Origin of the sequence: Brevibacillus brevis (assembly GCF_900637055.1) — a bacterium.
Lineage (GTDB): Bacteria > Bacillota > Bacilli > Brevibacillales > Brevibacillaceae > Brevibacillus > Brevibacillus brevis.
This window is the reverse complement of sequence record NZ_LR134338.1, coordinates 3,995,001-4,052,671: the sequence shown is the minus strand read 5'-3', so window position 1 is coordinate 4,052,671 and position 57,671 is coordinate 3,995,001. Positions and strand designations below refer to the sequence as shown.

Annotated in this window: 60 protein-coding genes (2 of these 60 cut by a window edge); 54 read left to right on the top strand and 6 right to left on the bottom strand. The window is 47.6% G+C overall.

Features of this window, described 5'->3' with window-relative positions; genetic code table 11:
* Positions 1 to 354 carry the 5' portion of a hypothetical protein gene (locus EL268_RS19375; RefSeq protein ID WP_106653975.1) on the bottom strand. It extends 102 nt beyond the left edge of the window, so the window shows 354 of its 456 coding nt (coding positions 1-354); its start codon is at positions 352 to 354; its stop codon lies off the left edge, out of view.
* A 356-nt stretch (positions 355 to 710) separates the two neighbouring features.
* Between EL268_RS19375 and EL268_RS19365 the strand changes: the two genes are divergently transcribed.
* The 14 genes from EL268_RS19365 (at position 711) to EL268_RS19300 (ending at position 13,519) form a co-directional block, all read left to right on the top strand.
* The gene (locus EL268_RS19365) at positions 711 to 983 is read left to right on the top strand and encodes a YolD-like family protein (RefSeq protein ID WP_106653977.1); all 273 of its coding nucleotides are present in this window, start codon (positions 711 to 713) and stop codon (positions 981 to 983) included.
* A gap of 3 nt (positions 984 to 986) precedes the next feature.
* Complete coding sequence (locus tag EL268_RS19360; RefSeq protein WP_106653978.1) at positions 987 to 1,484, top strand: YhjD family protein; 498 nt, start codon at positions 987 to 989, stop codon at positions 1,482 to 1,484.
* Between the two features lie 428 nt (positions 1,485 to 1,912).
* Positions 1,913 to 3,055: a radical SAM family heme chaperone HemW gene (gene hemW, locus EL268_RS19355; RefSeq protein WP_106653979.1), complete on the top strand. Its 1,143-nt coding sequence runs from the start codon at positions 1,913 to 1,915 to the stop codon at positions 3,053 to 3,055.
* 153 nt (positions 3,056 to 3,208) lie between these two features.
* Positions 3,209 to 4,234 carry a heat-inducible transcriptional repressor HrcA gene (gene hrcA, locus EL268_RS19350; RefSeq protein WP_106653980.1) on the top strand — a complete coding sequence of 342 codons (1,026 nt, stop codon included), beginning with the start codon at positions 3,209 to 3,211 and terminating at the stop codon, positions 4,232 to 4,234.
* A 58-nt stretch (positions 4,235 to 4,292) separates the two neighbouring features.
* On the top strand, positions 4,293 to 4,835 hold the full coding sequence (gene grpE / locus EL268_RS19345) for a nucleotide exchange factor GrpE (RefSeq protein WP_232029939.1): 543 nt from the start codon (positions 4,293 to 4,295) through the stop codon (positions 4,833 to 4,835).
* Between the two features lie 51 nt (positions 4,836 to 4,886).
* Positions 4,887 to 6,716, top strand: coding sequence for a molecular chaperone DnaK (gene dnaK, locus EL268_RS19340; protein ID WP_106653981.1), 1,830 nt, complete (start codon positions 4,887 to 4,889; stop codon positions 6,714 to 6,716).
* 150 nt (positions 6,717 to 6,866) lie between these two features.
* Complete coding sequence (dnaJ, locus tag EL268_RS19335; RefSeq protein ID WP_106653982.1) at positions 6,867 to 7,994, top strand: molecular chaperone DnaJ; 1,128 nt, start codon at positions 6,867 to 6,869, stop codon at positions 7,992 to 7,994.
* A 99-nt stretch (positions 7,995 to 8,093) separates the two neighbouring features.
* Entirely contained in the window at positions 8,094 to 9,035 is a 942-nt protein-coding gene (gene prmA / locus EL268_RS19330; RefSeq protein ID WP_106653983.1) for a 50S ribosomal protein L11 methyltransferase, read from the top strand.
* An 18-nt stretch (positions 9,036 to 9,053) separates the two neighbouring features.
* Positions 9,054 to 9,812 (top strand): 16S rRNA (uracil(1498)-N(3))-methyltransferase, encoded by a 759-nt coding sequence (locus EL268_RS19325; RefSeq protein WP_106653984.1) that lies wholly within the window; start codon positions 9,054 to 9,056, stop codon positions 9,810 to 9,812.
* 101 nt (positions 9,813 to 9,913) lie between these two features.
* The gene (mtaB, locus tag EL268_RS19320) at positions 9,914 to 11,272 is read left to right on the top strand and encodes a tRNA (N(6)-L-threonylcarbamoyladenosine(37)-C(2))-methylthiotransferase MtaB (protein WP_106653985.1); all 1,359 of its coding nucleotides are present in this window, start codon (positions 9,914 to 9,916) and stop codon (positions 11,270 to 11,272) included.
* Positions 11,269 to 11,697, top strand: a complete 429-nt coding sequence (locus EL268_RS19315; protein ID WP_106653986.1) for an NUDIX hydrolase — start codon at positions 11,269 to 11,271, stop codon at positions 11,695 to 11,697. Before mtaB ends, EL268_RS19315 begins: the two co-directional genes overlap by 4 nt.
* A gap of 4 nt (positions 11,698 to 11,701) precedes the next feature.
* Positions 11,702 to 12,367: a deoxyribose-phosphate aldolase gene (gene deoC / locus EL268_RS19310; protein ID WP_056491071.1), complete on the top strand. Its 666-nt coding sequence runs from the start codon at positions 11,702 to 11,704 to the stop codon at positions 12,365 to 12,367.
* Between the two features lie 98 nt (positions 12,368 to 12,465).
* Complete coding sequence (locus EL268_RS19305) at positions 12,466 to 12,861, top strand: CidA/LrgA family protein (RefSeq protein WP_106653987.1); 396 nt, start codon at positions 12,466 to 12,468, stop codon at positions 12,859 to 12,861.
* A complete protein-coding gene (locus EL268_RS19300) occupies positions 12,854 to 13,519 on the top strand; it encodes an LrgB family protein (RefSeq protein WP_106653988.1) in 666 nt (221 codons plus the stop codon). The genes EL268_RS19305 and EL268_RS19300 overlap by 8 nt, the downstream gene beginning before the upstream one ends.
* Here EL268_RS19300 and EL268_RS19295 read toward each other — a convergent pair.
* Entirely contained in the window at positions 13,485 to 14,468 is a 984-nt protein-coding gene (locus tag EL268_RS19295; protein WP_106653989.1) for a Na/Pi cotransporter family protein, read from the bottom strand. The two genes, EL268_RS19300 and EL268_RS19295, sit on opposite strands and share 35 nt — an antisense overlap.
* A gap of 89 nt (positions 14,469 to 14,557) precedes the next feature.
* Between EL268_RS19295 and EL268_RS19290 the strand changes: the two genes are divergently transcribed.
* The gene (locus EL268_RS19290) at positions 14,558 to 15,853 is read left to right on the top strand and encodes a class I SAM-dependent rRNA methyltransferase (RefSeq protein WP_106653990.1); all 1,296 of its coding nucleotides are present in this window, start codon (positions 14,558 to 14,560) and stop codon (positions 15,851 to 15,853) included.
* Between the two features lie 63 nt (positions 15,854 to 15,916).
* Here the strand turns inward: EL268_RS19290 and EL268_RS19285 are convergent, their stop codons facing one another.
* Together EL268_RS19285 and EL268_RS19280 are read right to left on the bottom strand one after the other, a co-directional pair.
* Entirely contained in the window at positions 15,917 to 16,105 is a 189-nt protein-coding gene (locus EL268_RS19285; protein WP_007727654.1) for a DUF4177 domain-containing protein, read from the bottom strand.
* A gap of 100 nt (positions 16,106 to 16,205) precedes the next feature.
* Positions 16,206 to 16,697, bottom strand: coding sequence for a hypothetical protein (locus EL268_RS19280; RefSeq protein ID WP_106653991.1), 492 nt, complete (start codon positions 16,695 to 16,697; stop codon positions 16,206 to 16,208).
* Positions 16,698 to 16,929: 232 nt separating this feature from the next.
* Between EL268_RS19280 and EL268_RS19275 the strand changes: the two genes are divergently transcribed.
* The 9 genes from EL268_RS19275 (at position 16,930) to EL268_RS19235 (ending at position 27,225) form a co-directional block, all read left to right on the top strand.
* The gene (locus EL268_RS19275) at positions 16,930 to 18,057 is read left to right on the top strand and encodes a D-alanine--D-alanine ligase (RefSeq protein ID WP_164724582.1); all 1,128 of its coding nucleotides are present in this window, start codon (positions 16,930 to 16,932) and stop codon (positions 18,055 to 18,057) included.
* 219 nt (positions 18,058 to 18,276) lie between these two features.
* Positions 18,277 to 20,082 (top strand): IucA/IucC family protein, encoded by a 1,806-nt coding sequence (locus tag EL268_RS19270; RefSeq protein WP_106653993.1) that lies wholly within the window; start codon positions 18,277 to 18,279, stop codon positions 20,080 to 20,082.
* A gap of 40 nt (positions 20,083 to 20,122) precedes the next feature.
* Positions 20,123 to 21,988: an IucA/IucC family protein gene (locus EL268_RS19265; protein WP_106653994.1), complete on the top strand. Its 1,866-nt coding sequence runs from the start codon at positions 20,123 to 20,125 to the stop codon at positions 21,986 to 21,988.
* A gap of 4 nt (positions 21,989 to 21,992) precedes the next feature.
* Entirely contained in the window at positions 21,993 to 23,237 is a 1,245-nt protein-coding gene (locus EL268_RS19260) for an AMP-binding protein (RefSeq protein WP_106653995.1), read from the top strand.
* On the top strand, positions 23,234 to 23,500 hold the full coding sequence (asbD, locus tag EL268_RS19255; protein WP_106653996.1) for a petrobactin biosynthesis protein AsbD: 267 nt from the start codon (positions 23,234 to 23,236) through the stop codon (positions 23,498 to 23,500). The genes EL268_RS19260 and asbD overlap by 4 nt, the downstream gene beginning before the upstream one ends.
* 32 nt (positions 23,501 to 23,532) lie before the next feature.
* On the top strand, positions 23,533 to 24,516 hold the full coding sequence (locus EL268_RS19250; protein ID WP_106653997.1) for a DUF6005 family protein: 984 nt from the start codon (positions 23,533 to 23,535) through the stop codon (positions 24,514 to 24,516).
* A gap of 7 nt (positions 24,517 to 24,523) precedes the next feature.
* Entirely contained in the window at positions 24,524 to 25,360 is an 837-nt protein-coding gene (locus EL268_RS19245; RefSeq protein WP_106653998.1) for a sugar phosphate isomerase/epimerase family protein, read from the top strand.
* Positions 25,361 to 25,473: 113 nt separating this feature from the next.
* Positions 25,474 to 26,604, top strand: coding sequence for a TolB family protein (locus tag EL268_RS19240; protein WP_106653999.1), 1,131 nt, complete (start codon positions 25,474 to 25,476; stop codon positions 26,602 to 26,604).
* Positions 26,605 to 26,646: 42 nt separating this feature from the next.
* Positions 26,647 to 27,225, top strand: coding sequence for a histidine phosphatase family protein (locus EL268_RS19235; protein ID WP_106654000.1), 579 nt, complete (start codon positions 26,647 to 26,649; stop codon positions 27,223 to 27,225).
* A 49-nt stretch (positions 27,226 to 27,274) separates the two neighbouring features.
* On the opposite strand, the gene EL268_RS19230 is transcribed toward EL268_RS19235, so the two are convergent.
* Entirely contained in the window at positions 27,275 to 28,657 is a 1,383-nt protein-coding gene (locus EL268_RS19230; RefSeq protein WP_106654001.1) for a UDP-N-acetylmuramoyl-tripeptide--D-alanyl-D-alanine ligase, read from the bottom strand.
* A gap of 237 nt (positions 28,658 to 28,894) precedes the next feature.
* On the opposite strand from EL268_RS19230, the gene EL268_RS19225 reads away from it, so the two are divergent.
* The 25 genes from EL268_RS19225 to EL268_RS19110 all read left to right on the top strand — a co-directional run bounded on the left by EL268_RS19225 (position 28,895) and on the right by EL268_RS19110 (position 50,185).
* Positions 28,895 to 29,218: a histidine triad nucleotide-binding protein gene (locus EL268_RS19225; RefSeq protein ID WP_048032286.1), complete on the top strand. Its 324-nt coding sequence runs from the start codon at positions 28,895 to 28,897 to the stop codon at positions 29,216 to 29,218.
* Positions 29,219 to 29,331: 113 nt separating this feature from the next.
* The gene (gene rpsU, locus EL268_RS19220; RefSeq protein ID WP_007727630.1) at positions 29,332 to 29,505 is read left to right on the top strand and encodes a 30S ribosomal protein S21; all 174 of its coding nucleotides are present in this window, start codon (positions 29,332 to 29,334) and stop codon (positions 29,503 to 29,505) included.
* Positions 29,506 to 29,522: 17 nt separating this feature from the next.
* Positions 29,523 to 29,969 carry a GatB/YqeY domain-containing protein gene (locus tag EL268_RS19215; RefSeq protein WP_007727628.1) on the top strand — a complete coding sequence of 149 codons (447 nt, stop codon included), beginning with the start codon at positions 29,523 to 29,525 and terminating at the stop codon, positions 29,967 to 29,969.
* Positions 29,970 to 30,134: 165 nt separating this feature from the next.
* Positions 30,135 to 31,478 carry an NfeD family protein gene (locus EL268_RS19210; RefSeq protein ID WP_106654002.1) on the top strand — a complete coding sequence of 448 codons (1,344 nt, stop codon included), beginning with the start codon at positions 30,135 to 30,137 and terminating at the stop codon, positions 31,476 to 31,478.
* A gap of 7 nt (positions 31,479 to 31,485) precedes the next feature.
* Positions 31,486 to 32,490 (top strand): flotillin-like protein FloA, encoded by a 1,005-nt coding sequence (gene floA / locus EL268_RS19205; RefSeq protein WP_007727625.1) that lies wholly within the window; start codon positions 31,486 to 31,488, stop codon positions 32,488 to 32,490.
* Positions 32,491 to 32,501: 11 nt separating this feature from the next.
* Positions 32,502 to 33,002 (top strand): hypothetical protein, encoded by a 501-nt coding sequence (locus EL268_RS19200; protein WP_106654003.1) that lies wholly within the window; start codon positions 32,502 to 32,504, stop codon positions 33,000 to 33,002.
* Positions 33,003 to 33,168: 166 nt separating this feature from the next.
* Positions 33,169 to 33,366 carry a hypothetical protein gene (locus EL268_RS19195; protein WP_106654004.1) on the top strand — a complete coding sequence of 66 codons (198 nt, stop codon included), beginning with the start codon at positions 33,169 to 33,171 and terminating at the stop codon, positions 33,364 to 33,366.
* A 206-nt stretch (positions 33,367 to 33,572) separates the two neighbouring features.
* Positions 33,573 to 33,869, top strand: a complete 297-nt coding sequence (gene yqfC / locus EL268_RS19190) for a sporulation protein YqfC (RefSeq protein WP_106654005.1) — start codon at positions 33,573 to 33,575, stop codon at positions 33,867 to 33,869.
* Positions 33,870 to 33,896: 27 nt separating this feature from the next.
* Complete coding sequence (yqfD, locus tag EL268_RS19185; RefSeq protein ID WP_106654006.1) at positions 33,897 to 35,081, top strand: sporulation protein YqfD; 1,185 nt, start codon at positions 33,897 to 33,899, stop codon at positions 35,079 to 35,081.
* Positions 35,082 to 35,137: 56 nt separating this feature from the next.
* Complete coding sequence (locus EL268_RS19180) at positions 35,138 to 36,109, top strand: PhoH family protein (protein ID WP_106654007.1); 972 nt, start codon at positions 35,138 to 35,140, stop codon at positions 36,107 to 36,109.
* 33 nt (positions 36,110 to 36,142) lie between these two features.
* The gene (gene ybeY, locus EL268_RS19175; RefSeq protein ID WP_106654008.1) at positions 36,143 to 36,622 is read left to right on the top strand and encodes an rRNA maturation RNase YbeY; all 480 of its coding nucleotides are present in this window, start codon (positions 36,143 to 36,145) and stop codon (positions 36,620 to 36,622) included.
* Between the two features lie 9 nt (positions 36,623 to 36,631).
* A complete protein-coding gene (locus EL268_RS19170; protein WP_106654009.1) occupies positions 36,632 to 37,003 on the top strand; it encodes a diacylglycerol kinase family protein in 372 nt (123 codons plus the stop codon).
* A gap of 156 nt (positions 37,004 to 37,159) precedes the next feature.
* Entirely contained in the window at positions 37,160 to 37,558 is a 399-nt protein-coding gene (locus EL268_RS19165) for a cytidine deaminase (RefSeq protein ID WP_106654010.1), read from the top strand.
* Positions 37,551 to 38,468: a GTPase Era gene (gene era, locus EL268_RS19160; protein WP_047072508.1), complete on the top strand. Its 918-nt coding sequence runs from the start codon at positions 37,551 to 37,553 to the stop codon at positions 38,466 to 38,468. The genes EL268_RS19165 and era overlap by 8 nt, the downstream gene beginning before the upstream one ends.
* A 104-nt stretch (positions 38,469 to 38,572) precedes the next feature.
* Positions 38,573 to 38,728, top strand: a complete 156-nt coding sequence (locus EL268_RS19155; RefSeq protein WP_012685773.1) for a YqzL family protein — start codon at positions 38,573 to 38,575, stop codon at positions 38,726 to 38,728.
* Positions 38,719 to 39,492, top strand: coding sequence for a DNA repair protein RecO (gene recO, locus EL268_RS19150; RefSeq protein WP_106654011.1), 774 nt, complete (start codon positions 38,719 to 38,721; stop codon positions 39,490 to 39,492). The genes EL268_RS19155 and recO overlap by 10 nt, the downstream gene beginning before the upstream one ends.
* A 318-nt stretch (positions 39,493 to 39,810) precedes the next feature.
* Complete coding sequence (gene glyQ, locus EL268_RS19145; protein WP_039961314.1) at positions 39,811 to 40,737, top strand: glycine--tRNA ligase subunit alpha; 927 nt, start codon at positions 39,811 to 39,813, stop codon at positions 40,735 to 40,737.
* Positions 40,730 to 42,799 carry a glycine--tRNA ligase subunit beta gene (gene glyS / locus EL268_RS19140; RefSeq protein WP_106654012.1) on the top strand — a complete coding sequence of 690 codons (2,070 nt, stop codon included), beginning with the start codon at positions 40,730 to 40,732 and terminating at the stop codon, positions 42,797 to 42,799. The genes glyQ and glyS overlap by 8 nt, the downstream gene beginning before the upstream one ends.
* A 122-nt stretch (positions 42,800 to 42,921) precedes the next feature.
* The gene (locus EL268_RS19135) at positions 42,922 to 43,566 is read left to right on the top strand and encodes a transcriptional regulator CcpN (RefSeq protein ID WP_012685777.1); all 645 of its coding nucleotides are present in this window, start codon (positions 42,922 to 42,924) and stop codon (positions 43,564 to 43,566) included.
* An 11-nt stretch (positions 43,567 to 43,577) separates the two neighbouring features.
* Positions 43,578 to 44,414 carry a pyruvate, water dikinase regulatory protein gene (locus EL268_RS19130; RefSeq protein ID WP_106654013.1) on the top strand — a complete coding sequence of 279 codons (837 nt, stop codon included), beginning with the start codon at positions 43,578 to 43,580 and terminating at the stop codon, positions 44,412 to 44,414.
* Positions 44,415 to 44,617: 203 nt separating this feature from the next.
* Positions 44,618 to 46,492, top strand: a complete 1,875-nt coding sequence (gene dnaG / locus EL268_RS19125; RefSeq protein WP_106654014.1) for a DNA primase — start codon at positions 44,618 to 44,620, stop codon at positions 46,490 to 46,492.
* Between the two features lie 34 nt (positions 46,493 to 46,526).
* The gene (rpoD, locus tag EL268_RS19120; protein ID WP_126435450.1) at positions 46,527 to 47,657 is read left to right on the top strand and encodes an RNA polymerase sigma factor RpoD; all 1,131 of its coding nucleotides are present in this window, start codon (positions 46,527 to 46,529) and stop codon (positions 47,655 to 47,657) included.
* A 93-nt stretch (positions 47,658 to 47,750) separates the two neighbouring features.
* On the top strand, positions 47,751 to 48,665 hold the full coding sequence (locus tag EL268_RS19115; RefSeq protein WP_106654015.1) for a hypothetical protein: 915 nt from the start codon (positions 47,751 to 47,753) through the stop codon (positions 48,663 to 48,665).
* A gap of 75 nt (positions 48,666 to 48,740) precedes the next feature.
* Positions 48,741 to 48,905 carry a hypothetical protein gene (locus tag EL268_RS32875; protein ID WP_164724493.1) on the top strand — a complete coding sequence of 55 codons (165 nt, stop codon included), beginning with the start codon at positions 48,741 to 48,743 and terminating at the stop codon, positions 48,903 to 48,905.
* Positions 48,906 to 49,045: 140 nt separating this feature from the next.
* Positions 49,046 to 50,185 (top strand): acyl-CoA dehydrogenase, encoded by a 1,140-nt coding sequence (locus EL268_RS19110; RefSeq protein WP_106654016.1) that lies wholly within the window; start codon positions 49,046 to 49,048, stop codon positions 50,183 to 50,185.
* A gap of 79 nt (positions 50,186 to 50,264) precedes the next feature.
* Here EL268_RS19110 and EL268_RS19105 read toward each other — a convergent pair whose 3' ends face one another.
* Positions 50,265 to 51,551, bottom strand: a complete 1,287-nt coding sequence (locus EL268_RS19105) for a S8 family peptidase (RefSeq protein ID WP_106654017.1) — start codon at positions 51,549 to 51,551, stop codon at positions 50,265 to 50,267.
* 383 nt (positions 51,552 to 51,934) lie between these two features.
* On the opposite strand from EL268_RS19105, the gene EL268_RS19100 reads away from it, so the two are divergent.
* From EL268_RS19100 to EL268_RS19080, 5 genes are all read left to right on the top strand, one after another.
* Positions 51,935 to 52,669 carry a tRNA (adenine(22)-N(1))-methyltransferase gene (locus tag EL268_RS19100; protein WP_106654018.1) on the top strand — a complete coding sequence of 245 codons (735 nt, stop codon included), beginning with the start codon at positions 51,935 to 51,937 and terminating at the stop codon, positions 52,667 to 52,669.
* Entirely contained in the window at positions 52,645 to 53,760 is a 1,116-nt protein-coding gene (locus EL268_RS19095) for a Nif3-like dinuclear metal center hexameric protein (RefSeq protein ID WP_106654019.1), read from the top strand. The genes EL268_RS19100 and EL268_RS19095 overlap by 25 nt, the downstream gene beginning before the upstream one ends.
* Before the next feature lie 56 nt (positions 53,761 to 53,816).
* Entirely contained in the window at positions 53,817 to 55,817 is a 2,001-nt protein-coding gene (locus EL268_RS19090) for an S-layer homology domain-containing protein (RefSeq protein WP_106654020.1), read from the top strand.
* On the top strand, positions 55,814 to 57,310 hold the full coding sequence (locus EL268_RS19085; protein ID WP_106654021.1) for a S41 family peptidase: 1,497 nt from the start codon (positions 55,814 to 55,816) through the stop codon (positions 57,308 to 57,310). Before EL268_RS19090 ends, EL268_RS19085 begins: the two co-directional genes overlap by 4 nt.
* A 124-nt stretch (positions 57,311 to 57,434) precedes the next feature.
* On the top strand, positions 57,435 to 57,671 hold the 5' portion of the coding sequence (locus tag EL268_RS19080) for an alkaline phosphatase family protein (RefSeq protein WP_164724492.1). 1,248 nt of this gene lie beyond the right edge of the window; only the first 237 of its 1,485 coding nucleotides appear in the window; the start codon lies at positions 57,435 to 57,437; its stop codon lies off the right edge, out of view.

Below are 57,671 nucleotides of genomic sequence, written 5' to 3'. Positions count from 1 at the left end.
ATAGAAAGCTTTTGTCGGGAATTTTATCCATCTGTAGTATGTCGTTCCGGAAACTTTGATGTCGCCAGTAATAGAGGAACCTACCCCAGCAGAAATGGCAGCCGCAATAGGAGCTGTCCATTCAGTCGGCACGCCACGTTTTTCCAACAATTTAGCGATAGTAGCAGTTCCACCAGCAACAGCAGCAATTATGGAACTTTTAGGAATTGTATAGCTGTTGCTAAAAGACCCATCCCATTCTGATTTAGCTTGTGCCTCTTGAATTGCGCGGTCTTGAGGAGCAGCGAACGCAGGTGTAATGGCAGATACCGCCATTACAATAGCCATAGCTCCAGAGAATAATACTTTTTTCATTTACATCCACTCCCATTAATTGGATAATTTTGTAAACAATTAGAGTATAAATGTTGTTTCTATAAATGTCAATTATTGGTAATTAATTCGTATATTCACTTTATATCTCCCCACTGGTAAAAATTGTGGTTGCATGTTCGCATGGTGTTCTCATAAAATAAGAACAAACGTTCGTAAAAGGATGATTAACATGGAGACAATCCAAGAAGAGATTGATGGCCAACTCCAAGCAATACCCGTTTTACCCCCAAAGCACCTAAAAGCAATACGCAAAATCCGTACTGGGGCAAGTCCTGGATGCGCCCCTGACATTCTCCGAGATTTGATAGAGGCTGGATTGGTGGAGGAGACTTTGAATGACCCTACTGTATGAACATCACTATGAAGAAGTCGTTGTTCCGTTACCCGAGGTTGATCCAGATTCATTGGCAGAAATGAACGTGATTATTTACGACTCTGTACGTAAAGACTATGCGGTCAACGTTAGTTGGCACGAGAACTGTATTCGGAGAGAATGGGGCGTGGTCAAAGACATTGACCAGGAGGCCCGTAAAATTAAACTTGTTCGGGTTGATGGTGTATGGTGGGTGCCCATTGAAAAAATGCTACAGGTAGAGCGGGTGTATTAGACAATGATTCAACCTGACCAATGGCGAGAGATTCTTCACGAAACGATATTGTATGGCACGCTTTTTAAGGCGCTGGCGATGGATGCAGAAAGTCTTAATCAGGATCAGCTCAAAATGTCATACCGCCCAATGATGGATACCATTTCTATGTGGGCAGAGCGGAAACACCACGAATATCGGAGCCAGTTTGGGAGGATGGGTGGCAAAATTCACGTTCAGAAGACAACTGATGGTTTTCTATACTCTGTAGTTGTAACTGTCCGTGGCCGACAAGAAGAGTGCATATATAACGTGACGCATTTAAAAGCTGAATGCCAGGTAAGGCTTAACGATTTTCTATACAGTGCCATGCGAACGGGCGTGCATAAACTGAACAGAGGGACTATAGCAGCAAACAACCCGCCAAGAAAAATGAGGCGGGTTGTTTTTATTCCTTCATTAATATATATAGCTTGTATAGCTGAAAATATTTATCCACCCTACAGCCACCGTTTCTGGTGAATAGATGACGGATTGACTCGATACGCAAAAATACACTATGATGTTGAAGCCTTCACAAATTCTTGTCATATCAACGTTTACAGAATACGCTCTGATTTGATACGATGCATTATGATGCGTTGGGTCAACAAGAAGCATTTATGGCTGTATTGCGCATGGATGATAAGAAGTAGGCCTGACCTTGTGTCAGGTCTTTTCCATTAAAGAGGTTGTCAAAAAATCGGCTTTTGATCACGAAGTAGTAATGAAAGTTGATTCGGCGTCGAAATTGGCGTTCACCTTCGAAGTCCGGTGCTCATGTAGGTCCCCTACACTCCGCTCCTCCTTCATCAGGTTCTCGCCATTTTCTCGGTGCTGAAAAGCCGATTTTTTGACTTTTATTGAAAAAGGTTGTAAAAAAGCCGTTTTTATTAAGGAGGGAAAGGGACATGATGCCACAATCGGTTTACATTCACATTCCCTTTTGTACGAATAAATGCTACTACTGTGACTTCAACTCATTTGTGACGAACAATCCGCAGCTCATCTGGGATTATTTAGATGCGTTGAAAAGTGAAATGGAGCTCACATTCAGCCAACAGCCGATCGAGCAAGTGAAAACGATTTTTGTCGGTGGAGGGACGCCTACGTTTCTCGATCACGCCCAAATGCGCGCGTTTTTGGAAATCGTACAAAAGCAATTGGGCAAGTACTGGGCGGATGATATCGAGTTTTCGATGGAAGCGAATCCAGGAACGACAGATGTGGAAAAGCTGCGGATCATGCGTGAGCTGGGTGTCAATCGTTTGAGCTTTGGTGTGCAGTCCTTTGACGACGCGCTCTTAAAGCGACTGGGACGAATCCACGACCAGGAAGCTGTGTACCGCAGTATCGATAATGCGAAAAAAGTAGGCTTTGACAACTTCAGCATCGACCTGATGTTTGGATTGCCGGATCAGACACTGGACATTTTCCGTCAGACGTTGGACAAGGCGTTTGGGTTAGAAACCACCCATTTCTCCGCGTACAGTCTCAAGGTGGAGGAGAACACGCTGTTCCACACGCTCTATCAGAAGGATCAGCTGCCACTGCCATCTGAAGAAACAGAGCTTGAGATGTACATGGTATTAATAGAAGAGATGGAGCGGCATGGGTACAAGCAATATGAAATCAGCAATTTTGCAAAACCAGGCTTCGAGAGCAAACATAATAAAACCTATTGGCTCAATCGTGAATACTATGGGGTGGGTGCAGGTGCCCACGGGTATGTGTGCGGCCATCGACACGTGAATGCTGGACCACTTGCGATTTACATGCAGAAGTGCAAGGAAGGGCTGCCGCGTGTAGAACAATTCGAGGTACCGCGTGAGGATGCCATGGAGGAACAGATGATTTTGGGACTACGCTTGAGAGAAGGAGTTGACCTTTCAGCGTTTGCCTCCCGCTTTGGCGCAACTGTTCATGATGTTTTTGGGACAATAATAGAAGAAGAGATTGCCAAAGGAATGCTGGAAGAACAGAGCGGGTTTTTGAAGCTGACGAAACAGGGGCTTCCGCTCGGAAATGAGGTATTTGCGCGCTTTCTCCGTTAAGGACAAAGCGAAACTCGCGAAAAATGAGATTTTTTGTCTCTGGAACTAGCGCAAGCTCGTTGACAAATCCTTCTACTATTGATACCTTAGTATATAGATTTAGCACTCGATAAGCATGAGTGCTAACAATCCAACAGGAGGCGAGCGACATCCATGTTATCAGACCGTCAACAAATGATTTTGAACGCGATTGTCGATAATTACATTCATTCTGCCGAACCTGTTGGCTCCCGAACCATTTCCAAACGGGACGACATCGGATTCTCTTCGGCAACGATACGTAACGAGATGTCTGATTTGGAGGAGCTGGGATACTTAGAACAGCCCCACACATCGGCGGGACGTGTTCCTTCTACAAAAGGATACCGCTTCTACGTCGATAACCTGATTCAGCCCCATCTTTTGGAGGAAGCTGAGTTGGGTAAACTAAAACAGTTGTTTGCCGAACGTATTCTTCACGCAGAACAAGTGGTAGAGTACACTGCCCAAATTCTCTCTCAGTTGACAAACTACACGGCGATTGTCTTGGGTCCAGAGATTTTTGAGCATCGGTTAAAACATATTCAAATCGTTCCTCTCAATCCTGAACAGGCTGTCGCGATTGTGGTGACACATACCGGACGAGTGGAGAACAAGCTGATCGATCTTCCAGAAGGCATTGGTGCCGGGGAAATCGAGAGACTCGTCAATCTGTTGAATGCAAAGCTGAGCGACGTGCCACTATGGCAGCTTCGGCAGCGTCTTTATCAAGAGATTTCCGGTGAAATGCAACGTCATACGGAGCAGTATGAAGAAATTCTTCAGCTCCTCAACAACTCGCTGACACAAGAAGAAGAACGAGTATACTTACGCGGTGCGACCAAGATCATGAATCAGCCAGAATTCCGAGACGTGGATAAAGTCAAGGATATTCTCGAGCTATTGGAGCAGCACGATCAATTGATGAATGTGATCGGCATGCAGGGTGATGGTCTCACGGTACGCATCGGACAGGAAAACCAGCTAGACGCGATTAAGCAATGCAGTATTATTACCACTTCTTATTCGCTTGGAGGCAAGCCGGTCGGAATGGTGGGGATACTTGGTCCGACGCGAATGGAATATGGCAAGGTCATTACTGTGCTCAACCATTTGGCGGAAGGCCTATCGCGCATGCTGACTTCGCAGTTTGAGAAATAAATGGAGTGAATGGCTAAAAAGTCTTTTGACTGAGAAAAGCCGCCAGGAGGTAGTGACGTTGAGCGAGGAAAAAGTAACGCAAGACCCGACTCTCGAAGAAGAACAAGTAGCAAAGGATGCAGACCAAGCGGAAGCAACCGAGATGAACTGGGAGCAAGAGGCTGCTCACTGGAAGGCTCAGGCTGAGGATCACCAAAACCGCATGCTGCGCGCCATGGCCGATATGGATAACCTTCGCCGCCGTGTTCGCAAAGAGCAGGAAGATCTGGCTAAATACGCTTCTCTTAAAATCGTGGAAGAGCTTCTGCCAGTTCTCGATAACTTCGAGCGAGCACTTGCCGCTGACAAGGAATCCATGACAGTAGACTCCCTCTTGGAGGGTGTAAACATGGTATATCGTCAGATGGTCCAAGTTTTCGATAAAGAAGGCTTGGCTGCAATCGAGGCAAAAGGAAAACCATTTGACCCTCACATCCATCAGGCGGTTATGCAAACACAAGACCCTGAGTTTGACTCAGGCGTTGTGGTAGCCGAGCTGCAAAAAGGATATATGTTCAAAGACCGCGTCGTTCGTCCGGCGATGGTTCAAGTAAACGAGTAATCTCAAATAAGCTAAATTCACTAGACGTATAGTGTTAGGAGGACATTTTGTATGAGTCGCGTAATCGGAATTGACTTGGGAACAACCAACTCTTGTGTAGCAGTTATGGAAGGCGGCGAGCCAGTCGTTATTGCCAATGCGGAAGGAAACCGCACCACACCATCCGTGGTAGCATTCAAAAACGGCGAGCGCATCGTTGGGGAAGCGGCAAAACGCCAAGCGATCACCAATCCAGACAATACCGTAATCTCCATCAAGCGCCACATGGGTAGCACCCATAAAGAAACGCTGGAAGGCAACCAGTACACACCTGAGCAAATCTCTGCTATGATCCTGCAAAAGCTGAAAGCAGACGCTGAAGCCTACCTCGGTCAATCTGTGACGCAGGCAGTGATTACGGTTCCAGCTTACTTCAATGACAGCCAACGCCAAGCAACAAAAGATGCTGGTAAAATTGCTGGCTTGGAAGTACTGCGTATCGTGAACGAACCAACCGCAGCTGCACTAGCATACGGTATGGAGAAAACAGAAGATCAAACCGTTCTCGTATTCGACTTGGGCGGCGGTACCTTTGACGTATCCATTCTCGAATTGTCAGATGGCTTCTTCGAAGTAAAAGCGACTTCCGGTGACAACAAGCTGGGCGGAGACGACTTCGACGATGTTGTCATGAACTACCTGGTGAGCGAATTCAAAAAAGAGCATGGCATCGACCTGTCCAAGGATCGCATGGCTCAACAACGTTTGAAAGACGCTGCGGAAAAAGCGAAGAAAGACCTCTCCGGCGTATTGACTACGACCATTTCCCTGCCGTTCATTACAGCAGATGCAACAGGTCCAAAGCACTTGGAGATGAACCTGACTCGTGCGAAGTTCGAAGAGCTGTCTGCTGAACTGGTTGAGCGTACCATGGGCCCAACTCGTCAAGCGCTGAAAGACGCTGGTCTGACTCCAAGCGAACTGGATCGCGTTATCCTGGTGGGTGGTTCTACTCGTATCCCGGCGGTACAAGAAGCAATCAAGAAATTTACAGGGAAAGAACCACATAAAGGTGTGAACCCAGACGAAGTAGTAGCACTGGGAGCGGCTGTTCAAGCGGGCGTACTGACTGGTGACGTGAAAGACGTCGTTCTTCTCGACGTAACTCCACTGTCCCTCGGTATCGAAACATTGGGTGGCGTATTCACCAAGCTGATCGATCGCAACACGACGATCCCAACAAGCAAATCCCAAGTGTTCTCTACAGCTGCGGACAACCAAACATCTGTAGAAATTCACGTTCTCCAAGGGGAGCGTCAAATGGCAGGCGACAACAAATCGCTCGGACGCTTCAACTTGTCCGATATCCCGCCAGCGCCACGCGGTATCCCGCAAATCGAAGTATCCTTCGATATTGACGCGAACGGTATCGTAAACGTGCGTGCAAAAGACCTGGGTACAGGTAAAGAGCAACGTATCACGATCACTTCTAACTCCGGTCTGTCCGACGATGAGATCGATCGCATGGTAAAAGATGCTGAGTTGAATGCAGAAGCGGACAAACAACGCAAAGAGCAAGTAGAAGTTCGCAACGAAGCTGACCAACTCGTCTTCACGACTGAGAAAACACTGAAAGAAGTAGAAGGCAAGATCGACCAAGCTGAAATCGACCGCGCTAACGCTGCGAAAGATAAAGTGAAAGCTGCTCTGGAAGGCGGCAACATCGAAGAGATCAAGACAGCGAAAGATGAACTGTCCGAGATCATCCAACAAATTTCGGTGAAGCTCTATGAGCAGGCTGCACAAGCACAAGCGGCACAAGGTGGCGGCGCTGAAGGTCAAGAGCCGAAGAAAGACAATGTCGTTGATGCTGACTACGAAGTGGTAGACGATAAAAAGTAACACGCTGGAACTGTGAGGGGAGAGATTTCTTCCCTCACTTCCCACGATGTGACCCATGAAAGTCAAAGTCACGGAATGCTGACTTTGACTTTTTTTCAAGTCTGTCACATGCTATGATAACAGTTGACTGTCATGGGAGTGATGTAGGAGATGAAACGTGATTTATACGAGGTTCTGGGCGTAGCAAAGGACGCGGACGCTGATGAAATCAAAAAAGCGTATCGCAAGCTGGCACGTCAGTACCATCCGGATGTAAATAAAGAGGCTGACGCGGAAGAAAAGTTCAAAGAAGTTAAGGATGCGTACGACATCCTGTCCGAGCCACAAAAGCGTGCGCAGTATGACCGTTTTGGTCACCAAGACCCGAATCAGGGCTTCGGTGGCGGAGGTTTTGATGGATCAGGCATGGGCGGCTTCGGAGATATTTTTGATATGTTCTTCGGTGGTGGCGGCAGACGTTCGAATCCAAATGCGCCGCGCAAAGGATCTGATCTGCAATTTGGCCTCAGCATTGAATTTATCGACGCGATTTTTGGAAAAGAAACCGACGTGGAAATTCCAAAAGAAGCAGAATGCGATACGTGCCTTGGTTCTGGTGCGAAGCCTGGTTCCGGTGTAGATACATGTAAGACTTGTAGCGGTACAGGACAGCAAGAAGTAGTGGCGAACACGCCATTCGGCCGAATCGTCAATCGCCGTGTTTGCCAGACTTGCGAAGGCAAAGGGAAAGTCGTCAAAGAAAAATGTTCAACTTGCCGTGGTAGTGGACGTGTCAAGGTACGCCGCAAAATTCATCTCAACATCCCAGCAGGTGTGGACGATGGAGCACAATTGCGCGTAACAGGCGAGGGAGAACCGGGCGCAAACGGTGGACCTCCTGGCGATTTGTACGTCGTATTGCGTGTCAAAAGTCATGAGTTTTTCGAGCGTGAAGGAAATGATATTTACTGTGAGGTTCCGCTTACTTACGCACAGGCAGCACTTGGAGATGAGATCGAAGTGCCGACTGTTGATGGTCGCGTGAAGTTGAAGATCCCGGCGGGTACCCAAACAGAGACATTCTTCCGCTTGCGTGGAAAAGGTGTTCCGCATTTGCGTGGAAACGGCCGCGGAGATCAGCATGTGAAAGTGCGCGTCATTACGCCGACCAAGCTGAGCGATAAACAAAAGGAATTGTTGCGTGAGCTCGCCGAACTGTCTGGTGAAAAGCCAGGACAGCATGGGGGAGAAGACGAAAGCTTTTTCGAAAAAATGAAACGGGCATTCCGCGGCGAGTAATCCGTCGCGGTTTTGTCCGCTTTTTGCCTAATGTTTCGTGTAGCGAAGCCGATTAAATGAAAAGCCCAATTGGGAGCTTATGTGGGGAGTGGTAGATTCGTGAAATGGTCAGAAATCAGTATCCATACTACAGCGGAGGCTACGGAGGCGGTGTCAAGCCTCTTGTATGAATTGGGTGCCAATGGTGTCGTAATTGAAGACCCGGAGGTGCTTTATCGTGAGTGGGATACCCCCTTTGGCGAAATCTACCAGCTTTCTCCTGATGATTTTCCGGCCGAGGGCGTATTCGTTAAAGCATACCTGCCGGTTGACAGCAGCGAACTGCTAGACGTTGTAGAAGAGCTGAAAGAGCAATTGGCGCAGTTGATCGAGTACGGTTTGGACATCGGCAAGGCATCGATTGCTGTAAACGATGTTCACGAAGATGAATGGGCCCACGCCTGGAAAAAATATTACAAACCGGTTCACGTGTCTGATCGCATGACGATCAAGCCAGTATGGGAAGAGTACGTGCCGAAGCATCCGGATGAGATCATTATCGAGATGGACCCAGGCATGGCATTTGGAACAGGTACACATCCGACGACCATTCTTTGTCTGCGAGCACTTGAGAAGTATCTGGCGAAAGGCGATCAGGTGTATGATGTTGGGACAGGCACAGCTATTTTGAGTATTGCAGCTATCAAGCTCGGAGCAAAAGATGTGCTGGCGATGGACTTGGATGAAGTAGCTGTACGCTCTGCACAGGCCAATACAGAATTAAATGGTGTGCATGAGCATATCAACGTGAGACAAAACAACTTGCTCGACGGCATCGAGGAGCAGGTGGAAGTGGTCGTGGCTAACATTTTGGCTGAAGTCATCGTGCGTTTCACCGACGATGTATTCCGCGTGTTGAAGCCAGGTGGCACCTTTATCTCGTCAGGTATTATTGCTGCACGTGAAGCGGATGTGAAAGCGGCGTTGGCGGCTTCAGGTCTTGAGGTCGTGGAAACCATTTTCATCGATGACTGGGTAGCAATTGTAGCAAAAAAACGATAGAATAGTGGGGTTGGCGAGATGCAACGATATTTTGTCGAGCCACATTCCTTTACTGAGAATGAGCTAACGATTGTCGGAGACGATGTACACCATATCGTAAATGTAATGCGTGCTCGGGAAGGCGAAGAAATCATCGTTTCTGATGGAGCGGGCAGGTCGGCACGGGCCAAGCTTGTCTATCTTTCTGCCAAGGAAGTACGAGCAGAAGTAATCGAAATGCTCCAAGAAGAACGAGAACTGCCGATCCGGGTCACAATTGGTCAGGGGCTTCCAAAAGGCGAGAAGCTGGAGTGGATTTTGCAAAAGGGGACGGAACTTGGGGCGTACTCTTTTTTTCCGTTTTCTTCTGAGCGAACCATTGTAAAGCTGGACGCCAAAAAAGAAGCGAAAAAACTGGAGCGTTGGCGCAAAATTGTTAAGGAGGCTGCTGAACAGTCTCATCGTGCTGTTTTGCCAGAGCTTTTATCTCCTGTTTCTTTTCGTGAGATACTTCATGCTGGCCAGTCGTATACGCATTGCGCAATTGCCTATGAAAAAGAAGGCAGTACCACAATTCATCAAGTGCTAGAAGAGATGACTGCTGGGGATTCACTTCTCGTCCTCGTTGGACCGGAGGGAGGCTTCTCTCCTGAGGAAGTGGCGCAAGCAGAGAGCAAAGGGTTTCGGACGGTTTCCTTAGGCCCGCGCATTTTGCGCACGGAAACGGCAAGCCAGTACGTTTTGGCCTGCGCTTCCTATCAGTTTGAACGAAAGGCTTCATCACTTCGCAAAGGATGAGCAGGAACGAAACGGTCATGACCGTTTCGTTGACCGCAAGCGGTCACATCCACTTTTATGAAAAACGTCGAGACGTTTTTCACGGAAAAGGAGGAATGGCAATGTCTACCGTTGCTTTTCATACATTGGGCTGTAAAGTAAACAGCTATGAAACAGAGGCCATCTGGCAATTGTTCAAGGCAGACGGCTACGAGAGAGTCGACTTTGAACAAGATGATGCAGATGTTTACGTCATTAATACTTGTACGGTTACGAACACGGGAGATAAGAAGAGCCGCCAGGTGATTCGTCGTGCGATTCGCCGGAATCCTGAGGCGATCGTAGCAGTAACTGGCTGCTATGCGCAAACCTCTCCAAGTGAGATTGCGCAAATTCCCGGTGTAGATATCGTAGTTGGTACACAAGGGCGCGAGAAGCTGATCGAGTACGTGGATCAAATTCGTGCAGAACGCAAGCCGATCAACGCAGTAGGCAACATTATGAAAGCTCGCGAATTCGAAGAGCTGGATGTTCCTAACTTTACGGATCGCACACGTGCTTCCCTCAAGATTCAAGAGGGCTGCAACAACTTTTGTACGTTTTGTATTATTCCTTGGGCGCGCGGTCTGATGCGTTCCCGCAAACCGGAAAGCGTCGTCGAACAGGCACAAAAGCTGGTGGAAGCGGGCTATCTGGAAATCGTTTTGACTGGGATTCATACAGGTGGATACGGCGAGGATTTGGAAGACTACAATTTGGCCAAGCTGTTGATTGACCTTCACCAAGTGGAAGGCCTCAAGCGCATCCGCATCAGTTCGATCGAGGCGAGCCAAATCACCGATGAAGTGATTGAGGTCATCAACAACTCCGATCGTGTCGTGCGCCATCTGCATGTACCGCTGCAAGCGGGCGATGACGAAGTGTTGAAACGCATGCGCCGCAAGTATACGACTGCTGAGTTTTACGAAAGAATGGTCAAAGTACGCGAAGCATTGCCAGGTGCAGCCATTACAACAGACGTCATCGTAGGCTTCCCGGGTGAGACCGAAGAGCAATTCTGGAACGGATACGAGTTTATGAAGAAAATCGGTTTTGCCGAGATGCACGTATTCCCGTACTCCATGCGTACAGGTACACCAGCAGCCCGTATGACGGATCAAATTCCTGAAGAAGAAAAGAACGAGCGCGTAGCGAAGCTTCTGGAACTCAATCAGGAATTGACCTTGGCATACTCGAAGAAATTCGTAGGAGATGTACTGGAAGTCATTCCGGAGCGTCCGTTTAAAGAAGCACCTGACAGCGGTCTTCTCATGGGCTACTCCGATAACTACCTGAACGTTGTATTCCCTGGCGATGAGAGCATGATCGGCAAGATTTGCAAGGTCAGACTGGACGAACCAGGCTCGGAATACTGCAAAGGAACTTTTGTCCGCGTAGTGGAAACAGAGGCGCTGCCTTTTCTAAAGGAGCGAGCTATATGAGGGAGATATCGGCAGGAGGCGTTGTATACCAGAAGCAAGACACAGAGTACATGCTCCTATTGATTGAAGACCGCTATGGCAAAGTAACACTCGCAAAAGGGAAGCAGGAGATGGGTGAGACCATCGAAGAAACGGCTCTGCGCGAAGTTTTGGAAGAAACAGGCGTAGCCGGACGACTGGGGTCCAAGCTCGACATGATCACCTACGAGTATACGCATCCGGTAACGGGCGAATCCATCGACAAAGAAGTCCATTATTATTTGGTGGAAGCCTACAACACAGAGATCACCGTACAGTTGGAAGAAATCAATGATGTTCATTGGCATCCAGCAAAGGAAGCTTGGGATTTGCAACTGCAACGAGGATACCGTAACAATGACAGCATTCTTCGCCTTGCATTCGAACAATTAGGGATAGAGGTGTAGTTCTATGAACATGAACAAATATATCGACCACACGCTGTTGAAGCCTGATGCTACACAAGAGATGATTGACAAGCTTTGCCAAGAAGCAAGAGAGCACGACTTCATGTCTGTATGCGTAAACCCTTATTGGGTAAAACGCTCTGCTGAACTCCTGGCAGGCTCTGATGTGAAAGTGTGTACGGTTATCGGGTTCCCTCTGGGAGCAAGCACGATCGAGTCCAAAGCAGCCGAAACCCGCGATGCGATTGCAAACGGAGCGACTGAGGTAGATATGGTGCTGAACGTAGGTGCCCTGAAATCCGGCGACCTGGAAACTGTCAAAAATGACATCGCTGCTGTGAAGCAAGCTGCTGGCGATATTCTCTTGAAAGTGATTCTGGAGACTTGCCTCTTGACCGAAGAAGAAAAAGTAGTAGCGTGCAAGCTCTCCGTAGAGGCTGGTGCTGATTACGTTAAAACCTCCACAGGGTTTTCAACAGGTGGAGCAACGGTTGAAGATATCGCCCTGATGCGTAAAACCGTAGGACCAAATGTAGGCGTAAAAGCGTCTGGTGGTGTTCGTGACGGTGAAACAGCGGTTGCGATGATCGAAGCAGGAGCGAGCCGTATCGGTACGAGCTCCGGTGTTTCCATTGTAACTGGAGCAAAAACCACAGGCAGCGGATACTAATACGAAAGAAAGCCTGGCCGAGGTAAGGCCGGGCTTTTTCCGTCCTGCATGCTGATGTTCCTATAGAGAGGATAGGGAGCGGGGAGGAGATTAGCAAAATGAAATTTGTTAAAGGAATCGTCATCCTGTTGGCTTTTTATGGAGTAGGCGTAGCGGCGAGCAAATGGCTGCATATTCCCCTGCCCGGTAACCTGGTGGGAATGCTGCTGTTAACACTGGGACTGTGTATGGGATGGATACGAATGGATTGGGTGGAGCAAGCGGGTACTTTTCTAATCCGACACATGTTGCTCTTTTTCGTACCGATTATCGTCGGGGTCGCATCCTATTTAAACGTATTCACGCAAAATCCATTGCCAATCATACTATCGATGGTTCTCGGTCCATTGCTAGTCATGCTTGTGACTGGTGTGGTTGTGCAATGGTATTTGAAGCATCATAAACAAAAATCAGATTCGTCCTTGCAGCAAGAGGGGAGGACTCTGGATGCTTAGTCAATTTTTCGCCATTTTGGTATCGATAGCAGGGTACAAAGGGGCAACAATGATCAACGCTCGATTCCAACGATTGCAGCCTCTACTGGTGGCTGTGATCTTGGTCTGGACCTTGTGGTGGGCGTTTAGCGGCGATTGGGAGGCATTTGCTGCAGGAGGCCAGTGGATTTCCTTTTGGCTCGGCCCTGCAACCGTGGCACTCGCTATTCCGCTTGCGAAACAGATCAAGGAGTTTGCGCATATTTGGCGCGGTGTTTTGCTTGGTGTATGTGCAGGCTGTGCAGTTGCAATCATCGTCGTTATCGCGGTTCATTGGTGTCTGGGTTCAGATGAGCTCGTATACAAAAGCATGCTTAGCAAATCCGTGACCACCCCGATCGCGTTAGAGCTGAGTCGTTCCATAGGTGGGGAACCTGCGCTTGCGGCCTTTTTTACCGCGTTGACAGGTATGGTCGGTGTGATGATTGCCCGTCCTGTTCTCAAATGGGGAAAAATCACGGACGATTGGGCAATCGGGATCGCTATCGGTACGAGTGCACACGCCATTGGTACGGCCAGCTTGAATCGCGTTTCTCCTGTTCAAACGGCAGCGTCAAGTGTCGCAATGATCGTGGCAGGCGTCATTACTTCCATCTACTTGATACCATTTTCTTTCTGAAGGTGAAGTCAGTAGGACGATGCTTATCAGGGATCAGCCATTGAATAAACCGGGCAATCTGCGGGACGAATGGCAGCGCGACCAACGAGCAGACGAGATTGAAGATCGTCTGTGAATGGGCGATCTGCATAGAAGGACTATCCGTTAAAAATGCACTGACGAGGGCAAGCTGGGAAAGAAACGGTAAAAAAACAATCGCACCTGCAACGTTGAAGAGCGTATGGCACCATGCGACCTGCTTGGATGCCGTATTCGTGCCAATCGCAGCGATGACAGCGGTAAAGCAAGTTCCGACGTTCGCTCCCAATACGATGGCGAGTGCCGTTTCCATCGAAAGAATTTGATGGCTGAGCAGGCCCATCGTGATTACGGTCGTAGCGGAACCGCTATGAATGAGAGCGGTGAAAATGATCCCGGTAATCAAACCGATCCAAATGGAATGCCTGCTCTCCAGAAAAAGCGAACGAAACGTCTCAGACTGCTCCAAAGGCTTTGCCATGACTTTCAACGTATCGATACCGAGGAAGATCAGTCCGAAGCCGGCGAGGACGAGACCAATGCAACGAATGTTTCGGCGCGGCATCAGCCATAGAGCCACTCCGATGAGAAGCATGGGGATGGCAAACGACTCGAGCTTGAGCGCAACCAGCTCCGTTGTCACTGTCGTGCCCAGATTGGTTCCCAATATGATGCCGACGGTTTGCGTGAACTGGATGATGCCTGCGTTCGTCAGCCCAATCGTCAGGACGGTTACCGCACTGGAGCTTTGCAAGACAAAAGTAGCGAAGAGACCAATCCAGAAGCTATGGAGTGGGGTACGTGTAAATCGCCCCATCCATTCTTCCATTTTTTTGCCGGCGAGGTTTTGAAAGCCGGAGCGCATGGCGTACATACCGATAAGAAAAAAAGTGAGCCCAAAGGTAAAAGGGGCGAGGATGGAGACTATCACAAGATACGTTCCTCCCTGTCCATTTTTAGCAAGTTACTATAACGCTATGCCTGTACAAGGGCAAGCATGACAAGAGGAGGAATTGCTGTATGGCACGTGTGCTATTGAATCAACATCGGAAAAAGCGGCTAGAAGTAGGACATCCGTGGATTTTTCAATCAGAGGTATTGGAAATTCAAGGGGATGTAGAACCAGGTGAAATCGTCGAGGTCACCAATCACAAAGGACATTTTTTGGCAAAGGGCTACATTAACCCAGCTTCACAAATGATCGTGCGCATTTTGAGCTACGACCAAAAGGAAGAGATCAACTACGACTTTTTCTTGCGCAAAATCAAGCAGGCGGCAGAATTCCGGACGAGATTTGTAGACAACCCGCGTGCTTGCCGTGTCATTTACGGGGAAGCAGACTTTTTGCCAGGACTCATCGTCGATTGCTACGAAGACACATTGGTTGTCCAAGTTCTCTCGTTGGGGATGGAGAAGCGCATCGATTGGATTCGGGATGCACTCGTAGAGGTATTTGCACCGGCAGGTATTTATTTGCGCAATGATGTACCTGTCCGTGAACTGGAAGGGCTGACTCAAGGCAAAGAAGTCCTGTACGGAGAGTGTCCGCGTGAGGTATTGATCGAAGAAAACGGATTGAAATACTATGTCGATATCATAGAGGGGCAAAAGACCGGCTTTTTCTATGATCAGCGGGAAAATCGCGCTTCCATCGCGCTATTGATGAAAGGCTGGGGCGAAAAGCACGGCATTACCCTGACGAGCATGGAAGTAGACGGCGAGACAAAGCAGGTGCCAGTAGACAAGCGCGGTAAAGTGGTCAAAAATCCGTTTTGGGATGGCGCTGAGGTATTGGAATGCTTTACACACACAGGTTCCTTTACCCTGAATGCTTGCAAGCACGGTGCGAAAAAAGTGACAGCTCTCGATATTTCCGAGCACGCCATCGAAACAGCGAAGCGTAACATTACACTCAATGGCTTTTTGCATCGCGTTGATTTTGTGGTGGCCAATGCGTTTGATTACTTGCGAGAAAATGTAGAGGCGGGTAAGAGCTGGGATGTGGTCATTCTTGACCCGCCAGCGTTCGCGAAATCGCGTGGAGCAGTGAAAGGCGCTTGCCGCGGTTACAAAGATATTAACTTAAACGGGATGAAGCTCGTTCGTCCAGGCGGATTTCTCGTTACAGCGTCTTGCTCGTACCATATGTCACCTGAGCTGTTCCTGCAAACGATTCAAGAAGCAGCGGTCGATGCGAAAAAGATATTGCGCCTGATTGAATGGCGAGGCGCGGGCAAGGATCATCCACAAATCAGTGGGGCTGACGAAGCTCATTACTTGAAATTTGCCATCTTTGAAGTAAGAGATCGTCGATAGAGAAAAAGAAAAACAGCGTCCGCTTAAGAACGGCGCTGTTTTTCTTTTCGGTTTCAGACTGAGTTAAGACTTTGGTTTTTCAAAAATCAATTCGAAGTATTTGGCCATACCGTCGCCCCCGATGCTTGGAGCAAAGATTTGCACCAAACGCCAGCCTTCCTTGGCGTGCTCGTGGACAACGGTCTGATAATCTTCTTTTGGTTGGCGTCGAAAAGAGGACAGCTCAACTCGGACGAATTTGTATTCAAACATGTTCTTTCCCCCCGCTTGTATCGTCTCTCTTTTTATACGCGCGACGAGCGGAAAGAGTTGCAAAAAGAATGTGAATCATTTCGAATCAAGAAATAAGTGCTCATGATAATTGCTTATCATTTTTTACACGCCTGACGAGATCGAGTGCCTGCTTGAACCCCAGTTCCTTGCCTAAAAAGACTTGTCCTTCGGCGGGGGTAGAAGCGCGGGTCTGGCTTAAGTTCTGAAGCTCGTGGGTCAAGAGATGCTCGACCAGATATAACTGTACCTGACCAATTTCCCGTTCGCTTTTCCGATCACGCTCCTTGAACTTAGCCCGCTGCTGACTTTCCTCCACGTACTTGTCAATATCATCCTCCAAAAAATGTGAGGCATTGCAGATGATCTGGCGGTAATCATCCGTCTTAGAGGGAATGGTACGGATGGTGTGACCGAGATGGGCGAGGAGAAATTTGTTCAAGACGATTGGGTCACGGGTGTAGTTGTTATGCAGCAGCGAATATTCCCCCAAGAAAGAACCGCTGTCCTTATCGTAGCTGTGCAATAATGTGTAAGAAGAGCAGTACGTGCAGTACAGTAAATAATCTCTCATGGAAATCCCTCCAAAAATAGCTCCATGACAGGAATTTTATTTATATGGTATGAGAAAAAACGTAAGCAGGTGATACTTGCTTCTCTTGTTTTTGGCGTTTGGTTTGTGTATGCTAAATGACGGGCTCGGCCCGGTAAATAGAGCAGATGTTGGGCTTTTGCATAGCATAGGAGAGAGTAGAAACTGGGTAGACTCTCCGTTTTTGTGCGGAGGGGAAAGGAGCATGACACAGATGGGTAATCAAAAGATTCGACTGGGCATTATTTATGGAGGAAAATCCTCAGAGCATGAAGTTTCATTGCGTACGGCCATGTCCATTATGCAGGCTGTAGATGCAAATAAATATGAGGTAACCCCTGTGTACGTTCAATTGGATGGCTCTTGGGTGACTGGGGAAACACTGGCTGGTCAACTGCCGGATAAGATCGAAGCGTTGCGCTTGTCGGCAAAAACACCAGCTATTACCGAGGCAACAGAGACAGGGCAAGAACTGGCGATCGCAAGCAAGCCAGGATCGCTGTTTGCCATGAATGAGCAAATGGATGTTGTTTTCCCTGTGATCCACGGACCATTTGGCGAAGATGGGACGATCCAGGGACTGTTGGAATTGGCGAATATTCCGTATGTGGGAACCGGAGTTATGGCTTCCGCTGTCGGAATGGATAAATGGATGATGAAGACCGTCTTTGCACAGGCTGGACTTCCACAAGTGAAATATGTAGGCTTTCTGCGCTCGCAATGGGAAAAAGGCCAGGATGATGTCATGGATCGGATCGAGCGTGAACTCGGCTATCCGTGTTTCGTCAAACCGGCGAATATGGGCTCCAGCGTAGGGATTAACAAAGCGAAAAATCGTGAGGAGCTCAAACACGCATTAGATGTAGCTGCCAAATTCGACCGCAGATTGATTGTGGAAGAGTTCGTTCAAGCACGTGAGTTGGAGATTGGCGTTTTGGGGAATGAAGAGCTGATGACATCTGTCGTTGGGGAAGTCATTGCCGCGAAAGAATTTTACGATTATGAAGCAAAGTACAAAGGGGCGGGAACAGAACTCTCCATTCCTGCCATCGTTCCCGAGCATGTATCCGGACAAATCGCGGAAATAGCCAAGCAAGCATTCCAGGCTCTCGATGGCTCTGGCCTTTCCCGCATAGACTTTTTCTGGGATGAGAAAAACGACAAGCTCTATATCAACGAAGTGAATACGATGCCAGGCTTTACGCCGTTTAGCATGTATCCAATGCTTTTCCAAGCTGCGGGTGTGAGCTACAGCGAGCTGATCGATCGCCTGGTGCAACTTGCTATCGAGCGACATGCGGATAAAGGTCGCAACGTTGTAGATGCGGAAGAGTTGGAATAACTATGAGAAAAAAGATGCTGATGAATCGGCATCTTTTTTCTTTTTGTGTAGGAGGGAGGAACTAATTTCGGTCAGCCGATCTCTCCTAACTGTATAAGATGAATATTATTGCTTGAAATGAGAATGATAATCGTTTACATTATTTATGGGACGTTTTACCAGTTATGTAAGTCACTATGCTTGGATAAAAAAATTGGATCAAGCAAGAGGAGAGGTAACATGTTTGTAGTCAAGCATATCGCAGAGCATGCAACGATGCAGAGCTTTCTCAATTGTTATCTCCGAGAAACAGGTAGGGGCGAGTGGATCAATCGGAAAGACGAGATTACGAAGCATCTAACGAAAATCATACAGCCGAGTACAACAGGTACGTACCTTCATTGCGAACTCCCGCATCAGGGGATATCCCTCTATGTCGGTGTCAAATATCATTCGGTGACAGGCAGGCATTTGTTTCATTATCCAGCTTGCTACCGAAGTGGTGACTGTTCTCGTTTCGTTCAGGCGGACTATTTGACATTAGCGGTTCTTTTGATAAAAGAGTTAACGCTTCAGCATGGGGAAAATGCAGTTCCAGATGAATTAGTCTTGCGTATGATTCAAAGTTGCCAAAGCATTGAGAAATTTGTTAGGACTCGCAAAAGCAACGCGGAGATTTTATATGGGGTGGATCAAAGCTTCATCGAAGCTGAGCAGGCACTTTTGTTCGGTCATTTGTTCCATCCAACACCGAAGAGTCAGCAAGGAATTCCTGAGGCCAAGCAAGCTTTGTATGCACCGGAGTGTTGCGGGAAGTTTCAACTCCATTTGTTTGCTGCCCATCCGTCGATTGTTCACGAAAAATCTGGGTTAACAGAATCCGCTTCGCAATTACTGAAGGGCGAGTTTCCTTCGATATCTGATGTCGATCCATCATTTTCAATCGTCCCGATTCATCCGCTTCAAGCAGAATGGTTGCTTGAACAGGTAGCCGTTCAATCCTTGATCGAGAAAGGGTTGCTTCTATACCTGGGCCCAGCGGGTGAGGAGTATATGGCAACATCCTCTCTTCGAACGGTTTATCATCCTGAAAAGAAATACATGCTCAAGCTGTCCGTCCCAATCAAAGTTACGAATTCTTTACGGATCAACAAGTTAAGTGAAATGGAGATTGGTTTAGAGGCGAAGCAAATTTTTGAAACAGGGATCGGTGAAGTGAGTCGCAAGTATCCAGGCTTTGGCTTTATCTCTGATCCGGCTTACATCACGATCACGTTTGATCGGGAGAAAGAAACAGGATTTGAAGTGATCCTGCGTGATAATCCCTTTATGGGGAGTAATGCTCGGCAAGTCACACAAATCGCTGCGCTCGTGCAAGATCCACTTCCTGGTTACAAAAGTAGGTTGGCAACGATCATTCACCATTTGGCACAAAAGGAAGGTAAGACACTGGAAGTAGTTAGTTTGGAATGGTTTAAGCGGTATGTAGATATTTCATTGAAACCAATGGTATGGCTCTATCTAAAGTACGGAATCGGCTTGGAAGCCCATCAACAGAATAGTGTGGTCACTCTTAAAGACGGATACCCGGATCAGTTCTATTATCGTGATAATCAAGGCTACTATTTCTCAGAATCGATGCAAGAAGTATTAGAGGCAGAATTGCCTGGGATTGGCAAGGCGAGTAGGAACATTTACAAAGACCATCTTGTAGATGAGCGAATCACCTATTATATGATTTTTAACCATATGTTTGGACTCATTAATGGATTTGGAACAGAAGGATTAATTGATGAACAAATCTTATTGGCAGAGATGCATGAGGTTTTGACAGAGTTTTTACCTATGAATCGAGAGGCATCGAAGTTTCTGGAGAATCTACTTACGCGCGAACAGCTTCCTTGTAAGGCGAATCTGCTCACGCGCTTCTATGATCTTGATGAATTAACCCAACCGGAAGAGAGATCATCTGTTTTTGTTTACATAGATAATCCTTTAGCAAAAGTAAAGCAGACCGAAAAGGCAGAGCTGCATGCTTTTGGATAGCTTACGAGCATCCAGCTTGAAGAGACTTGGAGGATAAGGTATGGAGTTCACAATACAAGATTTCTCGATTGAAGAGGCACTTCACTCGACACAGTACGTTCAGGTGAGAAGAAGGGTGTTTCGACAATGCATCGAGTCTTTGTTATATGAGGGAATTTTGATTCCTGAGACCTTGCAAGAGGGTGAAGAGACGATTTACACCCTACATGGGCTTGATGAGGGGAATCTGCCTATTCGCTATCGTTGCCGAGGGCGGAGGAGTGCTAGTTTTGGACTTGTTCGTCTTGGGAAGGACCCCGTTACTCGTGTTGCTTACGATCAAAGCGGAGCTGCCCAGCAAGAATCAGAAGCGATATCCCTCACTCGTTTTTTATTGGAATTATTCCGAATGAAAACGGTAGATGAACAAAGGCTGAAGCTTTTTGCCAATGATCTGGAACAAACGTTGTTAAAGGATACTTTATCCCAATACTATCGGGTACAAAATGATATACGGATGCAGGGCAAATCGTACGATGAGCTGGAAGGTGATCTGATGGACGGTCACCCTTACCACCCAAGCTATAAATCACGTGTTGGATTTACTTACGCAGATCATTTTGCCTATGGTCCTGAATTTAAGCAGGAAGTTCATTTTCTTTGGTTAGCGATAAAAAAACAATATGCTCAAGTATCCATTGATCAAGGAAGAAATTTCGATGACCTTCTTTTGGATGAAATAGGTCGAGAACAAAAAGAAGTCTTTCAGCAAATCATCGTCAATCATGGATGCGATCCTGAGCAGTATGCCCTCGTGCCTGTCCATCCTTGGCAGTGGCGGAATCATATCGTGCCTGGATTTCTGGACGATATCCATCGCAAAGAGATCATTGTGCTAGGCGTAGGCGCTGATGGTCATCGTCCACAACAATCCATTCGCACATTTGCTAACAAAAGTAATCCGCATAAACCGTATCTGAAACTCTCGATCAACGTGGTGAATACTTCAGCGGCACGTCATCTCACCCCCCATTCACTGGCAAGTGCACCCATCGTTTCGAGGTGGCTCAAGGGGATAACGGACGCAGATTCGTATTTACGAGATGTGCAAAAGGTGATCATGCTCCAAGAGTTTGCAGCAGTGGCATACGATCCTCCACCTGCTTCTGACCTGGTGGAAATGGTTACATTCGGGGTAATTGGGTGCATGTGGAGAGAAAGTCTCATCCCTCATCTCGAAGCGGGAGAAGATGCGGTTCCTTATAACGCATTAGCGGCTGTAGAGGTGGATGGGGTGCCGTTCATTGATCGTTGGATTCGTGAGCAAGGGCTAGAGAATTGGCTTGCACGATTAATGGAAAGCAGTGTATTGCCAGTTGTTCATATTCTTGTGAAACACGGGATTGCGATGGAATCCCACGGGCAGAATATGATCCTGGTGCATCGGGAGGGTGTCCCTACTCGGGTAGCATTGAAGGATTTTCATGAAGATTTGATTTTTTGCCAACCGTTCTTGAGTGAGCCAGACAAATGCCCGAACTTCGCGGAAGTGCACGAATATTACGCAACGAAACCAGATAATGTGATGTTCCACATGGATGAAACATCAACCGTCAGAGATTTGACGTTAGAGACATTATTTTTGATCAATCTGGGGCAACTCGCACGGCTATTAGAAGAGCATTACGGATATGCCGAAGAGCAATTCTGGGAGATGGCCGTTCAGGTATTGGAGGGTCACCAAAAACAATTCCCGGAATTGGCGGAGCGATTTAAGCGATTTGATCTGTTTGTTCCAAGCGTGCAGGTAGAGAAATTGACCAAGAAAAAGCTATATACAACGAATGAGAACTATCATTTGCATGAAGTTCCCAATCCTTTGTTCGAGGCAAGGAAAAGGCTTCATTCCATGGCTGTGGGAGGTTAATCGCATGATCATTGTCAATCAAAATGAGATTTCTGTACATGAAATGGAGCGACATAGGCAAGGGTTCGAAAGCATGGAGCATTTTCGACAGCCAGAAGGAAAGAGGTACGCAGTCTGCATAGCTGACCCACTAGACGTGATTAGTCTTGTTCAATATTTACGTGAGCATAATGGCTCGGTGTTATTAATTCATGGGGAAACCCCAATGGAAACAGCCTATCAAATGGCAGTGAAGGCAAGGTGTTATGGGCTTGTTTATCAGGAGACGAAGCACTTCTTGTCTATCACGGATAAACAACAGAGCGAAAAACCATCCCTCTACCAATATAGCTCAGGTACTACGGGGGACGCGAAGCTCATCGGGAGAAGTTGGGATGATATCCAAACAGAAATTCATGCCTACAACCAGTTGTTTCAGGGAGAGGAAGCGCTAACTCCGATCGTGCTGGCATCGGTGACACACTCGTATGGCTTGATATGTGGCGTTTTGGCAGCTCTGGAACGGGGAAGTAAGCCTTCGATTGTGACCCACAAAAATCCGAAGTTTGCGTTGCAAGTGATTCAAGCTGCTCCCCAGCACATTGTTTATGGTCTGCCAGTCTTTTATCACATCTTATCAAGCTTTACGCGGGAGCAGGTACGCTTTCACCGGTTAATGACATCTGGTGCTCCCATGCCAGAAGGATTGTTTCTAAAGCTGCAAGGTATGAGCGACGTCCTGATGCAACAATATGGATGCTCTGAGGCGGGGTGCGTCAGTATGAGTAAACAAATGCGGACGCATACAGATCTGGGAATTCCCCTTTCCCATGTCACAATGACAGCAGGTGAAAATGAAGAACAACCCGATGAAATAATGATTCGGATTGGACAGAACGAAATAGCGACGCAGGATTTAGGTTTCTGGACAGGAGAAGGACATATTCAATTTGTATCAAGGATGGATGATGTGATAAACGTTTCGGGCTTAAAGGTGTTTCCTTTAGAGGTCGAGGACGTCATTTTGAAAATGAGTGGGACAAAAGAAGTGGTCGTGTATCGTGGACGTCATCCGGTTATGGGAGAGATTGTGAAAGCGCAGGTGATTACAGAGGGAGGAACTGCTCCTGAACAAATCAGGGAATGGTGCCAAGATCGTTTGCCAGGCTATAAAGTCCCATTCGAAATCCAATGTGTGACGAGCATTCCTAAGACAGCCACAGGAAAAATCAGCCGTCGATTATTAGAAATGGAGACGATCAGCAAATGACACGAAATGAAAGAATCGAGCAAATCCATACGATCATGACCGAAAAATTAAAATTATCGCATATCGTCACGCTAGAGGAGTCCATGCGATTGAATGAGGATCTACATATCGATTCGATTATGCTATTGCAACTGATTGTTTATATCGAGGAGGATTTGCACTTGGTAGTTCCTGCTCATGAGTTAGATCCACGAATCTTCCAAACGGTAGGATCACTCCTTACTTTTGTTGAACAGCTGGAACCGCAGCATGTATCGAATTAGCGTCTATCCAAACATCGAGTGGGGGATACAGAATGGTTAAGGTTCATTGCATTATTTCATGCCTATGCGAAGTGATTAAGCGCCGCACAAAAATTGATTATCGTCCCTATTATTTTGGTATATGGGATGCCGAGTACTCGATAACGGATCAAGGTGTGGTTACGTATTACATTGATAATCATGAGGAGATTATCAAGGGATATGAGAGACTTTTCCGAGCGAAAGTAACGGAATGGTACGATCATTCCAAAGATAAAGCCTCCAATCTGGACATGTTCTTAGAACTCATTGATAAGCGTACTGAGGATCAGTTTGTCCTAGTTCAGATAGACATGTCACTCGTTCCAGAACGAGATAATAAATTTGCGTTGAAGCCGTTCCCGCATTTTTTGATGATTTCAAAGACGGAGAACGAAGATGAGTGGTTTATGTTTGACCCGGATTTTCGTTGGGAGGGCAATGTGAAGAAGGAGACGGTGATCAAATCCTTCTTGGAAAATCCGTTCGGTGGCGGCTTTATGGTGGATGCGAGTGAAATTAAGGAACCAACCTATGAAATGATCCACGAATATTTCTACGCAGCACTCAAACGTGATCATAATCCGTTTACCCTTGAGTTGAAGCAATTGATTACAGACATGGCAGAAGGGCGCAATGGATACAACTTGGACATGTTGCTCCCGGCAGTGACTCAGGTGAAGGTGATTGCGATCCGTAAATACAGCTACGAGTATGCATTTCTCTATCTGCAAGATTACCTGCAATACCATCGTGATGAGTTTTTGCGCATCGCATATAAAGTGGAGGACATCTACCAAGGGTTTACGACAGCTCAGTACTTGTCTGTCAAAATGGCGATGACCAAGAATATGGCGTTGTTACCTCCGATTATCGAGGCGTTAGAAGAGATTGATTTGATTGAACTCGAAGTGAAAAAAGAGTTGGAACGTCAGTTTGTTCTGTGGACCCAAATGGATAAAAGTCTCGTCACTGTAGACGAACAAGGGTGGAGGTAGAGGTCAAATGAAACTCTCATTGTGCACAATCACTTTTCGCCACCAGTTGATTTCGTTTGCACAGATTGTTCGGTTTGCTCATCGTCATCATTTTGATGGAATCGAGTTATGGGGAACCCACGCTCAACATCTGTACGATCATGATCGATTAGAGATGGAGGAGCAGGTAAGGTTGGTCAGGGATCAAGGCATGAGTATCTCCATGCTTAGCGATTATCTGGATATTGCTGCTTCATCTGGATTTCAGCGTACACTGGAAAAAGCAAAAAGACTCATTTCACTGGCGAATTGGCTACATGTAAAACAAATCAGGACGTTTGCTGGACAGAAGGCGAGTAGTGAAGTTGGGCCAGAAGAGCGGGCACGCTATGTGCATCATCTGCAAATCTTATGTAAGATGTGTCAAGAGCACGGAATTCAGCTCTTGGTCGAAACACATCCGAACACGCTCACAGATTCTATGAGTTCTACACTTGCTTTGTTGCAGGAGGTCAATCATCCTGCTCTAAAAGTTAATCTTGATTTTCTTCATGTCTGGGAATCAGGTGCTGATCCGATCAATGCGTACGAGCAATTGAGACCGTGGGTAGCTCATTATCATTTGAAAAATATTTCTTCATCGAATCATCTGCCGGTATTCGCTCCGCATAATGTATATGCCCCTAACGGCGATCGTGAGGGAATGGTACTGCTCGGTGAAGGCGTTGTAGATTATGGGCCTATTTTAGAAAAGATTGCGGATACGGATTATTTTGCATCTATTGAATGGTTTGGTCAGAGTCCGCAGTGTGTATTAGCTGAAGAGGTAGAGTGGTTGCGGAAGGCAATGATGGTTAGTGCGTAAGTGAAAAAGGGTCGGAGGCGCAGGGGTGCTTCCGATCTTTTTTTCGTGCAAAGGGAAACCAAGTGCTTCCAGCGAACGTCTAGGTATTGATTACATATTCGGGAGGACCCTTGATGAAAAAACGCTTATTGCTCTCATGCTTACTGATTTCCTTGCTGGGCATCCTTGTCCCTGAACAAATCAATGCCTCTGCTCCTGCGCAGGCTGACCCTCGCAAGCCAGAGCCGGTCGTCATCTATAAAGTGACGATAGATGGAAAAGTAACAAAAACCGTGACGAACATGCCCTTGATTCACCGAGCGAGCATGTCGCCATCGGGCAGGTTTGTATACGGTGAGCGGATCGGATACGGGAAGGCAGACCGAACTATACCGTACTTGTACGATATGCAAACAAAAAAGATGACGCAGCTATCCGGCTATGGCAAATGGTCGCCGAAGCAGGACGCGCTCTACGTTCGTGAAAATGGCGGTATCGTGAAGCTCAGTCTGCCAGACGGCAAAAAAACGGTACTTGTCCCGGCAGCAGCTCAGTATCCCGTCCTAGATTTTTCCGTTTCACCGGATGAACAGTACATGGCGTTCACACGGATGGACATGCTCTCTTCCAATGCCAAAGTAAGTGGTCACTTGTACTTGCAGCACCTGCCTACACTCAAAATGAAAAAGAATGACCAGTATGAGTGGCGGAGTGGAACAGACGAAGAAATGTATTACTGGGTCCCAAATTCGAAAAAGCTGTTTTACAAAACGCAAACCGCATACAAGGAATTAGACTTACCGACTGGCCTGAAATACGACCACAAAATGACGGCATTTCCTTCTTACTCCAACGATATGAAGTACCGTTACTTGCGAACTACTACAGAAGAATACATGCTGGATTTGCAGACAGGGAAAAAGGTCAATTTGAAGGATTCCGTGTTCACTGAGAGCTACTTGGACAAGATTGTTTGGTCGCCATCAGGAAATCAGATGGCAGTAGAACAGCACGCTCGTACTTCCAATTCTCAAGATTCGTATATGTACATTCAATCATGCAAACAAGTCACGAAATGCGGCTATCCATTTGGCTCTCCTGAAAAGGGAATGCCTGGTTATTATCGTTTAAGTGACAATTATCGCATCATCGGCTGGGCGAAGGATGGGAAGTCGTACTATGTAGCTGATCTCGCATCGATCCACTATAGCGTTTTTTCGCCTGAAAAGTTGAATCCTTTCAACAATGTCATTGAACAGCGATGATTTCCCAATCGAAATGATCCCAAACGAAAGGGAGGTGTAAGGATGCGCACACATGTATATATGGTCCGCCACGCAGAATCGCCGTACATTCAGGACCAGGAGGAAACGCGTGGATTGTCAGAGAAGGGATTGCAAGATGCGCAGCGTGTAGCAGGAATCCTGAAAGACGAACAGATTGACGTGTTTGTCTCCAGCCCATATGCGAGGGCTATTAAGACGATTGAAGCGGCAGCGAAGCAAGCGAATCAGGAAATTAAGCTGGAACCGGGTCTTCGCGAGCGGGAATTAGGCGCTTGGGGAGAGCCGTTTGAACATTTTGTGCAAGCTATAGAGTATGTGTTTGCAAACCGTGAGTTTGCTTTCGCAGGGGGAGAATCCAATGTAGTAGCGGGGGAAAGAGGACTCACCGCCTTTCAGGAAGTTTTGGATCACCATCGAGGCAAAAAAGTCGCGGTTGGCATTCATGGAAACATCATGACGATCATCATGAATCACTACGACTCATTGTACGATTTCTCGTTTTGGAAAAAGACCTCGATGCCCGATATTTATAAACTAAGCTTTGAGGAAGATCAATTGATCCAGGTAGAACGTCTGTGGAATGACAAGGACAAGCGCTAAAAAAGAAGCCGTCTCCCGTTTCAAACGTGAGGCGGCTGTTCTTTTTCTATTATTCGTGACCTTCCAGATCAGTGATAAGCGTCCATAATGACATACCTTTGGAAGCCTTGAACAAAAATGCATGCTTTTCATCCCGCAGTGGCAGTAGAGCAGCCATTGCCTCTGCTTTGGTAGCGAAATGCAGCTTGTTCCCCGTGTAAGCATCATGGAGATAGCGTGAATCATCACCGACTGTCACGAGCAGCTCGAAGCACTCAGCGATGTCTTGAAGCGAGGCTCCGACGCCCGCGTGCATAGCCGCACTTTCTGGGCCAAGCTCATACATATCACCTAACACGACGACTCTTGCGCGCACAGGGTAGAGCTCAGCAAATGTCCGTACGGCAGCCTCCATGGAGACGGGGCTGGCATTGTACGCATCACTGATATACACAGTACCGTGCTTGGAGTTAATTTGCTCAAACCGCATGGCGGAGAGCTGAACGGTGGACAAGGCGTGAGCGATTTGCTCCGTATCCATTCCGAGCCTTTTGGCAATCGCGACAGCTGGCAGTGCATTCAAGACACTGTGGCGGCCGTGCAGCGGAAGGAATGCCTCGAAATGCTCCCCGGAGGCAAAGCACACTTTGAAGCGGGTTCCACCTTCAATCGTTTCGATTTGGTCCGCCCAAATATCCGCCTTCTCATTAACAGAGTAGTACATGATTTCACCCGGATACAGATGGGCGACCAACTGTAGATATTCGGAATCTTTATTGAGCAGCACGAGCCCGTCAAGAGCAGTATGAGGAAGCAGTTCCGCCTTCGCTAGAGCGATTTTTTCACGCGTGCCAAAATACTCAATATGGGATTCACCGATAAATGTAATCACGCTAATATCAGGCTGGACCAGCGAAGCGAGCAGATCGATTTCCCCGGCGTGGTTCATCCCGAGCTCCAGTACAGCAGCTTGATGTTTTTCCTCCATCTGTAATAACGACAAAGGTACACCGATGTGGTTGTTGAAGTTTTTATACGTCTTGTATACGGGCGAACGGCTAGCTAGTACGTGTGCGACGATGTCCTTCACGGTTGTTTTCCCGATACTGCCTGTAACGGCGATGCGAGGGAACGAAAAGCTTTTCCGATAAGCGGCAGCCAGCTTTTGAAAGCCACGCAGTGTATCATTGACGAGAATTAACCCAAAATCGTTTGGCAAGTTCGCAGGAATCTTATCCTGATTTGAAACGAGAGCAGCTACAGCTCCTTGTTCAGCTGCTTGTAACAAAAAATCATGTCCATCCCGTGCGCCGCCTGTCAGCGCTACAAACAATGATCCCGCAGTCAGCTCGCGGGTATCAAAGTGAACGGATGACAAGGCAAGCCCTGGGGAACCAGCGAGCAAAATCCCTTCTGCGTTGATTGCTGCCTGATCCAGTGCAATTGGTTTCATCTGCACGAACTCCTTTTTCTTGGTTGATATGAATTTATAGAAATTCATATCGACATAAGTACAACTAAGGCTTCTCCAAAAAGCTTGGCGAAGCCAAGTTTTCTAATGATCCAGTAGTAACCTCGAAGTCATGCTACCATGCGTTAGGTAGCGCCGCAAGACAAAAGTGAGGGAATGTGATACGATCAATTCTTACATACATAACTAGGCACATACATAGGAAGAAAGGAGTCTCCCATGGAAAAAAGTATTTTTACCAAAATCATGGACGGTGAAATTCCTGCTCGTATCGAGTATGAGGACGAACAGGTCATTGTCATCCACGATATTGCACCAAAAGCACGCGTTCACTTGTTGATTATCCCACGTAAGCCAATTCCCACGCTTATGGATGTAAGCGCCGAGGATCTGCCGCTGATCGGGCATATCCACCACGTAGCACAACTCTTGGCGAAAAAGCTGGAACTGCCAGGCTTTCGTCTGATTAACAACTGCGGCAAAGAGGGTGGACAAGAGGTTTTCCACATCCATTATCACCTGTTGTCCGGTTTTTACGAATAAAATTGAACTAAAGGTTGACCTTCTTTAGTCAATTATCCTATAATGAAGTGTGACAGTCTGTTCGTACGTTCGACTCAGGCGTCCCACGGTTTTAGCGGAGGGAGGGAAGACAAATGGCAGAAATTCGAGTCAAGAAAAACGAGTCTTTGGATAGCGCACTTCGCCGCTTCAAGCGTGAAAGCGCAAAATCCGGGGTGATGGCGGAACTGCGTAAACGTCGCCACTTTGAGAAGCCTAGCATTAAGCGCAAGAAGAAATCCGAAGCAGCTCGCAAGCGCAAGTTTTAATTGACGGAGGGCTCATCATGAGTGTAATGGAGCGACTCGATCAAGATATGAAGCAAGCAATGAAGGACAGAGCTGCTCTAAAACTCTCTGTTATTCGCATGGTGAAAGCCGCATTAAAGAACGAAGAGATTAACAAGGGCAGACTTTTGTCTGAAGACGAAGTGCTGACCATCTTGACTCGTGAGTTAAAACAACGCCGTGAATCCCTCCACGAATTTGAGAAGGCAGGCCGCGTGGAACTTGCCTCGAAAACGCGCGAAGAGATCGACGTGCTCTCCGCTTACTTACCCGCTCAGCTTAGCGAAGACGAAATTCGTGATATCGTTCGGGAAGGTATCGCAGCTACCAATGCCTCCTCCAAAAAGGAGATGGGCAAAGTGATGGGTGCGATCATGCCGAAAGTGAAAGGCAGAGCAGACGGAAACCTCGTGCAAAAGATTGTATCTGAGGAACTACCATCGTAGACGAGAGTAACACCTCATATAGATACGAACAGAAAAACTCAACCTGCAAAGGTTGGGTTTTTCTTTTTTTCCAAATGTGAAATAAATATGAAACGATTGCCACGCTCTTTCGTATACCTTATTGCACATACGTTGAAGCTGATAGAAGGAAAGGAGGTACATGCAATGAGTGCAACAAGGCTAGTAAAAAGCCGCGTGCGATTGCTTTTTTCACTTCTTTGCCTGATCATGGGAATGACGATGCTTCTTGCTCCCGCATCCACAACAGCCCAGACCTATCAAAAAGCTGTCTGGATTCCAGTAGATAGCACGATCGAGCGAGGGCTGGAGAGCTTTTTACACAGAGCATTTGCTGACGCACAGGAGCAGCAGGCAGACCTTGTTATCTTGCATATCAATACGCCAGGTGGAGAAGTAAACGCTGCCGACCAGATTGGGCAGTTGATCCGTCAGGCTCCCATGCATGTGATAGCCTACATTGATAACCAGGCTTTTTCAGCGGGTACTTACATTGCCCTGAATGCCAATGAAATTATTATGACTCCTGGCAGTAGCATGGGGGCAGCCGCACCGATTGACTTGGCAGGGAATGCAGCAGACATCAAGTTCATTTCCGGCTGGAGCAATAAAATGAAGGCGGCAGCTGAGCTGAACAATCGCAATCCTGACGTTGCTCGCGCGATGGTGGAAATCGATACAGAATTCCCGGGATTAAAGCCAAAAGGCACGGTGCTTTCTCTCGATGCCCAACAAGCGAAGCAGTTGGGCTATGCGGATGATGTGGTGTCCAATAAGGAAGAACTGCTCAAAAAGCTTGGTATTCAGCCAGATTCCCTTCAGGCGATTGAGCCAACAGGTGGAGAGCTGGTAGCTAGATGGGTGACGAGTCCCATTGTGATGAGTCTTCTGCTCATCATTGGATTGGGAGGGATTGTAGTAGAACTGTTTGCCCCTGGCTTTGGTGTCGCAGGGACGATTTCGTTTGTTGCGTTTAGTCTGTATTTCTTCGGGCATTATGTAGCGGGATTTGCCAACTGGTTGCACATCGGACTGTTTGCCATCGGAATCTTACTGATGCTTCTGGAAATTTTTCTTCCGGGTGGCATTGTTGGTGCGATTGGCTTCGTGAGCATTGTGACAGGCCTCGTGATGGCAGCCTACGACACGCAGCAAGGGCTCGCATCTCTGGGTGTGGCCGCTTTGATCACGGCAATTGTAACGTTCCTGTTAGTGAAGAAATACGGGGTCAAAGGTCTATTCAACAAGTTTGTCTTGGGTGACACACAGCGCAATGAAGAAGGTTACGTAGCTCCGCGCGATCAGCGTGAGCTGGAAGGAAAAGCAGGCATCGCCGTAACACCATTGCGCCCGGCAGGGGTCGTCAAGGTGGAAGGAAAACGTGTGGATGCAGTATCGGTTGGTGGTTTCATCGAAGCGGGTACCGCCATCACCGTTGTGCAAGTAGAAGGCACGCGTATCGTCGTTGCTGAACTAGAACAAAAGGAGTGAGCTCTATATGTTTGAAGGCGGTTTGATTCCCCTTATTTTTATGGTGGCAGTAGCCATCGTCGTACTTTCCGTTTTCTTCTCGTTCGTACCAGTCATGCTCTGGATTTCTGCGCTGGCTTCCGGTGTGAATATCGGGATTATTACCCTCGTCGCTATGCGCTTGCGTCGCGTCGTACCATCTCGTATCGTGAATCCGTTGATTAAAGCGCGCAAAGCGGGCTTGCAGCTGGATACCAACCAATTGGAGAGCCATTATCTCGCAGGCGGTAACGTAGACCGTGTAGTAGATGCGCTCGTAGCAGCACAACGCGCAGATATTCCACTTGGCTTCGAACGAGCAGCAGCAATTGATCTGGCTGGTCGTGATGTATTGGAAGCGGTACAAATGAGCGTTAACCCAAAAGTAATTGAAACACCTGTGGTAGCAGCAATGGCAAAGGACGGTATCGAGCTGCGGACTCGTGCAAAAGTAACGGTTCGTGCCAACATCGATCGATTGGTCGGTGGTGCTGGTGAAGAAACAATTATCGCCCGCGTAGGTGAGGGGATCGTATCGACAATTGGTTCGTCAAAAGGACATAAGGACGTATTGGAAAATCCGGACCTGATCTCCAAAACGGTATTGAACAAAGGTTTGGATGCCGGAACTGCTTTTGAAATTCTCTCAATTGATATTGCGGACGTGGATGTAGGGAAGAACATCGGGGCACAATTGCAAACCGACCAAGCGGAAGCAGATAAGCGTATTGCCCAAGCGAAAGCGGAAGAGCGTCGCGCCATGGCGGTAGCCCAAGAGCAGGAAATGATCGCGCGCGTACAAGAAATGAAGGCAAAAGTAGTAGAAGCCGAAGCACAAGTACCACTCGCTTTGTCCGAAGCATTGAAAAGCGGCAAAATGGGCGTAATGGATTATTACAACATGCAAAACATTGCTGCGGATACACAAATGCGTCAATCCTTCGGGCATGCAGGTGACAAACAAGATCCTGCTATGCCAGACGAGAAAGAATAAGGGCGATTGCCATGGAAGATCTCATGGATCTCGTCGTAGATTTACTGGGTTTAGTCGAGTGGATCATCCCGCTCATCGGCAAGTTCTGGTTTGTCATCCTGGGTTACTTAGGATATAAAGCTCTTGGTAAAGCCGGAAAGAAGATGTCGCAAGGCAAAAAAATGCCTCCGCTTACCCCGGCAAGTAAGTCGGATATCCCTATGGACACTGAGGATTACGGCAGAGAGACAGTGCGGGCATCCACCAAATATGAGCCACTTCAGCGTGAATCGATGGAAGGTATTGGAGTCGAGCAGGAATGGGCATTCTCCAGTCCGGCCCGTGCTTCAACAGGTCCAACCATCACAGTGAAGCAATCGGAAACGATGAAGGTCGCTGATTCGGAACGGGTGAGAACACTCACATCGAAACACGGCAATCCGCGTGATGGGATGAAATGGGCGCTCATTTTTGGAGAGCCGCGCTCAAAAGCTCCGTACGCCCAGCAGGTTCGGCAAAGAAAGATTTTATAATAGCAGCTAGTCAAACAGGTGAACCTCGGTTCGCCTGTTTTTTATTGATACGCAGTGTATTTATGTCGAAATATATCGAATAACTTGTCTTGTTTCTCGTATCCTAGTTGACTATCCTGAATGTAAAGAAAATTCTTCTAATAGAAGAAAGGGTAGAGGTCAAGCGATGAATCAACAAATTTTTGAACAAATGGGGCGGTTTCGTCAAAAAGTGATTCGGCTTGCCATCTTCGAAAACAAATCAGTATATGAAACGGCGATCGCATGCGGTTGTTCAGCTGAGAAAGTAAAACGAGTCATAAAAAAATGGAAGGCGCTTACAAAGGAAAAAGAGCTGGTTTCTGCTGCAAAAGAAAGCAAATAATCAATGGGTTTTGTAGAATGTATTTCAAAGACTGAGTTCTCAACTGCTTGCTAAATCGCAAGCGACGAGGGCTCTTTTTTTGTGGCTGTTTTTGATGAATGCCTCTTTATGCTCGCGCATACGCATAGATAAGAATGGTTTTGCACCTGCAAACAGATGAGATCGTCATATTCGCCAATATATAGAACGAGAAGGGGGGCTAATCCATGAAGCGTTGGAGCCGCCGTCTGCGCCAGCTGGCCGGAGGGGTGTTGGATCTGCCGCAAGATGTCGTCCTGGAAGTCCCGCGCATTACGATGATCGGTCATTTGCAAATGTATATAGAGAATCATCGAGGAGTCTTGCATTTTAGCGAAAAAGAGCTTCGCCTGTTGCTGACGAACGGTCAAATGATTGTTTCAGGTGAACAGCTTGTCATCCGAGCGATTTTGCCTGAGGAGGTTCTGTTAGAAGGCAGAATCGGTGGCGTGAAATTTTTGGAGACGGGACCACAGAGCACGTAATCTTTGTTAGAGGAGGGGGCGGCACGTATGCGGTATGGAATTAAGGAGTGGGTGGATGGACATGTAACCATTACTGTTCGGGGAAAACGGTTTGAGCGGATGCTGAATATGGCCGTACGGGATGGAATTCGAATATGGAATATTCGCAGGGTAGGGGAAGAGGTGACTCGCTGCGATATTTTGATTCGTGATTATTTTCGTTTGCGGCCGCTTTTAAAAGAGACAGGCTGTCGTAGTCACGTCGAGGCAAGAGACGGGCTGCCTTTCTGGCTGCTGCGTATACGCAGACGATCTGGATTGGCAATTGGGGCTGCTCTTTTTTTTATCGGATTGTACATGCTCTCCTCTTTTGTTTGGAGTGTCGAAGTGAGTGGGACAAAAATGGTTGATCCGCGACGAGTGATTCAAGCTGCCGAACAAGTGGGGATTAAAGAAGGGGCATGGAAGGTCAAACTAAAAGAACCGTTGGTTTTGCAAAAAGAGCTGTTGAGTCTGCTGCCTGAAGCGTCCTGGGTTGGAATCGAGATTCAAGGAACCAAGGTTATGCTTCAAGTGGTGGAAAAAGAGGCTCCCGTTAAGCCGCTTGCAACAGGTCCCCGTCATCTTGTAGCGAAAAAGAGGGCTGTCGTCCATAAAATTCTCCCAGAGGTTGGTCGCAGTCAGGTTGTGAGCAATCAATTGGTAGAAAAAGGCCAAGTGCTTATTTCCGGGATTATTGGCAATGACGCCCGTCAACAAGCCGTATCAGCACGAGGCAAGGTGCAAGGGGAAGTGTGGTATATGAGCAACACATCGGTTCCGCTAAAACAAACCATGCACCGTCTGACGGGAGAAAAGCTGGAGCATCAATACCTGCTCCTAGGCCCCTATGCGATATACGTGTGGCCATTTGAAAAACAGTCCTTTGCACAAGCCGAAATGGCGGAACGACGGTTTTTGCCCTCGTACGCGGGATATACCTCACCACTTGGCTGGAAGACAGTAACGTACGCGCAAACAGAATCCGTCCAAACAGAAATGAGCGTGGAGGAAGCGACGGAACTGGCTAAAAAATTCGCCAGGGAGGATATCTTGCAAAAAGCTGGAAAAGATGCGTTCATTCAGGACGAAAAAGTTTTGCACGTCACAACAGAGAATGGTAAAGTTTACGTAAGCATTCATTTTTCCGTTATTGAAGATATTGCCATTGAACAGCCTCTCGTTGGGCAGTGAGGGATGGCAAGCAAATGACGCATTGCTGATTACCGTTGCAAGGAGATGGAAGCCTGTTGCACGTACAAGATGAGGTAAGAATCCCGTTTTCAGACGCATCTGAGGCCTTGCTGTTGTTCGGACCACATGACGCGTACCTAACACTGATCGAGCAAAGAAGTTCCGCCAAAATTATGACCCGAGAAGGCGAACTGGTTATTAGCGGGGATAAGCCGGAAGTGGACAAACTGACAGAGTTGATTGAAATTCTGCTACAGTTGATTCGCAGAGGGATTGCCCTGTCCGAACGAGACATCTCTTATGCGATGTCGTTGATTGAACGGGGAGAAGGTACCCAACTGCTCGATGTGTATGATGAAGAAGTCGCTCGTACCCAACGTGGCAAAGTAATCAGGGCAAAGACTTTGGGCCAGCGTCACTACTTGTCTGCGATCAAGAGGCATGACATTGTGTTTGGAATTGGACCAGCTGGTACCGGAAAAACGTATTTGGCTGTTGTCACAGCAGTAAATGCGTTGAAAAATGGGCGCGTCAAACGGATCGTTCTTACCAGACCGGCCGTAGAAGCGGGGGAGAGCCTTGGATTTTTGCCAGGAGATTTGCAGGAAAAAGTAGACCCTTACCTGCGTCCGCTCTATGATGCTTTGTACGACATGCTGGGCAATGAACAAGTCGCCAAAATGATGGAACGCGGACTCATTGAGGTTGCACCTTTGGCGTACATGCGTGGTCGTACGCTCGAAGATTCCTTTGTCATTTTGGATGAAGCCCAGAACACGACTCCCGAGCAAATGAAAATGTTTTTGACCAGGCTTGGTTTTGGTTCCAAAATGGTCATTACGGGTGATGTGACCCAGGTGGATTTGCCGAAGGGCAAGAAATCCGGATTGCGCGAAGCACAGCGCATCTTAAGTCCGATTTCCGATGTAGCCTTTATTCATTTCCAAGAGGGAGACGTCGTTCGTCACAGTCTGGTACAAAAAATCATCGCTGCCTATGCCAAGGAAGAAGTAGAACACGGCTATTAATAAATGGCGTCACAAAAAGGAGATCGTTTACCTGTGTTATCTGTAGAAATCCTTCATGAAGAAATCGAACCGATCGATGAGAATTTGCAAAACCTGCTTGTACGTTGCCTGGAAGCAGCGGCAAAGCTGGAAGACGTACAAGGAGAGGTAGTTGTCACGCTGGTGAACAACGAGCGCATCCACGAGCTGAATCGCGACTATCGTGGCGTTGATCGGCCAACGGATGTTCTGTCCTTTGCGATGAACGAACCGGGTGAAGGGGAAATGGAAATCTTCATCGATGAGGATGAGGCCAGCGAGTTTCCGAATATGCTGGGAGATATCATTATCTCGGTGCCAAAAGCACATGAGCAGGCCGAAGACTATGGTCATTCATTCGAACGCGAACTCGGATTTCTCACGGTTCATGGTTTTCTTCACCTTCTGGGCTATGATCATGGGACGCCAGAAGAAGAGAAGGAAATGTTTTCACGTCAAGAAAAGGTTCTGGAACAAATCGGCTTGACGAGGTAGGAGATTACGTTGAAGGAATGGCGACGATTGACTCGCAGCTTCGCCTACGCTCTGCAAGGAATTTCCTATACCGTACGGACACAGCGAAACATGCAAATCCATGTAGCCGCAGCCATTTTGGTGCTGGCGGCAGCGTGGTGGCTGCAGATACCCCGCAGCGATGTTTTGCTGGTCCTTTTTTCTATCGGTCTGGTCTTCTCCCTTGAGCTGGTAAATACCGCGATTGAAGCAGTCGTGGATTTAGCTTCCCCGGAATGGCACGCCAAGGCGAAGATTGCCAAAGATGTGGGGGCAGGAGCTGTGCTTGTGGCGGCAATCCTGTCTCTCATCATCGGAGTCCTCGTATTTGGACAGCCACTGTTGCAAAAAGTATGGGGATAGTTTTTACTAGAGAGAAGGAAGAAATTTTTCCATAAGCCAAATGAGGTACCGGACGGGTCATTCTAGTTGACCTTTCAGTCTGGTTTCTTCGTGTCTCATTGGACACATTCTGTTTTGAAATGATGTTAAAGACCAATCATATGAGGAATGATGAGAATGGATAAACAAGCATTATTAGCACAAGCAATCGAAGCCAGAAAGCTCGCTTATGTACCGTACTCCAAGTTTCAGGTAGGAGCAGCTCTTTTAGCTGAGAGAGGCAAGGTTTATTTGGGAGGCAATATTGAAAATGCAGCGTACTCGCTGTGCAACTGCGCAGAGCGTACGGCTCTTTTTAAAGCGTATTCGGAAGGTGATCGGACTTACAAGGCATTAGCCGTTGCTGCCGATACACCGCAAGCTGTATCACCGTGCGGGGCTTGCCGACAAGTCATGGCAGAGCTGTGCCCGCCGGACATGCCTGTATTTTTGACGAATCTCAAAGGCGACATTTGGGAAACGACAGTATCTGCCCTGCTGCCAGGCGCATTCACCAAGGAGGATTTACGTGGATAATCGCAAGACCAAGCAATCGTTTAAATCGGGATTTGTCTCCATTGTGGGACGCCCAAATGTTGGAAAATCAACACTGTTGAATCATATTGTGGGACATAAAATCGCCATCATGTCCAATAAGCCGCAGACCACACGCAACAAAATTACGGCTGTGCATACGACAGAAGAGGGACAAATTATTTTCTTGGATACACCGGGGATTCACAAGCCTCAATCCAAACTCGGAAACTACATGGTTTCCGTTGCCGAAAATACGTTGAACGAAGTAGACCTCGTTTTGTTTGTTGTCGATGCAACAGAAAAACGCGGAGCCGGGGACGACTACATCATCGAGCGGTTGAAGCAGGTCAAAACGCCAGTATTTTTGGTCATCAACAAAATTGACAAAGTGCACCCGGAAGCACTGCTGCCGATTATTGACGATTACCGCAAATTATATGATTTCAAGCAAATTGTTCCAATCTCTGCACTGGAAGGTAACAATACGGGATCATTGCAGCAGGCTATTTTGGGTGAAATGGAAGAAGGCCCGATGTATTACCCTGCAGATCAGGTGACAGACCATCCGGAACGCTTTGTAGCAGCCGAGTTGATTCGGGAAAAAGTTCTGCATTTGACGAGAGAAGAAGTACCTCACTCCATTGCTGTTGTAATTGAAGAGATGAAACGGGGCGAAAATGGCAAAACCCTTTACATTTACGCGGCCATTTACGTAGAGCGGGATTCTCAGCGCGGAATTTTGATCGGGCAAAAAGGCCAGATGCTCAAAGAAATCGGTCAACGGGCGCGTAAGGATATCGAGCGGCTGATGGGTGACCAAGTATTTTTGGAGCTCTGGATCAAAGTGAAAAAGGATTGGCGCAACCAAGAGCGGATGCTGCGTAACTTCGGTTTCTATGACGAGCAATAATATTCCCATCGCGATGTGTTAATTTTTCCAAGGCATAGAATAACGGGCAAAGGTGATTCTAAGAAGGAAGTGGATAGACCCGATATAGGAAAGGATGATGCTCCATGCTTCGTGACTTTTCTTGGAGAGTTTTCGCTTCAACCGGTGACATCCATGCTTACCTTCTCTACCGTGATCACCATCAAACGGATGTTTCCAGCGAGGAAACCTCGTTTGATCTCGCCCAGGAAGAATTGGGTGACACGCAGGCATGCTTGTAAAGTGGGAAGGGATTGTCATTCGCAGTGTGGACTATGGTGAGTCCAGTAAAGTGGTGACATTGTTTACCCGGGAGAACGGCAAATTAGGCGTGATGGCCCGTGGTGCTAAAAAGACCAAAAGCCGTCTTGCCGCCGTCTCCCAGCTGTTTTCGCATAGTTATTACCTATGCAAGGCGGGACCCGGTACGGGAATGCCCGATCTCTCTCAGGGAGATATGCTGGATTCGTTCCGGGATATGCGGCAAAGCCTGACTGCTACGGCTTATGCCGCATACATAGCAGAACTTTTGGATCGGCTGACGCAGGAAAGGGAACCAAATCCCTACTTGTTTCAGCTACTCCTTCATACATTTCGCTATTTGGATGAAGGACGAGATGCTGAGATCCTATGTCGTATTTTTGAGACCAAGATGCTAATTGTAGCGGGGATCTCCCCGCAGCTCACGGCATGTGTAAACTGTGGCGAACAGCGCGAGCCCTATGCGATCAGTGTGGGACAGGGGGGTCTGTTGTGCCCAGTTTGCCAGCCTTCCGATCCATATGCTATGGCAGTTACACCCTCAACCTGGAAGCTGTTACGGCTGTTCCAGGTATTTGATTTGGAGCGGCTTGGTGACATTGAAGTGAAACCGGCTACCCGCAACCAGCTCAAGCATGTGCTGCGGAGCTTCATGGATGAGTACCTGGATCTCAGGCTGAAAAGTCGAGCATTTCTGGAACAACTGGAGCGTATGGAAAGAATGACGCAATCCGATCAGGACTAATTGACATACGAATTTGTTTTCGTTATGATAAGAACCAAACTTGTATAACGTATGTTGCCATGAAGGAAAAGAGTAGTCGGCCACTGGCTGTGAATAGCGAATCGGGGATAGTGGGAGCCCGGTCACCATGCTGATGAAGGGCGTTCTGGAGCAATTTGATTGTAAGGTGGGCGAAGAAGTCATTCGCCAAGTAGGGTGGAACCGCGAGAATCCTCTCGTCCCTACACTGTCGCATCAGGCAGTGTAGAGGCGGGAGGTTTTTTTAGTTTCGACTTAAAGCCAAGTTCTAATAAGTTTAGAGGAGGAAAAAGCATGAAAATGACATTTCAAGACATCATTTTGACGCTGCAAAACTTTTGGGCAAAGCAAAACTGTCTCATTGTCCAGCCGTATGACGTTGAAAAAGGGGCAGGTACGCTTAACCCGATGACCTTCCTTCGTTCCATTGGACCTGAGCCGTGGAATGTGGCATATGTAGAGCCTTCCCGTCGTCCGGCAGACGGACGTTATGGGGAAAACCCGAACCGTCTGTATCAGCATCACCAGTTCCAAGTGATCATGAAGCCATCGCCGGACAACATTCAAGAGCTGTACCTCGAGAGCTTGCGCGAACTCGGAATCGATCCACTGGAGCATGATATCCGATTTGTAGAGGACAACTGGGAGCACCCTGGTCTCGGCGCATGGGGCTTAGGCTGGGAAGTTTGGCTGGACGGAATGGAGATTACACAGTTTACGTACTTCCAGCAAGTGGGCGGTCTGGAATGTAAACCAGTGGCAGTTGAGCTGACTTACGGACTGGAGCGTTTGGCTTCCTATATTCAGGAAAAAGAAAATGTGTTCGATCTGGAATGGTGCAACGGGTATACGTACGGAGATGTATTCCTGCAACCAGAATACGAGCATTCCAAATACACATTCGAGCTGTCTGATGTCGATATGCTGTTCTCTCTCTACAATACGTATGAGGCAGAAGCAAAGAGACTGATGGCGGAGCGACTGGTTTACCCAGCTTATGACTACGTGCTGAAATGCTCCCACACCTTCAACTTGTTGGATGCGCGTGGAGCGATCAGTGTGACGGAGCGTACAGGCTACATCGCTCGTGTACGCAATCTGTCTCGTGAAGTCGCACAAACCTACTATAAAGAGCGTGAGCGCCTCGGTTTCCCGCTTTTGCAAAAAGGCAACGCAGACGCTGCAGATCAAGTGAATCAGGTGAAGGGAGAGGATACAAATGAGTAAGCGCGATCTACTTGTAGAGGTTGGTTTGGAAGAAATGCCTGCTCGTTTTGTCGCACAGGCAGCGGCACAATTCAAGGAAAAAGTAGAAAAGTGGCTGACTGCTGAGCGCGTGCCGTTTGATCAAATTACGGCATTGGAGACACCTCGTCGTTTTGCCCTGTTGATCAATGGATTGGCAGAAAAGCAGCCTGACCGCAATGATGAAGCGAAAGGCCCTGCACGCAAAATCGCACAAGATGAAGTGGGCAACTGGTCCAAGGCAGCACTCGGCTTTGCTAGAAGCAACAATGTTGAGCCTGACCAACTGTATTATAAAGAAGTAAACGGGATCGAGTATGTCCATGCTCGCAAATCGGAAGCGGGAAAACCGACTACCGAGCTTTTGCCGCAACTGGCTGAAGTAATCACCGGCATGAGCTTCCCGAAAAATATGCGCTGGGGCGCGCGCGATTTGAAATACGTTCGTCCGATTCGTTGGCTGGTTGCTTTGTTCGGCGATGAATTGATCGATCTGGAGATTGCAGGCGTAAAAAGCGGACGCGTTTCTCGTGGACACCGCTTCTTGGGAACCGAGGTTACGTTGAATCACCCAAGCGAATACGTAGGCAAGCTGGCTGAGCAATATGTCATGGTGAATCCCGACGAGCGCAGAGCAGCCATTGTAGAACAAATTCATCGCTTGGAGAAGGAAAATGGCTGGACGATTCCAATGGACGAGGGACTCTTGGATGAGGTAGTCCATCTTGTGGAATATCCTACCGCCCTTTACGGTACGTTTGAGCAAGAATTCCTTTCCATTCCACGTGAGGTTTTGGTTACCTCCATGCGTGAGCACCAGCGTTATTTCCCTGTCGAAAACGCTCAGGGTCAATTGCTGAATCATTTTGTGACAGTGCGTAACGGAGACAGCCGCGCTCTCGAAAACGTAGCGAAAGGGAATGAAAAAGTTCTTCGCGCACGCTTGTCTGATGCTCGTTTCTTCTATGTAGAGGACCAAAAGCTGTCCATTGAAAGCTGCTTGAAACGTTTGGAGACAATCGTTTACCATGAAGAACTGGGAACAATCGGAGATAAAGTTCGCCGTGTACGTAAAACAGCTGCCCAAATTGCAAGCAAGCTGGGTGTGAGCGCGGAAGAGACCAAACAAGTAGACCGCATTGCAGAAATCGCAAAATTTGACCTCGTTACCAACATGGTAGGCGAATTCCCTGAACTGCAAGGGATTATGGGGGAAGATTACGCGCGCAAAGCGGGTGAGTCCGACCTCGTGGCAAGCGGCGTATTCGAGCATTACCTCCCGCGTTTTGCAGGGGACAAAATGCCTTCTTCCGCCCAAGGTGCTATCGTCAGCCTGGCTGACAAGATGGACACGATTGTAGGCTGCTTCTCGATCGGCATTGTGCCTACTGGCTCACAGGACCCGTATGGTCTGCGCCGTATGGCAGCGGGGATCGTTTCGATTTTGGTGGAGCGCGACTGGCAAATTTCTCTTTCTGATCTGTGGAATGCCGCGATGGAAGGCTATGTAGCGCAAGGCGTAAACAAGAGAGCGGCAGAAGACGTGAAAAAAGACTTGGTAGATTTCTTCGCACTCCGTCTGAAAAATGTCTTGCAGGATCATGGCGTTCGCTACGATGTCATCGACGCTGTTCTTGCTGCCGATCTGACACTGGTTCCAGAGGTGCTGGCAAAAGCAAAAGCACTGATGGGAGCCGTACAAACAGAAGAATTCAAGCTGATTGTGGAGCAGTTTAACCGGGTGAACAATCTGGCGCAAAAAGCGGAAGCAGACCAAGTCAGCGAAGCTTTGTTCGCGGAAGATGTGGAACGTGCCTTGTATCAGGCATTCCAAGCTGTTCAGAAGGATGTAGAAGGTCTGAAGGATCAAGAGAAGGTACTCGCAACCTTGTCAACCCTGCGTCAACCGATCAACGCATTCTTTGATAAAGTAATGGTCATGGCAGAAGACCAGGCCGTTCGTGCGAATCGTCTGGGGCTTCTCTTGCAGCTTTCTCGTGTGCTTTATCGCTACGCAGATTTTTCCAAAGTTGTATTCGCGTAAACAAAATAAAACTGGTGCCTTCGTCTGAAAATCAGGCGGGGGCACCTTTTTTCCGCGTGAAAGAAGGAATATCCCGTCGAATAGAGTAATACTAGGAAGAGGTAAAGACAGAACCGGGGTGATTGGTCATCGAGCTTACCAAACGACAAGAGCACATCTTACAGATAGTGAAGGATGACGGACCGATAACAGGAGAGCATATTGCGGAGCGACTGAATTTGACTCGCGCGACGCTGCGCCCTGATTTATCCATCCTCACAATGTCAGGATATCTAGAAGCCAGACCTCGGGTCGGGTATTTTTATGCCGGCAGACCCGCAAGCTCAGTCATAAGTGAACGGCTTCACAAGCTTCTCGTCAATGACTACAAGGCGGTACCGATCGTGGTATCCGAATCCGCCTCGGCTTACGACGCCATCGTTACCCTCTTTTTGGAGGATGTTGGCACGTTATTCGTCGTCAATCAAAAAGGATATTTGGCTGGCGTGATCTCACGAAAAGACCTCCTGCGGGCTTCTTTAGGCAACAAGACGCTGGAGGATGTTCCGGTCAGCATTATCATGTCTAGGATGCCGAATATCATTACCTGTGCACCTGATGAGACCTTGTACGCAGCCGCCAAAAAGCTGATTGATTTTCAGATCGATTCTCTGCCTGTCGTAAGGCCCAGCGAGGAAGATCCGAAGCAAATGGAGCTGTTGGGGCGCGTCACCAAGACGACGATCGCGAAAGCATTTGTAGAATTGGGTAGCGAACCGAAAGTGTAGGAGGAGAAGCGATGCAAGGTAATCAGCGAGGACAGCTCATCTATGTAGTCTCAGACTCCATCGGCGAAACGGCCGAACTTGTCGTTCGCGCAGGAGCTAGTCAGTTTGATCGTTTTTTGTTTGATGTACAAAAATATCCGTATATAGAAGACAAGGAATCGATTGACGAAATCATTGCTTCGGCAAAAGAATCGCGGGCAATGATCGTGTTCACTCTGGTCATTCCGGAGCTGAATGCGTATATTACACAACAAGCTGCTCTTCACGGAATTCCGGCTCTTGATGTTATGGGGCCTTTGATGAATACATTGCAGGGCATGTTGAAAGAGCCGCCAACAGGAAAACCGGGCTTGGTACGCCGACTGGATGAAGAGTATTTCCGCAAAGTAGACGCTATCGAGTTTGCCGTCAAATATGACGATGGACGGGACCCACGCGGCCTATTGCGCGCAGATGTGGTTTTGATCGGCGTTTCGCGTACTTCCAAGACGCCTCTTTCCATGTATTTGGCTAACAAGCGACTTAAGGTTGCCAATGTTCCGCTTGTCCCGGAGGTAGAGCCACCAGAAGAACTGTTCCAACTGCCAATAGAACGGTGTATAGGGCTTACCATCAATCCGGAGCAACTGAACGGCATTCGGACAGAGCGTCTGAAGGCACTGGGATTGACTGCACAAGCAAATTACGCCAATCTCGAACGGATTGCCGAAGAACTGGCTTATTCCAAGCGCATTATTGAGCGTCTCGGATGTACGGTGATCGATGTATCCAACAAGGCAGTGGAAGAAACGGCAAACATCATTTTGGAGATGATTCGAAAAAACAATCTCCGTAATGAAAGGAAATAGGCCGAAAGAAGGATTTTGGCGTTTTTTGTAGAAAATCAATTAGCCGAGGTACTTATCATAGCTAAGTTTCTCAGCGTTTATTGCCCTTAGAAATGTGGAAAAGTAGAAAAGAAGAAAAGAAGTTTGATGCAAAGAAGGAAATTGACGAATTTTGACGAACTAAATATTCTCACGTGCGATTCTCCTTATAAAGGTGGAAAGACATGACTGGTCCCACTTCAGATGAATTTGTAAATCAAGTGCGTGCCGCTGTCGACATCGTAGACGTTGTAGGAGAGTACGTTCAACTGAGAAAAAGCGGTCGTGCCTTTCTCGGTCTATGTCCGTTTCACTCTGAAAAGAGCCCTTCCTTCAACGTAAATGCAGAGCGACAGTTTTTTCATTGCTTTGGCTGTGGAGCAGGTGGGGATATCTTTTCCTTTTTAATGAAACTGGAGCAATTGACTTTTCCAGAGGCACTGCACAAATTGGCGGAGCGTGCCGGGATAGCTGTGCCCCAGCCGCAGCAAGTAGAGGATTCACCTGAAAAACGGATGAAGCATGCGATGCAGGAAGCGCATACGTTCGTTTCACGCCTCTACCACTACGTGCTTACGAAAACACCCTATGGCGCAGAAGCGATGAAATATCTCGCAAAGCGCGGCATGTCTGAGGCGACAATAGCCGAATACCAAATCGGATTCGCCCCGGATTCATGGGATTTCGTGACGCAGCAGTTGACAAAGCGGGGATTTTCACAGGAATTGATGGTGGAAGCAGGGCTTTTGGCCAGGAGTGATGCAGGAAAAATCTTTGATCGCTTTCGAGGTCGTATCATGTTTCCGATCCAGGATTCCCAAGGTAACGTCATCGGATTTGGTGGGCGCTTACTGCAAGGATCGAAGCCCAATTCCAACCAAAAGTCTCAACCCAAGTATCTGAATAGCCCGGAAAGCCTTTTGTTCAACAAAAGCGCTACGCTGTTTAATCTTCATCGTGCGCGCCCCATTATTAGAAAGAGAAAAGAGGCGCTGTTGTTTGAAGGATATGTCGATGTCATATCGGCATGGCAGGCGGGTTTTATGCAAGGAATTGCCACTTTGGGAACAGCCTTGACGGAGCAGCAGGCCAGAATTCTTCGTCGCAATACAGAGTCAGTCGTACTCTGTTATGACGGAGATGCTGCAGGACAAGAAGCAACGAGCAAAGCGATTCACGTTTTGCAGCAAGCCGGTTTGATCGTTCGAGTTGCTCCACTTCCACAAGGAGTGGACCCGGATGATTACATCCGCCAGCATGGGGCTGAAGCATTTTCCCAGCAGGTATTGTTACAGGCGATGCCAGTTACGGCTTTCCGTCTGAAACATTTACGCAGTCAGTTCGTAATAAAAGATGAGACGGACAAAGCCCGCTTAATCGCGAAGGCGGTCGAGATCATCAACGAGCTCAGCAGCCCGGTGGAACGGGACATGTACCAACGGCAATTGGCAGAAGAATACTCCCTTACTCTCGGTGATCTCAAATGGGAGTCCAAACGCGCCTACAATCAGCAAAAAAGTGAGCGCCAAAGGGATAAAGTGACGCCAGCATGGAATAATAGTATAAATAATGGCAAAGTTACGCTCGCGAAAACACTGCCACCCGCTTATCACACGGCTGAGCGCATGCTGCTTTACTACATGATGCGGAACGAAGAAATAGCGGCCCGCGTCCAACAGGAATGCAGTGCCCACTTTCAGGTGGATGAACACGATGCGCTGGCTGCCTACCTGTACGCCTACTATGCAGAGGGAAACCCGGAAGACCCTGGAAAGTTTATACATTATGTGCAAGACGATTTGTTAAAGCAATTAGCCTCGGGATTGGCCATGATGGAGTGCAACAACGACGTATCTGAATTAGAGATCGGTGACTACATCAAACAAGTGAATAACTACCCGAAGCGTGCCGAGTTGGAACGATTGCGCGATGAGCAGCGGAGCTTACACCTCCAAGCGGCCGCAGCGGACAGCGAGGATGCGCGCAAACAACTTGAACTTCAAGCAGCCGTTACAGGGATGAAGATTCTTGAATTGGAAAATGCTTTAAAAGAAGGGTAGCTTCAGATCATTCCCGGGGAAGGAGGGAAAGTAGATGAACAAGCAAAATATCACTTCCGACATGGAAGCAATGTCCATCGAACAAGTGAAGGAACAGTTGGTCGAATTAGGCAAGAAACGCGGCGTTTTGTCGTATAAGGAAATTACGGATCGCCTGGCAGGTTTTGAGCAGGATTCTGATCAAATGGATGAGTTTTTTGAATATCTTGGTGATCAAGGAATTGAGATTAACAACAATGAGAATGAAGATGACGACGATGAAGTCGATCAAATGATCATCAAGGACGAGGACAACGAAGAATTCGATTTTGACGATCTCTCCGTTCCACCTGGAATCAAGATCAATGACCCTGTACGGATGTATCTGAAGGAAATTGGTCGAGTTCCTCTGCTCTCCGCAGAAGAGGAGATTAAACTGGCGCAGCGAATTGAACAAGGTGATGAGGAAGCCAAAAGACGTCTGGCTGAGGCGAACTTGCGATTGGTTGTATCGATTGCGAAGCGTTATGTAGGACGTGGCATGCTATTCCTCGACTTGATTCAAGAAGGGAACATGGGTCTGATTAAAGCGGTGGAAAAGTTTGACTATCGCAAGGGCTACAAGTTCAGTACGTATGCAACCTGGTGGATTCGCCAAGCGATTACCCGTGCCATTGCAGACCAGGCTAGAACGATCCGGATTCCGGTTCATATGGTGGAAACGATCAATAAATTAATCCGCGTTTCCCGTCAGCTTCTGCAAGAGCTAGGTCGTGAACCTATGCCAGAAGAAATCGCTGAAAAAATGGATCTCACTCCGGAAAAAGTTCGGGAAATCATGAAGATTGCTCAAGAACCAGTATCCCTGGAGACTCCAATTGGGGAAGAAGACGATTCCCACTTAGGTGATTTCATTGAGGATCAGGATGCATTGGAGCCATCTGATGCAGCTGCCTATGAACTTTTGAAAGAACAGTTGGAAGACGTTTTGGATACATTAACAGACCGGGAAGAAAATGTACTGCGTCTGCGTTTTGGATTGGATGACGGACGTACATGGACGTTAGAAGAAGTAGGCAAAGTGTTTGGTGTAACCCGTGAACGGATTCGTCAGATCGAAGCAAAAGCTCTTCGCAAATTGCGTCATCCGAGTAGAAGTAAACGCTTAAAAGATTTCTTGGAATAACCGATATAAGAAGTATGTGGCCTACGTTAGCCGACGTAGGCTTTTCTTATTCATGAAAGTAAACACTTTTTGTCGTAGTTAGGAGGGGCCGCGTTGGAAGACCAGCGCAAGCGCACGATCATCGCCGAAATAGAAAACTGGCGGCGCAACCATTTACTGCCTGAACATTACTGCATCTTCTTGTTAAATCTGTATACAGAAGGGGATCGGCCAAATACACCGGCGTCCGCAGGCGGGAATGAGCGTATGGGAACGGTACCGGGTGTGCTGTCAGGAAAAGTCAATTCAACATCATCTGTCACAAATACATATGCACCTAGAACTGTCTCTCCAGTGACGGGGAAAATGGTAGTGGCATGGCTCCTTGGTGCCTTTGTCATTGCTGGTTTGATCTTACTTGCTTTTCATTTTAACCGTTTTCAAACCCCAATGCAAATTACCATCTTTGCCTGTTTTGCTCTGGTTTTCTATATTCTGGGACTCGTTTATCGAAGATCAGCCCCGCCATTGACGCATTTATTCCTGGGTTTATCTTTTGTGATCTTGATCGCGGGAGGCGTTTATTGTATCCAAAAATTGGATGGTAGCTTGCCGTTTATCCTGTTTTATTTAGGCTTCGTTTGCATGCTACTGTGCATCAGCGCAATTATTTTCGGCTACGCTTATTTGCTCTATGCAGGATTACTGGGGTTGGCCATCTTGTATGGCATTACGACCGTTCATCGGGTAGGGATGGACTATACATGGTGGACATCGGAGTTGTACTGGGTACCGCTTGCGTGCTTACTTACAGGTATGGGCTTCTTGATGAATAAGGCCAATACGAAATGGGCGGGAGTATTTGCTGTATGTGGACTTGCCTTTTTCTTTGGTGCAGAGATACAGGCTCTGTATATTCCCGCAGCGAAGCGGGATATGATTCAATTGCTGTTGTTCATTAAGGTGTTCATCGCGTCAACTTTGTTCTTCTTCACGCGTGGATATTGGTATGCGTGGTTGAGGCTGTAGGACTCTGCCTACTTCTCGTTTTCCTCTCGCTGCTTATCTGTTACAATTTCAGAAGAGAGCAAACGGGGTGAATAAATGAACAACAAGTGGAAAGTATTAATCGGTATTTTACTGGCGGCTATTTTTCTGGGTGGAGAAACAGTAGCCAAGCTTATGGGTGTAAATACATACAGCATCGGATTCATAGCAGCCGCTGTATCTTTTTTGGGAGCGATTTTATTAGGAGCACGCCGATCATAGGCGTGTTTTTTTTTGAGAAATTACCACATGAATCCAAAATCGTGGTGTATAATGGTAAGAGTATTCTGAACAAACGCTCAGTCAAAATTGTGTGTTTCTTGATAGTTCTTTACTAAAGCGTTTTCAAGGGGGCAGCGATTATGAACTTCGATTTGACTTCAGAACAACAAATGTTGAAAAAAATGATACGCGAATTTGCTGATGAGGTAGTGGCTCCAGGAGCAGATGAACGCGATCAAACCAAACAATTTCCTGTCGAAATATTCAAGCAGATGAGCGAGCTGAACTTGATGGGTCTTCCCTTCTCTGAGAAATACGGGGGTGCGGGAGCTGATTCCACGAGTTTTGCGATTGTTGTAGAAGAGCTTAGTCGTGCATGCGGTTCTACAGGAATCACGTATTCGGCTCATATCTCGTTAGGTGGCGCTCCACTGGCTTTGTTTGGGACAGAAGAGCAAAAGCTGAACTATTTAAGCAAAATCTGTTCCGGCGAAAGCTTTGGTGCGTTTGGCTTGACGGAACCGAATGCAGGGTCTGACGCAGGTGGCACGAGGACGAATGCGGTCTTGGCTGACGGGGAGTGGACGATTAACGGCTCCAAATGCTTCATTACAAACGCCTCCTATGCTTCGTTTCTTGCCTTGACAGCTGTGACTGACAAAGAGCAGGGCTCACGAGGTATCACTGCTTTTATCGTTCCGACAGATTCACCTGGTTTTCAAGTGCTGGCGAACTATGAAAAGCTCGGCTTGCATAGCTCCAATACGACCGAGCTCGTTCTTGAAAACGTCCGGGTGCCAGAAGAAAACGTCCTTGGGAAGCGGGGCGAAGGCTTCAAGCAGTTCCTCATTACACTTGATGGTGGGCGAATCGGGATCGGAGCTATGGCAGTAGGAATTGCACAGGCTGCCTACGATAAGGCACTGCAATACTCCAAGCAGCGAACAGCTTTTGGTAATTCCTTGAGCCATTTTCAAGCGATCCAGCACAAGCTGGCGGATATGGCGATGCAAATAGAGCTGGCGAGAACGATGGTGTATAAAGCAGCGTGGCTGAAGGATCATGGACGCAAATTTACGAAAGAAGCGGCAATGGCAAAATTGTATGCTTCGGAGATTGCCATGTCTGCTACTCACCAGGCTATTCAGATTCATGGTGGCTATGGTTATATGCGGGAGTATCAGGTGGAACGATTTTTCCGCGATGCCCGGCTGTTAGAGATCGGCGAGGGGACTTCAGAGATTTTACGTAATGTCATCGCAAGAGAAATCGGGTGCTAGCCTTTCCATGTTTGATAACGAAAGAGCATGACTGCCAGCGAAAACTGACAGCCATGGCTCTTTTTTTGTTTCTTATTTTTTATTGATCGCCAGGTTGAACAGTTGGGAATCCAAAGCCACTAGCGATATCGTCACCTACAGCAGCGTTTGAGCCACCTTTGATGTCATTTCCTCTCGCACGTTTTTGCAATTCTACGCGAACATCTTGATAGCTCCAAGATGGATTGGATGCCCAGATTTTTGCAGCCAAACCTGAAACGTGCGGTGTTGCCATGGAGGTTCCGCTGATGGAATTATAGCCTCCGTTGTTCCATGTAGACTGAATAGCGCGTCCTGGTGCTGATACTTCCACATCGCGCTCTTGAATTACGTAGTCTCCCGCTTGACCGCTCCTGCCACGAGAAGAGAAGTCAGCCACACGGTAGGTTCCGTTTTGTTGAACATTCTCCAACGCTGCTACGGCTACTGTATTCACTAATGCTCCAGGGTAGCCAATGCTATTCACTGTCGGTCCAGAGTTACCAGCCGCAGCGACGACTAATACACCTTTTTGGTTTGCATAAGTGATGGCACTTTCCATAAGGGTACTCTTACCGCTTGAGCCAAGGGACATAGAAACGATTGCTTTCACGCCTAATTGAGCGGACTGGTCAGCAGCGTAACGAATGGCATAGGCAATGTCATCCTCATAGCCGGAGCCTGAGTCATCCAATACTTTATATGCCCATAGCTTTGCATCTGGTGCTACACCATAAATACCTGCGCCACCCCCGCCGTCAGCGAGAACAGTTCCAGCGACATGTGTTCCATGACCATGCGCATCATTGCAAGCACCGGTAACAACAGGAGAAGCTTGCGTGAAATCGTTGCACTGCTCTGCGTTAGCGGTTAGGTCTGGGTGCTGCGTGTACACGCCAGTATCCAGGACTGCAACACGAACATCAGCACCTCCAGTCGTAGCGGAGAGGGATTGGTTCTTATAGATTGCTTTAATTCCCCACGGAACGACTGCCGAAGGAGAGAACTCTGGATCGCTTGCCTGGTCTTCTTCTATATACTCAGCGATCTTTAATTTTTTCAACACTGTAATTTTTACATTGGGATCGCTTTTCAGTTGGTTAAGTTGATCACTATTTACATCAAGGGTAAAGCCCTCTTCACCAAAATCATGGCGTACTTCCAGTGGTTCAGCAAAATTACCAGTTCTCACATCCGAATCTGACTGAATTAATACCCGTGCAGTACCCAATTCACTGAATTCACTGGTTGAATCATTACTGGCTGCCCCCACACCTGTGAAGACACTCATTACTAGCGCCGAAGAGAGTAATGCCATTCCCCACCACTTGCCGGTTCTTTTTTTCATACTGTTCTCCTCCTTAAAGATATTTAGTTTATGTAGTTCATGATGTGCATGGCGTTAATATACATATCTGTAAAAAAATTGTAAATATTTATTTATTAAAATAAAGTTCACAATTTGGTAAAAATTAAGTTATATTACATAAAACACCATAAAATATCGTTATATTTAAAAACTTTGCTTGTTATCCCGAACATTACATCCAACGTAACGGCCACCTGTAAGCCTCCCGACTACCACCCAAGAGTTCCTATTGGCTGCATTGTCCTTGTTGTGGGTAACAGCGAAGATTTTGTCGTTCTTTGCTGATCATCTGTTAGGGAATTAGCATTTCGCAATTGCTGCCAAATAGGGTAGAATAGAGGCAACGGAAGGTGAATATACAGATGACATCAGTATCAATATCCAAGCGGCTACAAACGATTGCCCGCTATTGTCCAGAAGGAGCCCGCGTCGCCGACATCGGGTCGGATCATGCGTTGTTGGCTTCTTATTTGCTTGTAAAAGGAATTGCGTCTTTCGTGATCGCAGGCGAATTGAACGAAGGGCCTTTTCAAGCGGCACAAAAACAAATACATACATTGCAGGTAAAAGATCGCGCTTCGGTGCGTAAAGGAAACGGGCTCGCGGTATTACATCCTGGCGAAGCAGATGTAATCTGCATTGCTGGGATGGGTGGACAATTGATCGTTTCCATTTTGGAAGCAGGAAAAGACAAACTGGAAGGCGTGCAACGCCTGATTCTGCAACCAAACGTAGGGGAAGAAGCGGTTCGCCTGTGGATGATAGAAAATGGTTGGCAGTTAATTGCGGAGTCCATCTTGCAAGAGGACGGCGTGATCTATGAGATTCTTGTCGCAGAACGAGGCAATCCTACCTTGCCTTATGAGGGCAAAGATCGTACACAGGAAGAGCTCCTGCGCATTGGTCCGTTTCTTTGGGGAGAAAAATCAGAGGTTTTACAAGAGAAGTGGCTGCATGAGCAAGAAAAATGGCAAAAGGTCATCGTTCAATTAAAACGTTCGGACAAGCCGGAAGCAGCAGAACGAATTAAAGAAATCGAAGCAGAAGTACAATGGATCGATGAGGTGATCGCATGCTTGCGCACGGACAAACAGTAATTCAATATGTAGAACGTCTGGCACCAAAATCGTTGGCGATGGAAGGCGACAAAATTGGCCTTCATGTAGGCACCTTGCAAAAAAAGGTGAAAAAAGTGATGGTCGCATTAGACGTGCTGGAATCTGTGGTGGATGAAGCCATTGCAGAGGGTGTTGACCTGATTGTGGCTCACCATGCCGTCATTTATCGACCACTCAAGCACCTCCGGACGGATCTCGCCGCAGGACGCGTTTTCGAAAAGCTGATCAAGCACGATATTGCGGTATACACAGCTCATACCAATCTGGATGTTGCATATGGCGGAATGAACGACTGGCTCGCTGAAGCGGTTGGACTCACTGACGTAGATGTACTGGATGTTCTTTCCCGAGAGGCTTGGAAGAAGCTCGTCGTATTCGTACCCGCTACCCATAAGGAAGCCGTGTTTTCCGCACTTGCTGAAGCGGGTGCAGGGCATGTAGGCAACTATAGCCACTGTTCTTTTCAGACGGAGGGCACCGGAACCTTTTTGCCAGGGGAAGGGACGAATCCCTATATCGGTTCGACAGGCCAACTGGAAAAAGCAGAGGAAGTTCGCATCGAGATGATTGTTCCCGCGTCCAAACAATCGACTGTGGTCAAAGCAATGCTTGCTGCCCATCCGTACGAAGAAGTCGCCTATGACATCATTCCTTTGGAGCAGTCCGGTACTGCATACGGAATTGGGCGAATCGGTACTCTGCCCGCACCACTTACGCTGCGTGAGTTTGCATTGCTCGTAAAAGAGCGTTTTTCCCTCCATGGTCTTCGCGTAGTTGGTGACTTGGATGCCACAGTCAAAAAAGTAGCAGTAGTAGGTGGAGACGGTAGCTCTTTTGTTTCCAAAGCCATTTTTAAAGGCGCGGATGTGTATTTGACAGGAGACATTGGCTATCACACTGCACATGATGCTCAGGCAGAAGGCTTGTCGATCGTAGATGCTGGTCACAATATCGAAAAAATCATGAAGGAAAAGCTGGCGACCATTTTGCTTGAACAATTGAAGGCAAATGGCTACGAAACAGAGGTTATTCCTTCGCACGTGCACACAGATCCGTTCCAGTTTGTTTAAGACGTAGCAGGACCATCCTTATGTTGCCTGCCAGATGAAGTGTAGGAGGATTTTATGTGCAAAAACTAATCCGGACGATTTCTTGTGGATTATTGACGTTAAGCTTACTCACCCCCGGCGTCGTATCAGCGGCTGGGGGCTTATTGCCATACAATGACATTAGCAAGCATTGGGCGAGAAGCGCAATTATTCAAGGTGTGCAGCTCGGTTTGTTTGAGGCTGGTCCAAATGTTCCGAAGTTTTACCCAAATCGTGACATGACGCGTGCAGAATTTCTCGTCATGATCGATCGGCTTTATTACGGTGGGCAGTATCATATCTATCCGCTTACTTTCTTATCCGAGCATTCGGAGTGGGCGCGAGCAGAAGGTTTTCAGGAACCGTATTTGCCCTATAAAGATGTTGATCGCCTGACGTGGATGTACAAACCAACGCTCCGCATCTCCACGATCTTGGATAGACTGTACGGTCCAAATGCGATTCAGTACATTTTTCCTGGTGAGATGATGAAGCCGAACCAGCCGATCACCAACGAAGAAGCTGCCAAGATATTGCAAATGTTCACGATGTCTCCAGATAGTAAAAATGCTTGGGAAGAAGTGCGTTCCTGGGGATGGCTAGAGGGAGAAAAAACGGATCGGGTGAAACGGGGAGATGCTGCAGTCGCAGCTGATCGCATGGTAAATTATTTCCTTCAGGATGGAATCATGCCTCTGTTGGATTACGACGGGAAAAAGTTCCCGATGGTCCCGGATATCGATGAGGTATTGCCGTTATTCGCAACCTATACAGATCTCAAAACAACAGAAGAACAGATTTATGTAGATGCGGCTGCCGCTATTCGCAGTAGAAATGATAGTGAAGAGACATTTGAACAGTTGCGCAAACTGGCGGATTCCTCTTTCCCCAATCAAGTCGGTGTTCACTATTTATTGAGCTGGAATTCTGAAACACCGATTGAAACCAATCTGGACGAAGCTTTTCTTGCTATCGACGCTTACTTCGAAGACAAAATCATTCTCCCGGACACACTCGGGCTATTGAGTGCCAATGTGTATGATATTTCCTTGCAGCTAGGGAACAAGGATCAAAGCCAATACAAAAAAGTGCTCGACCGACTCAGTGCTTATGAACAAAAAGTGAAACAAGATTCCAAAGAATGGGAATCGCTCGCCGTATATTTGGGGGCACTGGAGATCCGGAGTGGTCAGGTAGACCTGGCGCTGGCACGATACCAGCGATTTGCTGACAGGAGCCCGGAGGCATTGTTGAATACTTCCTATTATTATTTGCAGGAAGGACGTATGCAGGAAGCAGAAGAGGTTCTTGCTGCGATGAAACCGAAAGCGTCAGACAGCAGAATGAATCAGCTGCACAAAATGTTGCGTCAAGAGTTTGCATCTTTAAAAGATCAGCCAGCTATTATTTCTGATTTGGGATACTCTTTGCGCCAGTTGGACAATGCCGACACCTACCAAGTGAAGGGTGAAGCGGTGTTGAGTGGATTGACGTTCTCCTACACGCAGGATATTAACAAGGAAAAGCAAATAAGCAGAATATCCGGCTTTTATCAATCTCCGCAAAAACTAATATCAGACAAGCTGCTCTCCTATACAGATGGGAAAACAAACACGCAGTACTCGTACGATACGGATCGGCAGACATGGGACAAGAATAGAACGGACAAAATTGACTTTTTGCACGAGTGGGTTGGTGCTGTCAAGGTAGCCGATCGTGCCAAGGAGCTTCATGCTCGCTACTACAAGCAATCGTACGGGAAGTACGATGTCATTACGGAGTGGATTCCGGGCTCTATGCTGGTAGAGAACTCAAAGAAAGCTACGCTCGGACAAGGAAAAGTGAAAGACGTTCCGTTGTTCATGAACAAGTATTATATTGATCGGGCCAGCGACCAAATTGTTAAACATACATGGCGTTATGAAGAAATTTATGAGGGCGACGGGTATGTAGCCTATTCGGGTACCGACAATTACGACTTTACAAGCAATGTTGCATTCTCGATACCTGATGATGTTCGAAAAGGGGTGGCACCATGAAGCGAATTAGTCAATGGGCAGTAGCAGCTGCCCTGCTACTCACAACTGTTCTTCCCGTGCAAGCGGCAGAGTATCCTTACGAGGAAACAGAAGAAGTGTTCCTGCACGTCATGGAGAGCCACTTGAGCAAGCCGGCAGCCAAACAATTGGTAAAAGGGGCTCTAGAGGTGGTCAGTGAGCAGGCCAAATCGAAAAAACAGCTTCAGTTCGAAGTTTCAGAAGAAGATGACACCTGGGACGAGTTGGAATTGAGGCTTGCAGAATGGCAGAAGAAAGGCGGGTTTGATACGCCGACGATGAACACATGGGCGATTGATGGAATGCTCTCCACGCTCAATGACCCGCACAGCGTATTTTTTACCCAAGATGAATTGCGTCTGTTCCAATCTGACGTTGAAAATCAATTCGTTGGATTCGGCTTTCGTCTGCGACTGCAAAATGATCATATTATCATCCGTGAAATCGTTCCGAATTCTCCAGCAGCAGCATCTTCCTTGCAACGAGGCGATCAATTGATCAAAGTCAATGAGACCTCGTTGGTCGGAAAGACTTTTGAAGAAGCGTATGCTTATTTGAAGGGCAACGAAGGGACCGAAGCCGTTCTTACTGTGTATCGTCCATCCGACAAACGGGAGCACCAGGTGAAGCTGAAGCGTGCCTCCATGACCTTGCCGGAAGCGGAAGGACAGATGTTTACGAAAGGCGCGATTGGCTATATCAGTCTTGAGACATTCGGATCGGAAGGAGCCATCCAGGTAAGGGATAAGCTCGCAGAACTTTCCCGTGTGCAAAAACCGTTGTCCGGACTGGTGTTAGACCTGCGGGATAATGGCGGGGGATACTTGTCCACAGCGCGGGACATCGCGAGCCTCTTTATGGAAGAAGGCTTGCTCATGTACACCACGAATCGCAATGGGGTAGAGGTAGAGACGTGGGTAAGAAATGGACAAGATATCGGCATTCCTGTGCGAATTTTGGTGAACGGCGGAACAGCTTCGGCATCTGAACTGTTGTCAGGTGCCTTGCGTGATCATGGCATCGCCAAACTTGTTGGAACCAAAACTTTTGGAAAAGGGAGTGCCCAACAAGTTATTCCGTTGTCAGACGGTGATGCACTCAAGCTTACACTGAATGAATATTTTACACCTAAGCATACCGTGGTGAATCACGTAGGGCTTCAACCGGATATGGTTGTGGAGGATTATGGAGCACAAGTGGTAGAAGCTCTCCATTCCTTGAAGGTCAATACGTGGGAACTAAGTGACGCAGAAGGCGACACAGTCATCAATGGAATTCCTTTCCCGACAGTGGATCCTCTCTTTAAACAAACGCCTCAAGGGCTGCAAGTCCGAGCTGCTGTCCTTTCGCATTTGCTGGGTGATACCTCCATTGGCGAAAAAGATTATGTGGTACTTGATCCGTATTTGAAGAAGTACCCTGCACTAAAACTGCAAACGAAAAATGATGTCAACACCCTCACATTTACTTCGTGAGTATGGTCCCCTGTCGCTTTTAGCGAGCAGGGGCTTTTTCTTTTTCTGGCGTATACTCGGTACTGGAAAATCGAACACTATCAGGTGCGACTATAACTACTACGACGAGAAAGGTGGCAGCCGGATGAAAAAGGTCATACTTTTCCTGATCGACTCCATGATGCCTGATGTTCTGGAGCGATGCATTGCTGCCAATAAAGCTCCGGCGCTTCGGTTTTTCATGGAGCATAGCCAGTATATACCAGATTGTGTCACCGTTTTCCCTACGATGACGGCTTCGATAGATTGCTCCCTCATAACGGGAGTTTACCCCGACCAACACAAAGTACCGGGGTTAGTTTGGTATGATGCAGAGCAGAAA

Coding starts and splice junctions, on each gene's coding strand:
- EL268_RS19165 (WP_106654010.1), top strand. CDS start 37,160: ATGGATAAACAAGCATTATTAGCACAAGCAATCGAAGCCAGAAAGCTC.
- EL268_RS19315 (WP_106653986.1), top strand. CDS start 11,269: ATGAGGGAGATATCGGCAGGAGGCGTTGTATACCAGAAGCAAGACACA.
- EL268_RS19270 (WP_106653993.1), top strand. CDS start 18,277: ATGTTTGTAGTCAAGCATATCGCAGAGCATGCAACGATGCAGAGCTTT.
- EL268_RS19155 (WP_012685773.1), top strand. CDS start 38,573: ATGCTTCGTGACTTTTCTTGGAGAGTTTTCGCTTCAACCGGTGACATC.
- EL268_RS19290 (WP_106653990.1), top strand. CDS start 14,558: ATGGCACGTGTGCTATTGAATCAACATCGGAAAAAGCGGCTAGAAGTA.
- asbD (WP_106653996.1), top strand. CDS start 23,234: ATGACACGAAATGAAAGAATCGAGCAAATCCATACGATCATGACCGAA.
- hemW (WP_106653979.1), top strand. CDS start 1,913: ATGATGCCACAATCGGTTTACATTCACATTCCCTTTTGTACGAATAAA.
- EL268_RS19300 (WP_106653988.1), top strand. CDS start 12,854: ATGCTTAGTCAATTTTTCGCCATTTTGGTATCGATAGCAGGGTACAAA.
- EL268_RS19260 (WP_106653995.1), top strand. CDS start 21,993: ATGATCATTGTCAATCAAAATGAGATTTCTGTACATGAAATGGAGCGA.
- mtaB (WP_106653985.1), top strand. CDS start 9,914: ATGTCTACCGTTGCTTTTCATACATTGGGCTGTAAAGTAAACAGCTAT.
- EL268_RS19275 (WP_164724582.1), top strand. CDS start 16,930: ATGGGTAATCAAAAGATTCGACTGGGCATTATTTATGGAGGAAAATCC.
- EL268_RS19085 (WP_106654021.1), top strand. CDS start 55,814: ATGAAGCGAATTAGTCAATGGGCAGTAGCAGCTGCCCTGCTACTCACA.
- glyQ (WP_039961314.1), top strand. CDS start 39,811: ATGACATTTCAAGACATCATTTTGACGCTGCAAAACTTTTGGGCAAAG.
- EL268_RS19130 (WP_106654013.1), top strand. CDS start 43,578: ATGCAAGGTAATCAGCGAGGACAGCTCATCTATGTAGTCTCAGACTCC.
- dnaG (WP_106654014.1), top strand. CDS start 44,618: ATGACTGGTCCCACTTCAGATGAATTTGTAAATCAAGTGCGTGCCGCT.
- EL268_RS32875 (WP_164724493.1), top strand. CDS start 48,741: ATGAACAACAAGTGGAAAGTATTAATCGGTATTTTACTGGCGGCTATT.
- yqfD (WP_106654006.1), top strand. CDS start 33,897: ATGCGGTATGGAATTAAGGAGTGGGTGGATGGACATGTAACCATTACT.
- EL268_RS19280 (WP_106653991.1), bottom strand. CDS start 16,697: ATGAGAGATTATTTACTGTACTGCACGTACTGCTCTTCTTACACATTA.
- EL268_RS19265 (WP_106653994.1), top strand. CDS start 20,123: ATGGAGTTCACAATACAAGATTTCTCGATTGAAGAGGCACTTCACTCG.
- EL268_RS19095 (WP_106654019.1), top strand. CDS start 52,645: ATGCTTGCGCACGGACAAACAGTAATTCAATATGTAGAACGTCTGGCA.
- EL268_RS19230 (WP_106654001.1), bottom strand. CDS start 28,657: ATGAAACCAATTGCACTGGATCAGGCAGCAATCAACGCAGAAGGGATT.
- floA (WP_007727625.1), top strand. CDS start 31,486: ATGTTTGAAGGCGGTTTGATTCCCCTTATTTTTATGGTGGCAGTAGCC.
- EL268_RS19285 (WP_007727654.1), bottom strand. CDS start 16,105: ATGTTTGAATACAAATTCGTCCGAGTTGAGCTGTCCTCTTTTCGACGC.
- EL268_RS19250 (WP_106653997.1), top strand. CDS start 23,533: ATGGTTAAGGTTCATTGCATTATTTCATGCCTATGCGAAGTGATTAAG.
- dnaJ (WP_106653982.1), top strand. CDS start 6,867: ATGAAACGTGATTTATACGAGGTTCTGGGCGTAGCAAAGGACGCGGAC.
- EL268_RS19240 (WP_106653999.1), top strand. CDS start 25,474: ATGAAAAAACGCTTATTGCTCTCATGCTTACTGATTTCCTTGCTGGGC.
- EL268_RS19105 (WP_106654017.1), bottom strand. CDS start 51,551: ATGAAAAAAAGAACCGGCAAGTGGTGGGGAATGGCATTACTCTCTTCG.
- rpsU (WP_007727630.1), top strand. CDS start 29,332: ATGGCAGAAATTCGAGTCAAGAAAAACGAGTCTTTGGATAGCGCACTT.
- recO (WP_106654011.1), top strand. CDS start 38,719: ATGCTTGTAAAGTGGGAAGGGATTGTCATTCGCAGTGTGGACTATGGT.
- EL268_RS19305 (WP_106653987.1), top strand. CDS start 12,466: ATGAAATTTGTTAAAGGAATCGTCATCCTGTTGGCTTTTTATGGAGTA.
- EL268_RS19325 (WP_106653984.1), top strand. CDS start 9,054: ATGCAACGATATTTTGTCGAGCCACATTCCTTTACTGAGAATGAGCTA.
- EL268_RS19100 (WP_106654018.1), top strand. CDS start 51,935: ATGACATCAGTATCAATATCCAAGCGGCTACAAACGATTGCCCGCTAT.
- EL268_RS19235 (WP_106654000.1), top strand. CDS start 26,647: ATGCGCACACATGTATATATGGTCCGCCACGCAGAATCGCCGTACATT.
- EL268_RS19110 (WP_106654016.1), top strand. CDS start 49,046: ATGAACTTCGATTTGACTTCAGAACAACAAATGTTGAAAAAAATGATA.
- rpoD (WP_126435450.1), top strand. CDS start 46,527: ATGAACAAGCAAAATATCACTTCCGACATGGAAGCAATGTCCATCGAA.
- dnaK (WP_106653981.1), top strand. CDS start 4,887: ATGAGTCGCGTAATCGGAATTGACTTGGGAACAACCAACTCTTGTGTA.
- EL268_RS19210 (WP_106654002.1), top strand. CDS start 30,135: ATGAGTGCAACAAGGCTAGTAAAAAGCCGCGTGCGATTGCTTTTTTCA.
- EL268_RS19360 (WP_106653978.1), top strand. CDS start 987: ATGATTCAACCTGACCAATGGCGAGAGATTCTTCACGAAACGATATTG.
- EL268_RS19225 (WP_048032286.1), top strand. CDS start 28,895: ATGGAAAAAAGTATTTTTACCAAAATCATGGACGGTGAAATTCCTGCT.
- EL268_RS19245 (WP_106653998.1), top strand. CDS start 24,524: ATGAAACTCTCATTGTGCACAATCACTTTTCGCCACCAGTTGATTTCG.
- yqfC (WP_106654005.1), top strand. CDS start 33,573: ATGAAGCGTTGGAGCCGCCGTCTGCGCCAGCTGGCCGGAGGGGTGTTG.
- EL268_RS19200 (WP_106654003.1), top strand. CDS start 32,502: ATGGAAGATCTCATGGATCTCGTCGTAGATTTACTGGGTTTAGTCGAG.
- EL268_RS19195 (WP_106654004.1), top strand. CDS start 33,169: ATGAATCAACAAATTTTTGAACAAATGGGGCGGTTTCGTCAAAAAGTG.
- EL268_RS19215 (WP_007727628.1), top strand. CDS start 29,523: ATGAGTGTAATGGAGCGACTCGATCAAGATATGAAGCAAGCAATGAAG.
- deoC (WP_056491071.1), top strand. CDS start 11,702: ATGAACATGAACAAATATATCGACCACACGCTGTTGAAGCCTGATGCT.
- EL268_RS19365 (WP_106653977.1), top strand. CDS start 711: ATGACCCTACTGTATGAACATCACTATGAAGAAGTCGTTGTTCCGTTA.
- hrcA (WP_106653980.1), top strand. CDS start 3,209: ATGTTATCAGACCGTCAACAAATGATTTTGAACGCGATTGTCGATAAT.
- glyS (WP_106654012.1), top strand. CDS start 40,730: ATGAGTAAGCGCGATCTACTTGTAGAGGTTGGTTTGGAAGAAATGCCT.